The 57,671-nt window shown below is 40.0% G+C and carries 46 protein-coding genes (2 of these 46 running past the window's edge); 24 read left to right on the top strand and 22 right to left on the bottom strand.

What is annotated here, in order from left to right:
* The 4 genes from H6G28_RS11465 to H6G28_RS11450 all read left to right on the top strand — a co-directional run.
* On the top strand, nucleotides 1-295 hold the 3' end of the coding sequence (locus tag H6G28_RS11465) for a pentapeptide repeat-containing protein (RefSeq protein ID WP_190670842.1). The gene continues 446 nt to the left of window position 1, outside the view; the window shows 295 of its 741 coding nt (coding positions 447-741); the start codon falls outside the window, past its left edge; the stop codon is at nucleotides 293-295.
* Nucleotides 296-577: 282 nt separating this feature from the next.
* Entirely contained in the window at nucleotides 578-2,038 is a 1,461-nt protein-coding gene (locus tag H6G28_RS11460) for a pentapeptide repeat-containing protein (RefSeq protein WP_190590132.1), read from the top strand.
* A 225-nt stretch (nucleotides 2,039-2,263) separates the two neighbouring features.
* The gene (locus H6G28_RS11455) at nucleotides 2,264-2,818 is read left to right on the top strand and encodes a TRAP transporter small permease subunit (RefSeq protein WP_190670840.1); all 555 of its coding nucleotides are present in this window, start codon (nucleotides 2,264-2,266) and stop codon (nucleotides 2,816-2,818) included.
* Nucleotides 2,802-4,139 (top strand): TRAP transporter large permease, encoded by a 1,338-nt coding sequence (locus H6G28_RS11450; RefSeq protein ID WP_190670838.1) that lies wholly within the window; start codon nucleotides 2,802-2,804, stop codon nucleotides 4,137-4,139. Before H6G28_RS11455 ends, H6G28_RS11450 begins: the two co-directional genes overlap by 17 nt.
* A gap of 139 nt (nucleotides 4,140-4,278) precedes the next feature.
* Here H6G28_RS11450 and H6G28_RS11445 read toward each other — a convergent pair whose 3' ends face one another.
* The 3 genes from H6G28_RS11445 to H6G28_RS11435 form a co-directional block, all read right to left on the bottom strand.
* Nucleotides 4,279-6,270, bottom strand: a complete 1,992-nt coding sequence (locus H6G28_RS11445) for an ATP-binding response regulator (RefSeq protein WP_190670837.1) — start codon at nucleotides 6,268-6,270, stop codon at nucleotides 4,279-4,281.
* Nucleotides 6,267-12,311, bottom strand: a complete 6,045-nt coding sequence (locus H6G28_RS11440; protein ID WP_190670835.1) for a hybrid sensor histidine kinase/response regulator — start codon at nucleotides 12,309-12,311, stop codon at nucleotides 6,267-6,269. The genes H6G28_RS11445 and H6G28_RS11440 overlap by 4 nt, the downstream gene beginning before the upstream one ends.
* A gap of 264 nt (nucleotides 12,312-12,575) precedes the next feature.
* Nucleotides 12,576-13,682 (bottom strand): TRAP transporter substrate-binding protein, encoded by a 1,107-nt coding sequence (locus H6G28_RS11435; RefSeq protein WP_190590223.1) that lies wholly within the window; start codon nucleotides 13,680-13,682, stop codon nucleotides 12,576-12,578.
* 183 nt (nucleotides 13,683-13,865) lie between these two features.
* Here H6G28_RS11435 and mtnA point away from each other — a divergent pair, with 183 nt between their 5' ends.
* The 4 genes from mtnA (at nucleotide 13,866) to H6G28_RS11415 (ending at nucleotide 17,154) form a co-directional block, all read left to right on the top strand.
* Complete coding sequence (gene mtnA / locus H6G28_RS11430) at nucleotides 13,866-14,930, top strand: S-methyl-5-thioribose-1-phosphate isomerase (protein ID WP_190670832.1); 1,065 nt, start codon at nucleotides 13,866-13,868, stop codon at nucleotides 14,928-14,930.
* A gap of 6 nt (nucleotides 14,931-14,936) precedes the next feature.
* The gene (locus tag H6G28_RS11425) at nucleotides 14,937-16,157 is read left to right on the top strand and encodes a retropepsin-like aspartic protease (RefSeq protein ID WP_190670830.1); all 1,221 of its coding nucleotides are present in this window, start codon (nucleotides 14,937-14,939) and stop codon (nucleotides 16,155-16,157) included.
* Between the two features lie 160 nt (nucleotides 16,158-16,317).
* Nucleotides 16,318-16,788 carry a hypothetical protein gene (locus H6G28_RS11420; protein ID WP_190670828.1) on the top strand — a complete coding sequence of 157 codons (471 nt, stop codon included), beginning with the start codon at nucleotides 16,318-16,320 and terminating at the stop codon, nucleotides 16,786-16,788.
* Nucleotides 16,789-16,986: 198 nt separating this feature from the next.
* Nucleotides 16,987-17,154: a hypothetical protein gene (locus tag H6G28_RS11415; RefSeq protein WP_190590124.1), complete on the top strand. Its 168-nt coding sequence runs from the start codon at nucleotides 16,987-16,989 to the stop codon at nucleotides 17,152-17,154.
* Between the two features lie 9 nt (nucleotides 17,155-17,163).
* Here the strand turns inward: H6G28_RS11415 and H6G28_RS11410 are convergent, their stop codons facing one another.
* The 3 genes from H6G28_RS11410 to H6G28_RS11400 form a co-directional block, all read right to left on the bottom strand.
* Complete coding sequence (locus H6G28_RS11410) at nucleotides 17,164-18,291, bottom strand: ABC transporter ATP-binding protein (protein ID WP_190670826.1); 1,128 nt, start codon at nucleotides 18,289-18,291, stop codon at nucleotides 17,164-17,166.
* Nucleotides 18,292-18,388: 97 nt separating this feature from the next.
* Entirely contained in the window at nucleotides 18,389-18,526 is a 138-nt protein-coding gene (locus tag H6G28_RS11405; protein ID WP_190670883.1) for a hypothetical protein, read from the bottom strand.
* A 45-nt stretch (nucleotides 18,527-18,571) separates the two neighbouring features.
* Nucleotides 18,572-19,294, bottom strand: coding sequence for a GUN4 domain-containing protein (locus H6G28_RS11400; RefSeq protein ID WP_190590222.1), 723 nt, complete (start codon nucleotides 19,292-19,294; stop codon nucleotides 18,572-18,574).
* Between the two features lie 311 nt (nucleotides 19,295-19,605).
* Between H6G28_RS11400 and H6G28_RS11395 the strand changes: the two genes are divergently transcribed.
* Entirely contained in the window at nucleotides 19,606-21,027 is a 1,422-nt protein-coding gene (locus tag H6G28_RS11395) for an NADP-dependent isocitrate dehydrogenase (protein WP_190590122.1), read from the top strand.
* Nucleotides 21,028-21,087: 60 nt separating this feature from the next.
* Here H6G28_RS11395 and H6G28_RS11390 read toward each other — a convergent pair whose 3' ends face one another.
* Nucleotides 21,088-21,591, bottom strand: coding sequence for a DUF29 family protein (locus H6G28_RS11390; protein ID WP_190670824.1), 504 nt, complete (start codon nucleotides 21,589-21,591; stop codon nucleotides 21,088-21,090).
* 58 nt (nucleotides 21,592-21,649) lie between these two features.
* Here H6G28_RS11390 and H6G28_RS11385 point away from each other — a divergent pair, with 58 nt between their 5' ends.
* From H6G28_RS11385 to H6G28_RS11375, 3 genes are all read left to right on the top strand, one after another.
* A complete protein-coding gene (locus H6G28_RS11385; protein WP_190670822.1) occupies nucleotides 21,650-22,198 on the top strand; it encodes a Uma2 family endonuclease in 549 nt (182 codons plus the stop codon).
* 65 nt (nucleotides 22,199-22,263) lie between these two features.
* On the top strand, nucleotides 22,264-22,974 hold the full coding sequence (locus H6G28_RS11380; protein WP_190590119.1) for a Uma2 family endonuclease: 711 nt from the start codon (nucleotides 22,264-22,266) through the stop codon (nucleotides 22,972-22,974).
* A gap of 244 nt (nucleotides 22,975-23,218) precedes the next feature.
* Nucleotides 23,219-23,959: a superoxide dismutase gene (locus tag H6G28_RS11375; RefSeq protein ID WP_242048384.1), complete on the top strand. Its 741-nt coding sequence runs from the start codon at nucleotides 23,219-23,221 to the stop codon at nucleotides 23,957-23,959.
* A 66-nt stretch (nucleotides 23,960-24,025) separates the two neighbouring features.
* Here the strand turns inward: H6G28_RS11375 and H6G28_RS37350 are convergent, their stop codons facing one another.
* From H6G28_RS37350 to H6G28_RS11365, 3 genes are all read right to left on the bottom strand, one after another.
* Nucleotides 24,026-24,160, bottom strand: a complete 135-nt coding sequence (locus tag H6G28_RS37350; RefSeq protein ID WP_277883227.1) for a hypothetical protein — start codon at nucleotides 24,158-24,160, stop codon at nucleotides 24,026-24,028.
* A 1-nt stretch (nucleotide 24,161) separates the two neighbouring features.
* Nucleotides 24,162-24,863, bottom strand: coding sequence for a peptidoglycan-binding domain-containing protein (locus tag H6G28_RS11370; protein WP_190670820.1), 702 nt, complete (start codon nucleotides 24,861-24,863; stop codon nucleotides 24,162-24,164).
* A 169-nt stretch (nucleotides 24,864-25,032) separates the two neighbouring features.
* Complete coding sequence (locus tag H6G28_RS11365) at nucleotides 25,033-26,028, bottom strand: glycerophosphodiester phosphodiesterase (RefSeq protein WP_190670818.1); 996 nt, start codon at nucleotides 26,026-26,028, stop codon at nucleotides 25,033-25,035.
* Nucleotides 26,029-26,389: 361 nt separating this feature from the next.
* Here H6G28_RS11365 and ligA point away from each other — a divergent pair, with 361 nt between their 5' ends.
* Nucleotides 26,390-28,426, top strand: a complete 2,037-nt coding sequence (ligA, locus tag H6G28_RS11360; RefSeq protein ID WP_190670816.1) for an NAD-dependent DNA ligase LigA — start codon at nucleotides 26,390-26,392, stop codon at nucleotides 28,424-28,426.
* 206 nt (nucleotides 28,427-28,632) lie between these two features.
* Here ligA and H6G28_RS11355 read toward each other — a convergent pair whose 3' ends face one another.
* The gene (locus tag H6G28_RS11355) at nucleotides 28,633-29,685 is read right to left on the bottom strand and encodes a hypothetical protein (RefSeq protein WP_190590115.1); all 1,053 of its coding nucleotides are present in this window, start codon (nucleotides 29,683-29,685) and stop codon (nucleotides 28,633-28,635) included.
* A gap of 740 nt (nucleotides 29,686-30,425) precedes the next feature.
* Between H6G28_RS11355 and H6G28_RS11350 the strand changes: the two genes are divergently transcribed.
* The 3 genes from H6G28_RS11350 to H6G28_RS11340 all read left to right on the top strand — a co-directional run bounded on the left by H6G28_RS11350 (nucleotide 30,426) and on the right by H6G28_RS11340 (nucleotide 34,924).
* Nucleotides 30,426-32,354, top strand: a complete 1,929-nt coding sequence (locus H6G28_RS11350) for an alpha-amylase family glycosyl hydrolase (RefSeq protein ID WP_190670814.1) — start codon at nucleotides 30,426-30,428, stop codon at nucleotides 32,352-32,354.
* 388 nt (nucleotides 32,355-32,742) lie between these two features.
* Complete coding sequence (locus H6G28_RS11345; RefSeq protein WP_190670812.1) at nucleotides 32,743-34,221, top strand: site-2 protease family protein; 1,479 nt, start codon at nucleotides 32,743-32,745, stop codon at nucleotides 34,219-34,221.
* A 91-nt stretch (nucleotides 34,222-34,312) separates the two neighbouring features.
* Nucleotides 34,313-34,924, top strand: a complete 612-nt coding sequence (locus tag H6G28_RS11340; protein WP_313949906.1) for an SMI1/KNR4 family protein — start codon at nucleotides 34,313-34,315, stop codon at nucleotides 34,922-34,924.
* Here the strand turns inward: H6G28_RS11340 and H6G28_RS11335 are convergent.
* From H6G28_RS11335 to H6G28_RS11310, 6 genes are all read right to left on the bottom strand, one after another.
* The gene (locus H6G28_RS11335; protein ID WP_190590110.1) at nucleotides 34,921-35,085 is read right to left on the bottom strand and encodes a DUF8639 family protein; all 165 of its coding nucleotides are present in this window, start codon (nucleotides 35,083-35,085) and stop codon (nucleotides 34,921-34,923) included. The two genes, H6G28_RS11340 and H6G28_RS11335, sit on opposite strands and share 4 nt — an antisense overlap.
* A 384-nt stretch (nucleotides 35,086-35,469) precedes the next feature.
* A complete protein-coding gene (locus H6G28_RS11330; RefSeq protein ID WP_190670808.1) occupies nucleotides 35,470-36,852 on the bottom strand; it encodes a DUF2330 domain-containing protein in 1,383 nt (460 codons plus the stop codon).
* Nucleotides 36,853-36,898: 46 nt separating this feature from the next.
* Entirely contained in the window at nucleotides 36,899-37,711 is an 813-nt protein-coding gene (locus H6G28_RS11325) for an RnfABCDGE type electron transport complex subunit D (protein WP_190670806.1), read from the bottom strand.
* 539 nt (nucleotides 37,712-38,250) lie between these two features.
* Entirely contained in the window at nucleotides 38,251-39,288 is a 1,038-nt protein-coding gene (locus H6G28_RS11320) for a WD40 repeat domain-containing protein (RefSeq protein ID WP_242054532.1), read from the bottom strand.
* Between the two features lie 95 nt (nucleotides 39,289-39,383).
* Nucleotides 39,384-39,677, bottom strand: coding sequence for a hypothetical protein (locus H6G28_RS11315; RefSeq protein ID WP_190590220.1), 294 nt, complete (start codon nucleotides 39,675-39,677; stop codon nucleotides 39,384-39,386).
* Nucleotides 39,678-39,959: 282 nt separating this feature from the next.
* Nucleotides 39,960-40,130, bottom strand: a complete 171-nt coding sequence (locus H6G28_RS11310) for a CAB/ELIP/HLIP family chlorophyll-binding protein (protein WP_190590106.1) — start codon at nucleotides 40,128-40,130, stop codon at nucleotides 39,960-39,962.
* 306 nt (nucleotides 40,131-40,436) lie between these two features.
* Here H6G28_RS11310 and ald point away from each other — a divergent pair, with 306 nt between their 5' ends.
* The 3 genes from ald to cydB all read left to right on the top strand — a co-directional run bounded on the left by ald (nucleotide 40,437) and on the right by cydB (nucleotide 44,653).
* Nucleotides 40,437-41,528, top strand: a complete 1,092-nt coding sequence (gene ald, locus H6G28_RS11305) for an alanine dehydrogenase (protein ID WP_190670803.1) — start codon at nucleotides 40,437-40,439, stop codon at nucleotides 41,526-41,528.
* A 552-nt stretch (nucleotides 41,529-42,080) separates the two neighbouring features.
* A complete protein-coding gene (locus H6G28_RS11300) occupies nucleotides 42,081-43,526 on the top strand; it encodes a cytochrome ubiquinol oxidase subunit I (RefSeq protein ID WP_190590102.1) in 1,446 nt (481 codons plus the stop codon).
* Between the two features lie 113 nt (nucleotides 43,527-43,639).
* Complete coding sequence (cydB, locus tag H6G28_RS11295) at nucleotides 43,640-44,653, top strand: cytochrome d ubiquinol oxidase subunit II (RefSeq protein ID WP_190590101.1); 1,014 nt, start codon at nucleotides 43,640-43,642, stop codon at nucleotides 44,651-44,653.
* Between the two features lie 15 nt (nucleotides 44,654-44,668).
* Here the strand turns inward: cydB and H6G28_RS11290 are convergent, their stop codons facing one another.
* Nucleotides 44,669-45,757, bottom strand: a complete 1,089-nt coding sequence (locus tag H6G28_RS11290; protein WP_190670800.1) for a DUF4350 domain-containing protein — start codon at nucleotides 45,755-45,757, stop codon at nucleotides 44,669-44,671.
* A 3-nt stretch (nucleotides 45,758-45,760) separates the two neighbouring features.
* On the bottom strand, nucleotides 45,761-46,393 hold the full coding sequence (locus H6G28_RS11285) for a DUF4129 domain-containing protein (RefSeq protein WP_190670798.1): 633 nt from the start codon (nucleotides 46,391-46,393) through the stop codon (nucleotides 45,761-45,763).
* A gap of 267 nt (nucleotides 46,394-46,660) precedes the next feature.
* Here H6G28_RS11285 and H6G28_RS11280 point away from each other — a divergent pair, with 267 nt between their 5' ends.
* From H6G28_RS11280 to H6G28_RS11270, 3 genes are all read left to right on the top strand, one after another.
* A complete protein-coding gene (locus H6G28_RS11280; RefSeq protein ID WP_313949904.1) occupies nucleotides 46,661-48,208 on the top strand; it encodes a bifunctional metallophosphatase/5'-nucleotidase in 1,548 nt (515 codons plus the stop codon).
* Between the two features lie 366 nt (nucleotides 48,209-48,574).
* Nucleotides 48,575-49,144 carry a LemA family protein gene (locus H6G28_RS11275; protein ID WP_190590098.1) on the top strand — a complete coding sequence of 190 codons (570 nt, stop codon included), beginning with the start codon at nucleotides 48,575-48,577 and terminating at the stop codon, nucleotides 49,142-49,144.
* 32 nt (nucleotides 49,145-49,176) lie between these two features.
* Nucleotides 49,177-51,051 carry a DUF3137 domain-containing protein gene (locus H6G28_RS11270; RefSeq protein ID WP_190670795.1) on the top strand — a complete coding sequence of 625 codons (1,875 nt, stop codon included), beginning with the start codon at nucleotides 49,177-49,179 and terminating at the stop codon, nucleotides 51,049-51,051.
* 55 nt (nucleotides 51,052-51,106) lie between these two features.
* Here H6G28_RS11270 and H6G28_RS11265 read toward each other — a convergent pair whose 3' ends face one another.
* Complete coding sequence (locus H6G28_RS11265; protein WP_313949903.1) at nucleotides 51,107-51,685, bottom strand: hypothetical protein; 579 nt, start codon at nucleotides 51,683-51,685, stop codon at nucleotides 51,107-51,109.
* Nucleotides 51,686-51,909: 224 nt separating this feature from the next.
* On the opposite strand from H6G28_RS11265, the gene H6G28_RS11260 reads away from it, so the two are divergent.
* Nucleotides 51,910-53,214: an O-acetylhomoserine aminocarboxypropyltransferase/cysteine synthase family protein gene (locus H6G28_RS11260; protein ID WP_190670792.1), complete on the top strand. Its 1,305-nt coding sequence runs from the start codon at nucleotides 51,910-51,912 to the stop codon at nucleotides 53,212-53,214.
* A gap of 408 nt (nucleotides 53,215-53,622) precedes the next feature.
* The gene (gene metX / locus H6G28_RS11255; RefSeq protein WP_242054530.1) at nucleotides 53,623-54,765 is read left to right on the top strand and encodes a homoserine O-acetyltransferase MetX; all 1,143 of its coding nucleotides are present in this window, start codon (nucleotides 53,623-53,625) and stop codon (nucleotides 54,763-54,765) included.
* 191 nt (nucleotides 54,766-54,956) lie between these two features.
* Here the strand turns inward: metX and H6G28_RS11250 are convergent, their stop codons facing one another.
* Together H6G28_RS11250 and psb34 are read right to left on the bottom strand one after the other, a co-directional pair.
* On the bottom strand, nucleotides 54,957-57,170 hold the full coding sequence (locus H6G28_RS11250; protein WP_190590094.1) for a tetratricopeptide repeat protein: 2,214 nt from the start codon (nucleotides 57,168-57,170) through the stop codon (nucleotides 54,957-54,959).
* A 480-nt stretch (nucleotides 57,171-57,650) separates the two neighbouring features.
* Nucleotides 57,651-57,671: the end of a photosystem II assembly protein Psb34 gene (gene psb34 / locus H6G28_RS11245; RefSeq protein ID WP_190590093.1), read on the bottom strand. It continues 159 nt past the right edge of the window; the window shows 21 of its 180 coding nt (coding positions 160-180); the start codon falls outside the window, past its right edge; it ends in the stop codon at nucleotides 57,651-57,653.

The raw sequence follows: 57,671 nt of genomic DNA, 5'->3' as shown, positions 1-57,671 counted from the left end.
CAGTGGTGGAAACCTTGCAGGTGTGAATCTCTACCAAGCTAATTTATCAGGAGTGAATCTGGCGGGGGCAAATCTCAGTGGTGCAATTCTTTGTGCTGCTAACTTATCCCAGGCTAACTTAGTTGGTGCGAACCTCTCAGAAGCAATTGTCAGTGCGGCTAACTTGTCTGGAGCAAATCTCGCCCAAGCAAATTTAGTCAAAGCGAACTTTTATCTCGCTAATTTGTCTGAAACTAATCTGCAAGATGCCATACTTGAGGGTGCTAATTTCCGAGAAGCAAAATTTTCCGGATAAACACAATTCACACTGAATATAGAACAGATTCTGCAATATTATTATTAGTTTCTGACAGTACAAGTCTAAGTAGTGACACTGAACCAGGGTGGAAAACTACTCTATTTTTCGCAAATATTCAAGATAATCTCTGGGGTTGTCACAATATCATTACAAAGACAATTTAAAACATCAAAGTCATATCAATAAAAATCCGTAATTTCCTATTCAAATCTTGAGCGAAATGTTATACTCATCCCAATATCTAAGTAATAATTCTGTAGTGTGAGGAATCTTATTCCTATGTCTGCAAATAAGACAGACAAAATGTTGCGTTGGTTGATAGGTACAACAGTTGTATTGGCGCTGGGGCTGAATATAATTGTATTTGCTGCCTCCAGTAAAAAAGATTTATCAATTTCGCAGCAGATACAATACAGAACGCAAGCATTAACAACAACTGCGATTATGTTTTTAGGCTTGGCAGTTATGATTAATGCCTATTATGCAGGTAAACGGGCCGAGGCAATGCAAAAAAATGCGATCGCCTCCGAAAAAAATGTCGAAGTAAATCTGCAAAATACGCAAATCTCCCAAGACAGATTGATTGCAGATAGATTTATGGCTGCTATTACGCAGCTTGGTCATGAAAGAATTGAAACGCGCATCGGTGCAATTTATGTTTTAGAACGCATTGCCCAGGATTTTCCTAAAGAACACTGGACAATTATGGAAATTCTGGCGGCGTTTGTACGGGAGAATACAGGCATTCCCACAGAAGGCGAACTCTTTAAAGAAGAAGATGCACAGCCAATATACTGGGGTAAACCCAAAAGTCGGGTACTGGCAACCAAACAAAATAGTGAAGCCGCACCCAAAATTCGCCGGGATGTCCAAGCCGCTCTGACAATCATTGGTAGACGTAATTCCCTATTAGAGTTAGAAAGTCAAAAATTAGATTTACGCAATATAGATATCCGGCGAGCAGATTTACTCGGCGCTAATTTAGAAAGAGCAGATTTACGCGGTTCTGACCTTTCTGGTGCAGATTTACGCGGTGCTAACCTTTCGGGAGTTAACCTCAACAGTGCCAAATTGGTACGCTCCATTCTCTACGAAACCAATTTACAAAAAGCCAACCTGCGGCAAGCCAACTTACAAGGGGCAACCTTGAATCGTGCCAATTTACAAGGGGCAAACTTGCGTGCAGTTAACCTGCAAAATGCAAGTCTGCGTACAGCCAACTTACAAGGAGCAAACCTGTATAAAGCGAATTTACAACAGGCAACCTTGAAAGTTGCTAACCTCGCGGGTGCAAAATTGTTTCTGGCTAATTTACAAGGGGCAAAGCTGGGTAAAGCTAACTTGCATTTAGCAGGATTAATTGGTGCGAACTTACAAGGAGCCAACTTAAATGGCGCTAACTTATCTGGGGCAAATTTAAATGCTGCCAAACTCCAGCAAACAGAAGTCTTTTTTGCTAACCTCACCGAAGCCAGTTTGACAGAAGCTGATTTATATCAAGCTAACCTCATGGGTGCGAACTTGAATCGGGCAGTTTTGTATGAAGCGAATTTATCAAAAGCCAACCTCATCGGCGCGAATTTATTCGGCACAAATTTGTGTGATGTCAAACTAGAAGGTGCAATTCTCACAGGGGTGAAAAACTTAGACTCACAACAGATTGGCATGGCAGTAGGCGATCGCACAACCCGGCTACCTGATGATCTTGAACACCCTAGCCACTGGCGACAGTCGAGTTAAGAGGCAAGGGTGCAGGGTGTGTTTTCAAACTCTGTGATCCCCCCAACCCCCTTTTTAAGGGTGATTTAGGGGGATCGAAATATGTGCAACTTCACATTAAATTGGTATAACTTCTAGTCTCTATTCTTAAGTCAGTGATTTATGAGAAAATCTTAAAACCAAACATAAAACACTCTTTCCCCTACTCCCCAACTCCCCATCATCACGACAGAGGTAATACCACCATTGGAGAAACTCTTAAAAATCTCAAAAATTATTGATACTTGTACTGAATTTATCGGTCGATGTACCAGTTGGCTGGTGCTAGTCATGGTCATCCTGGGAGTATGGAACGTTGTTGGGCGATATGTAGGGCGGTTGATTGGCAGTAACCTCACATCCAACGCTTATATCGAAGCCCAGTGGTATATTTTTGATTTAGTTTTTTTGTTGGGTGCAGCTTACACCTTAAAGCATAACGAACACGTCCGCGTAGATATTTTTTATAGTAATTGGCAACGTCGGCGCAAAGCTATTGCAGATTTATTAGGTACGATATTTTTCCTAATTCCTTTCTGTGTGATGGTCATCATTTTTTCCTGGGATACCATCATTGCTTCTTGGCAAATTCAGGAAAATTCCCCTGATCCTGGTGGTTTACCTCGCTACCCAATCAAAGCAATGATTATTGTTTCCTTTATATTGCTGATTTTTCAGGGAATTTCCCAAGCAATTAAAAACTGGGCAATTATCCAAGGCAAACTAGCAACAGAGGAGGAACAACGTGACACTGGCTTATGAATGGCTAGGGCCGCTGATGTTTGCGGGTGCTTTGGTATTGTTATCTCTGGGCTATCCCGTTGCATTTTCCCTGGGTGGTGTGGCTATTGTTTTTGGTTTATTGGGCATTAGTTTGGGTGTGTTTGACCCGATATTTCTCACCGCTATGCCCCAGCGAATTTTCGGGATTATGGCTAATTACACCCTGTTAGCGATTCCTTACTTTATTTTTCTGGGGTCAATGCTAGAAAAATCTGGCATTGCGGAACGGCTGTTAGAAACAATGGGGATTTTGTTGGGACGGTTGCGGGGTGGACTGGCCTTAGCAGTGGTGCTAGTGGGAGCATTGCTGGCTGCAACTACTGGTGTTGTAGCAGCCACGGTGGTAGCGATGGGTTTAATTTCGCTGCCAATTATGCTGCGCTATGGATATAACAAACAATTAGCCACAGGTGTGATTGCGGCTTCAGGTACTTTAGGACAAATTATCCCGCCAAGTGTAGTTTTGGTCGTTTTAGGCGACCAACTTGGTGTGTCTGTAGGTGATTTATTTATTGGCTCGGTGATTCCCGGCTTGATGATGGCTAGTGCCTTTGCGCTGCATGTGCTGATTGTGGCATTTTTAAAACCAGATGCCGCACCCGCTTTGCCTGCGGAAGTCCGAGAAATTGGCGGTAAAGCCTTGGGGAGAAGGGTAATTCAGGTTATGTTGCCGCCTTTGGTAGTAATTTTACTAGTGCTAGGGAGTATATTTTTTGGCATTGCTACGCCCACAGAAGCAGGTGCAGTTGGTTGTGTCGGTGCGATCGCTTTAGCAGCAGCCAATGGTCAACTAACCTTAACATCTCTGCGTCAAGTATGTGATACTACTTTACGAATCACCAGTATGGTGATTTTCATTTTGTTTGGTTCGACAGCTTTCAGCTTAGTATTCCGAGGATTAAATGGCGATCAATTTATGTTTGATGTCCTCGCCAATCTTCCTGGTGGGAAAGTCGGTTTTTTAGCCGTCAGTATGATTGTGGTGTTTATCCTCGGTTTTTTTATCGACTTTTTTGAAATTGCCTTTATCGTCATACCTTTATTTGTGCCTGTTGCCCAGCAATTAGGCATTGATTTGGTTTGGTATGGTGTAGTAATAGGGGCAAATCTGCAAACTTCCTTTTTAACACCACCTTTTGGTTTTGCTTTGTTTTATCTGCGTGGTGTTGCACCTCCAGAAGTAACCACATCTGATATTTATCGTGGTGTCATACCGTTTATTCTGCTGCAATTATTAGTTGTGTTGTTAATTATTGTCTTCCCGCAGATTGTGAGTTTCTTACCTTCTTTGGGAACTTAATACAGCAAAGTGCTGATTATGTGTAGGGTGTGTTAGGCGTAAGCCTTAACGCACCGAAAACTCGGCGGTAGATGCGTTACGCTGTCGCTAACACATCCTACATACATTTCAGAAATCAAATATTAGTCCTATATCTTATCTAAGATTTAGCCACACGCTCTGGGTGTCTAGATTCCTGTACCAAAATGCTGTGTAAGGTTTGCAATAAATCCTTTGTTGTATAAGGCTTAGAAATAAACTTTTTCACACCAGATAACTTGGTTAATTTACTACTAGCTGTCAAACCACTAACAGCAATCACCTTGACTTGAGAGTTCATTTTTTGCAAAGTGCTAATCGCCGTAGCACCATCCATTGCAGGCATCATCATATCCATCAACACTAAGCTAATTTCGTCTTCGTGTTGAGCGTAAAGAGCGATCGCTTCAATGCCATTAGTAGCAGTTAATACTCTGTAGTTGTAGCTTTCTAAGGAAATTTTTGTAGTTTCTAAAATGCCACTTTCATCATCAACTACTAAAATTAACTCTCCGTCACCTTTGAGTAAATCTAAGTCTTCCGCTAGGAGTGGATTTGCTACCTCGACGGCTGGTAAGAAAATTTTAAATTCTGTACCCCTACCAACTTGACTCCAAACATTCACAAAACCACCGTGACTTTGAATGATACCTCTGACAGTTGATAAACCTAATCCCGTACCTTTCCCAATTTCTTTGGTGGTGAAAAATGGCTCAAAGATTCTATCAATAATCTCTGGTGGCATTCCTACACCTGTGTCTGTAATTGTCACTACAATATAAGCACCGACACGGGCATCTAAATTCATCCTTGCATACTGTTCATCGACTAACAAATTTGACGCAGAAATGTTGATACTACCACCTCTGGGCATGGCATCACGGGCATTAACTACTAAATTCATTAATAGTTGATGTAAGTGGGTTGCATCGCCAATTACCGCCCAAAGTCCTGGCTGAATTTGAGTTGTTAATTCAATTGATTTGGGAAAAGTTTCTTGGACAATTTGTTGAATTTCTGAACATAAATGACTAACTTGCACAATAGTACGCTGCCCATCTACTCCCCGTGCAAATTGTAAGACTTGCTTAACTAAAGCTGCACCACGTTTAGAATTAGCTTCGATGGTTTTCAACATTTGTTGATTACGCTCATTAGTATCTGGCAGTTTGAGTTGTAGTAGTTGTGCGGCTGTTAAAATCGGTGTCAAAATATTGTTCAAGTCGTGAGCGATACCACTGGCTAATGTGCCGATGCTTTCTAAACGTTGAGCGCGGAGAATTTGATTTTCTAAATGTTTTTTTTCGGTAATATCAGTATTAACAGTCAAAATTGATTTAGGCTGGTTATGGCGATCGCACATTAATGTCCAACGACTCGCCACAATCACAGTTTGTCCTTGTTTGTTAACTTGGTTTAATTCTCCTTGCCAAAAGCCAGACTCAGCTATACTTGCATAAATATTTTGGACTTGTGCTAAAGTGTCTGGTGGATATAAAATCTGATTGACATTCTCACCAATAACTTCAGTCGCTTTCCAACCATATAAATTTTCCGCGCCTTGGTTCCAAAAACAAATTTGATTATTAAAATCTTTCACGACAATTGCATCGCTAGTTACATCTAATAAAGCTGCTTGTTCGCGGATTTTTTCTTCAACTTGTAAACGTTCTGTAATTTCGGCTTCTAAACGTAAATTCTGCTCTTGTAATGTTTTGGTAAGAGTGCGTAACTTCAGATGCAACTGAATCCTTGCTAATACTTCTTGGTGCTGTAGTGGTTTGGTGAGGTAATCAACTGCACCCAGTTCAAAGCCTTTAACTTTATCAACAGTTTCCGAAAGTGCTGTCATAAAAATCACGGGAATATCTTGGGTTGATTCCTGCGCTTTCAGACGACGACAAGTTTCAAAACCGTCAATTCTCGGCATGAGGATATCTAACAAAATTAAGTCAGGCTTACCATATTCTGCTATGGCGATCGCACTTTCACCATCCTCAGCAATTAATACTGTAAATCCAGCCGTGCCTAAAAAATCAAACAACATTTCTAAATTGATGGGAGTATCATCAACAATTAAAATGACACCGGATTTATTAAAATCATTTTTCATAAAGCCTCAGAATACTTTTGGAGAAACTCCAATATTTGTTTCCCTTTAAAACCTTTAGCCAGTTGATATAACCGAGTAGCAAAAGGTTGTAACTCCTCACTTTGTTCTTGTAGTTTTTGCGTTCTTTCAGCAATACTTCTTAAGTCACCCCGCATAGCCAAATCTAGCAAAATCGTCAGTTCATTTGCTGAGGGAGGCACAATTGAAGCCTGAGATGTTAATTGTAAAGGATCAATTGAACTTTTGTGTGCATCCTTTATCTTTCTTACCTTGTCTTCATATACCCATGTTAATCCCAAGTGAACTTGTAACTTTTCTAAAAGTTCGGCTCTTTGAATCGGTTTTGCAAGAAAGTCATCACACCCAACGTTACGGCTTTCTTGTTGATTAAACTCAAACACACTGGCTGAGACTGCAATGACTACTACTTCCTTAAAGTTTGGTAACAATCGCAAGCGCCGAGTGGCTTCAAAACCATCCATTCCCGTCATCACCAAATCCATTAAAATTAAATCTGGTTGAAAATTAGGTATTTTATCTAGACAGTCTAAACCATCACTCGCCGCCAAAACTTCAAAACCCAAAGGCTCTAAAATATTGACTAATACTGAGCGATTTTCCCATTTATCATCCACAACTAAAATTTTGCGTTTGCAGCCAGCAAAACCAATAATATTAAGTGGCTCAATCTCAAAATTTAACTGTTGCTCAACTTCTGGTAATGCCAAATCGAGCCAAAAAATACTGCCTTTACCTAGTTCACTTTTGACACATAATTCGCCACCCATCATCTGCACTAATTGACGGCTAATTGATAAGCCTAAACCCGTTCCTTCCGTCTTCAAACTATCCTCACCCGCTTGTTTGAAGGGCAGAAATATTTCTTCTAATTGCTCATGGGCGATGCCAATTCCTGTGTCTTCTACTAAAAAGCGAATTTTTGGTGTTGGAGATTGGCTAGTAAGTTTTTCGCCATTTAATATCCAGTCTCCGTCCTGGGTTACATAACCTACTTTAAAACTTATCCTACCTTTTTTTGTAAACTTAACCGCATTACTTAATAAATTGATTAAAACTTGCCTTAAGCGTTTTTCATCACCCCGAATGCGCCTGGGTAGATAACCAAGGGGCTGATAAACTAAAGCAATACCTTTCATTTCTGCCCGCAGATGGCAAATTTCGGCGATACCTTCTAAAAAGGCGGGAAAATTAAATTCTTTCAACTCCAGATCCATTTTCCGCGCTTCAATTTTAGAAATATCTAAAATATCATTAATCAGTGTTAGCAGATGTTCACCACACTGATGAATAATATTGACACCATTTCTCTGTTGACTACTTAAAGAAGTATCTGTTTGAAAGATTTGCGTATAACCTAAGATGCCATTTAAAGGTGTTCGCAGTTCATGACTCATATTAGCCAAAAATTCACTCTTGGCGCGGTTAGCGGCTGCGGCTGCTTCTTCGGCTTTTTGGCGTTCTTGAATTTCTTGTTGTAATTGAAAATTTTTTGCTTGTAATTCCAGCGTGCGTTCTTTAACTTTTGTTTCTAATGTGCGATTATATTCTTCTAAATCATGATAAAGGCGGGCATTTTCTAAAGAAATTGCAGCTTGTGATGATAAAAGTTGTAAAACTTCTAATCGTTCTGGTGTAAATGCTCCAGCAATCAATTTATTTTCTAAATAAAGTATACCGATTAACTTGCCTTGATTGACAATTGGGCTACATAAAATCGACTTTGGTTGATGCTTAACAATATAATCATCTGTAGTAAATACACCTTCGCAATTAGCATTACTAAGAACCACATGCTCCCCAGTGCGATACACATAATTAATCACGGATATGGGCAAATTCTCACTGGATTCAACAGGGGTAGATTGACGGACATTAATTTCAGGTTGAGCAAAACTACCTGATGCAGCAATTAATAAAGTATCTGCCTGATTTAAAATTAAATATCCTGTGGCTGCACCAGCATTTTCTAACAGAATTTGCATTAATTTAGCCAGTAATTTGTCTAAAACAATTTCACCAGAAAGTGCTTGAGCCGCTTTCATCACTGTTGCTAAATCAAAAGCTTCACTGGTATTGTGATTGATAGCGTTGATGAGTTGATTTTTACCTGAGTTTGGTGTTTGACGTTCCGATAGCCGCGCCACAATTTGGGGATATCTAACTTCTAAATCGCGCAACTTGGCTATGGCTCCCCAGTTACTATATCCATAGTAAGCATCAATTAAATAAATCTGGGCTACCTTATCTCTACCAGTCTCAAAATAAAACTTTGCTGCTAGTTCATTGGCGAGAGCTGCTTCTTGGATATATCCTTGCTCTTGCGCTTGCATAATAGCTTTGTCATAATGTGCCGTTGCTTGCCAATACTGTCCTAAAACTCTGGCTTTTTCGGCTTCGACAAGCTCATATTTATGTTGAAAATTCATCGGCGCATAACTCGCCCATGTTTGCATTTTTTGTTGATGATGATTGACTTTATCTAACAGCAGCTTTTGATACTCAGATGTGGCTGATGGATAGATAGCAAGTTGCGCTAAAGAATCATAAAAATGGAATAACGGCACATTTAACCATCCTGTGACTCCATCTAAATACTGTTCTGCTTTGCTGGCATTTTCTACAGCTTGATGAAAATCTCCCAGGAGATAGCACAAAATTAATTTATTGAGAAACACATAGTGAATAATTGTGCGCTCATTTGATTGGATATGAACTGCTAATAATTCGGCTTCGTTATAGGCTTCACCAATTAACAGACAAGGGTTTTCTGATAACCCCAGTAAATTCAAAACAGCTTGGTGAAACACTTGGTGCCATTTTAGTGCAGTCTCTTGATGAATTTGTGCGATCGCCTGACTATATCTTGCCATTTCCTGTTCGAGACTGGTTAACTCTGCACCACTCCAATAGGCATATTGACACTTCTTACTGGCTGAATATCCTGTATGTACTAAATCCCCAGTTTCTAAGCCACTAAAGTAAGCAGCTTCTAAAAGTGGTAAGGTATCTTTGACATGATGTTTCCAAGGAATTATGAAAGTAGCAACTTTAAATAAAACTTGACTTCTGACTTCATAAGTATCTAGACTTTCTAATAAATTTAAAGCTAATTGTCCAACTTGATAAGCAGCGTCAATATCTTGGCACAAACCACTAAAAACTATACCAAAATCAGCAAACCCACTAGCCGAAAATGGCGTATTGCCGTATTGAATAGATAAGTTGACTTGCTGACAAGCAATCAAAATAAATAATTTTGGTGCAGATTGATAAGCAGCAGGTACTAAACTTGCTATTAGCCTCATCGCAGCTAATTTATGAGCATCTGTCACCGCAGGCGAATGAATTAAATCCTCGATTTGTTTCCCTGCTAAATAATTAGTGGTTTCTTGAATAGCTTGCTGGATATCTAACTCGGTTGGTGCTTGGTTGAGTTTTATTCCCAATATTTCTAAAACTTCTAAACCAAGCTGTACAGCCGCCATTAATTTTCTTTGCACCTCACAACTTTTGATTTGCAACTCATAAACCCTCACTTTTTCCAGTTGGGTTTTTGCTTGTTGTAGAACAATTTCAGCTAATAACTCCATTTGCTCAAAGTCACCGCTTAGAAATGCTACTTCTGCTGCTTGTTGATGGACATTTAATGTCAATTCATATTGGTGATACCAGCTAGAATTATTCAAAAGGCTTAAACATATCTTTAAATAACCCATAGCAGACTCATAAGCAGCCGTAGCTTTGGCTTTTTTCCCGGCTATTAAATTCAATTCTACTAACTCATATATTTCCCAATCGTAAGTTAGTAAATCAATGCCATATTTGAGGTGATTGACTAAATAAAAAATATGCTCTTTCTGCTCTTCTGGAGAAAATTTTTGTAACAGTAATTTACCAATGGTGAAATGAGTATTTTTTTTCTCAACATCGGGAATTAGCGAATAAGATGCTTGTTGTACACGATCATGTAAAAATTTATAGCTAATTTGCTGTTCGGCTTGCTGTTCAGTTAAAATCAAAGGTATTTTATAAGACGAATCTAAAGGTAAAATTAAGCCTGCTTGTAAAGCTTCCCAAAGTTCTTTAGCTGTTTCTACCCAAGATTTTTGATTCACAATGCTCAAAATATCTAAGTTAAATTTATCGCCAATACAAGCAGCCAGTTGTAAAACTTTTTGAGTTCTCGGTGATAACTTCTGAATTTGGTTCACCATCAATTCAACAACATTATCGGTAATGTCAATATCTTTTATAGTTTCGATATGCCATTGCCAACAGGCTTGATCAAAATTAAAAGATAAAAAGTTTTCTTGATGCAGAGATTTGAGTAATTGCGTTACAAAAAATGGATTGCCCTGGGTTTTATGAAAAACTAAATCAGCTAGTTCTTGGGAATCTTCTGAAAAAATACTCAAGGTATCACTAACTAATTGTTGAACATGACTAATATTCAAAGGCTGAAGTACAATCTTATTGATATTTACACCATTTTTCTGGATTGCTGCAAGAGTTAATATTAATGGATGACTTGGAGTGACTTCATGCTCACGATATGCACCCATGAGTAATAAATATTTGCTCTCAATATCACTGATGAGTAGTTGAATTAACTTCAAAGATGCCACATCCGCCCACTGCAAGTCATCTAAAAAAATTACTAAAGGATGTTCTGCTTGGGCAAATACATGAATAAATTGTTGAAATAATCGATTAAAACGGTTTTGGGCTTCGTTAATTCCTAATGATGGTATTTCTGGCTGAGTACCGATAATTTTTTCAACATCAGGAATCACCTCAATAATTACTTGCCCATAAACCCCAACTGCTGATAAAATTTTCATCTTCCAACTCGTGATTTTTTCAGCACTTTCTGTTAATATCTGCCGAATTACTTCTTGAAAAGCCTGGATGAATGCCGCATAAGGTATATGACGTTTATACTGGTCAAATTTTCCTCCAATAAAATAACCACCCTGGCGAATAATCGATTTAGAAAATTCATTAACTAGGGAAGATTTACCAATTCCTGAATAACCACTAACTAATGTTAACTCCGTGCTTCCTGAACTGATTCGCTCAAAAATACTCATCAATTGAGTAACTTCTTGCTCACGTCCATAAAGTTTTTGTGGAATCAGCAATTGACTGTTTAAATCAAGTTTACCGATAACCAAATCTGTAATTTTGCCAGTTGTTTGTAGCTGATATAAACATGATTCTAAATCTGCTTTTAAACCCAAGGCATTTTGATATCTGTCCTCAGCAGTTTTAGCTAATAATTTCAGCACAATATTAGATACTGCCACTGGAATTTGTGGATTTAATTCTTGAGGTGCTATGGGAGTTTTAGCAATATGAGAATGAATTAGTTCTAAAGGATCATCTGCTACAAAGGGCAGTTGACCAACTAACATTTGATAAAGTGTTACACCCAAAGAATAAAAATCAGTGCGATAGTCTATTAAGCGGTTCATTCTCCCTGTTTGTTCGGGTGAGAGATAAGCCAGACTACCTTCGAGTAAATTTATGTTATTTATGGTTTGATTTTCGCTATGTAAGCGTGAAGCAATACTAAAGTTGATAATTTTGATTTGATTGGTGTTGGGGTCGATTAAAATATTATGGGGTTGGATATCTTTATGAATAATATTATTTTGATGTAACTGAGCTAAGGTTGAGGCTAATTGAATTGCAATTTGTAAAATTTGAGTTAATTCTAATTTATTTGTGCTAATAAAATTATGCAGTGTTTCACCAAGGAAGTCTTCTAAAATCAGTGCGATTTTATTTTGTGTACTTTCTAAAGCGAGAGGTTGAATCACTCCTGATATTCGTAAAGATTGCAGTATTTGATACTCGTATCTTAGGCGAGTGATTTGTTCAATTGTAGGATACTCAGTTTTCAGAGTTTTAATAATTACCGATGTTTGTGTTGATTCTTGATAGGCGCGATAAATACAGGTATTAGTATTATCATCAATAACTTGAATGAGGCTGTAGTCGGTAAGAATAATACTCATGTTTATTTTTGAAGGCAGGAGTTAGAGGGCAGTGGTTCGACAGGCTCACCAACCGGAAACACGAGGAAAACTGACCCCTAACTCCTACTATGACCGAGATGGGGCATTTGCAACGGACGTATTTTTTTTCGCGTTACTTTTATCGATGGTAATACAAATCAACTAATTTGATGGATGTTTTTTTGTGCGATCGCAATTCTTAAATAAGCAATCTCAGCAGTAAATTAATATCCCCACACTGCTGTAGTTTGTGTGGGGATATGATTACTTGCTATTACTAGCAGTGACAAAATTAGCGTAGCTTAACTCATTCACCCGATTCCAGTTATAAACTTGTTGACGGAAGTTTTTCCATTGTTCATAAACTTGTTTGAAGTTAGTATCTTTAGTGGCGTTTTCTTCATATATCTCAAGAGCAATTTGCTGTGCTGCTTGTAAAATCTCTTGACTATAGGGAGTGAGTTGTGTACCACCAGCAATCAATCTCGAAAGTGCTGCACCATTCAACGCATCGTATTCTGTCAGCATATTCATGTTGGCTTCTAAAGTAGCGGCTTTTAAAATTTGTTGATATTCTTGGGGTAATTTGTTCCAAGCATTCAAATTAACTAACACATCTAAAGATGGCCCTGGTTCCCACCAACCAGGATAGTAATAATATTTTGCAGCTTTATTTAAACCGAGTTTTTCATCATCGTAAGGGCCTACCCATTCAGCCGCGTCAATTGCACCCCGGTCAAGTGACAAATAAATTTCGCCTCCAGGTAAAACTTGCACATTTACACCCAAACGCGACATTACCTGTCCACCTAATCCCGGAATTCGCATTTTTAAACCTTTGAGGTCAGCGACAGTTTTAATTTCTTTTTTAAACCAGCCCCCCATCTGCGCCCCGGTGTTACCTGCGGGAAAATTAATAATGTTGAAGTTGGTGTAGACTTTCTGAATCGCTTCTAAACCGCCGCCATGATATAACCAAGCGTTCTGCTGTTGGGCGTTTAAACCAAAGGGTACAGAGGTGGCGAAAGCCAAAGCCGGACTTTTACCGATGTAATAATAGCTGGATGTATGACCGCATTCTACAGTTCCGGCTTGTACCGCATCTAAAACTTGTAATCCTGGAACTAACTCACCAGCCGCAAAGGGGGTAATTGTAAACCGACCGTTAGTCATTTCCTTGACTCTTTGTGAAACCACCTTTGCACCGATAAAAGTTCCTAAACTTTTAGTCCAACTAGTAGCCATTCGCCAACGGACAGTCGGAAGTCCCGTTTGCACTGCGGGGGATGTGGTACTGCGGTTACAAGCGGTTAAGGTTGCAGCAGTGGCTGTGGCTAAAGCAGCTGTGTTTAAAATCTTTCGGCGTTTCATCATGCTTATAGAGACTAGAGGCTAGAGATTAGGGGTTAGAGAAGACAGTTTCTCATATTTAGTTGTAGGATTTTCTCGTGAATAGTTGACTTGAGCAAATGCTGAGTTCTCTTGAAAAAGACTAACCTCTCTTCCCTAAGCTCTAACTCCTAGGTACACAATTCATCATCCCTACCAATTTTTATGACAAATTCTGCAAACGAAGTTTATCCAGTCATTTGGCACAATGATTCCGTATCACTCATTGACCAAACCCGTTTACCGAATGAATACACCTTTGTGGAAATTCATCGTAGCGAAGATATGGCGCGGGCGATTAAAACCATGATTGTGCGGGGTGCGCCGGCTATTGGGGTGGCTGCGGCTTATGGGATGTATCTGGGGGCGAGAGAAATTACAACCAGGGAACGCACTGAATTTTTAACCCAGCTAGAAAATGTCGCGCAATTATTACGCTCTACCCGTCCCACGGCGGTAAACTTATTCTGGGCAATTAGTCGGATGTTAAAAATTGCCCACGCCACGGAAGGAAGCGTCGAAGATATCAAACAAGTTTTATTCCAAACCGCCCAAGCTATTAATGCAGAAGATTTGCAAACTTGTCAGGCGATGGGTGATCATGGTTTAACTGTATTGCCGAAAACACCCGCAAAGCTAACTTTACTAACTCACTGCAATGCTGGGGCGTTAGCAACTGCGGGTTATGGTACAGCTTTGGGTGTTGTCCGTTCTGCTTGGCGCGAAGGGCGTTTAGAAAAGTTGTTTGCTGATGAAACCCGCCCCCGGTTACAAGGTGCAAAACTCACTGCTTGGGAATGTGTACAGGAAAATATACCTGTGACGCTAATTACCGATAATATGGCCGCCCATTGTATGCAGAGGGGTTTAATTCATGCTGTTGTTGTGGGCGCTGATAGGATTGCGGCGAATGGTGACACAGCGAATAAAATTGGTACGTATAGTTTAGCGATCGTTGCTAAAGCTCACAATGTACCATTTTTTGTTGCGGCACCTTTTTCCACCGTTGATTTTGCCTTGTGTGATGGTAGTCAAATCCCTATAGAAGAACGTCACCCAGAGGAAATTTACCAAGTTGGTGACACCAGACTCACCCCTGAAGGCGTAGAATTTTACAACCCAGCTTTTGATGTCACACCAGCCGAGTTAATTACAGCCATCATTACAGAAAATGGAGCATTTGCACCTGGTGATTTAGCGAAATACCAGTTACAACAGTCTTTTAACTAAATTATCATGACTGTTTTTATGCAAATTTCTATTCAGCCTCGGCAGAAAAAATCTCAAGTTCCAGCTAACCAAAATTTCCGCCGTAGCAAAAGCCTGTTTTCTCATTTATTTATAACGGGCATTCTTTCCAGCAGTCTTGTTTCTTTGTTACCGACACCTGCTGCTGGTCAAGTTAATCTTGGACAGCAACTTTTACAAGAAGTATCAAAATGTGCTGAGGCTAAAATTTCTGAGCAAAAGCTTATTAATCAAGCCGAATCAGAAGCTATCACAACAAAATGTGCTTTACAAATCCTCACTTTAACTTCAAATGGAGAATTTCGTCCTGATGCTGTTGAGCGCGTCGCCGCTTTTATGGAAGCGGTTGGTGTGAAACTCCCGCAATCAACTAGTCGAGGACAAGCTAATGTAAAACTGCAATTGGAACGTGAGAGTTCTGTGTTTAGAATCCCCGTCCGCATTGGCAAACAAACGCAAACTTTTATCTTAGATACTGGTAGCGGTCAAACCATTATCAATAATCAAATTGCTCAACAATTAGGTCTGAATAGTAAACCTATTCCCAATGGACTTTTAGAATATAAACCTGTTATTGGTAATAACTTCAAAAACCTAGAAGTTAAGACTCATATCTTACCAGGTTTAAGTGTAAATTCTGCCACTGTTTCTGGTCTTTATGGCTTAGAATTACCTACACCAGCATTACCACAGGATATATCTGGAGTTTTAGGATTAGATTTTCTGAGTAAGTTCGATGTTGTTCTCAATCCCAAAAAACAACAATTACAACTATTACCACCTTCTAAATCTGTTGCGGGTGCTATTCCTTTAAAAGGAACCTTTGGGATTTTAACGACTCAAGTTTACATTAATGGTGAAGGGCCTTTTACTTTTGTTTTAGATACAGGAGCCTATACGATCGCAGTTTCTCAATCTATCGCGCAAAAATTAGGAATTGACACTCGCAACGCCCCGACCGCAGAAGTATTTGGTTTGGGTGGACGGGAAACTGTCAAAAAAATCAAATTGAATAAGCTGCAAATTCAGCAACATCAAGTAAATGAAATTGATGCTGTTGTTGTTGAGCAAAGTAATATTCTCAAACTTCCTGGTGTAGAAGGTATTATTGGTCAAAACTTTCTCAATCAATATCAACAACATTGGCGGTTTGATAAACCAAATGCGCTGGGAGTTGTGCAATCGGGAAGTTTAGTTTTAACACCTTAGAGGCAGGAAACAGTGGTTCGGCTACGCTCACCAACCGAGGCAGGAGGTAAGAATATTACTATTGTGGGCATTCTGGCTTTCAAAATTAATTATTGAACATTACCAAATCCTTGTACAGCCGTAACACACCCTACTTATACTTTATAAATAGACTCTAACTATGAACAACTCTAGCTTAATTACTGGATTAATTATTTGTCTAATTTGGATTAGCGGTTGTGCTAATTCTTCTACAGAAGTTAGCCAAGAAAACCCGACAACTAAATCTAAAATTCCCCAAAGTCCTAGACAAATCACTGAAGTGACTACATCTCCTGAACCAACTCCCACAACAGAGGTTTCGCCATCCGAAAACCCAGAAACATCGACAAAAGCTTTACCAACTATTGGTACAGTCAAAGAACTAGTCAACGGTGATTTATTGTGTTATGCCACATTAATTGATGAACAAGGAATTGAACATCCGGTAGGTGCATCTTTTGAAATTTGTGCGGAATCGGCGAAATTTTTAAACAAAAAAGTCCGTGCATCTTACACAATTGAATCAGTAAGTGATTGTCAAAGTGCTGAACCTTGCGGCAAAACTAAAAAAGAATCAATCATTACCAAGATGGAAGTTTTGACTCAGTAAAAGATACATAGCAGTTTTAGTTGATATGTGAGCAATAAAGACAAGGGGGACAAGGTAGAAAAGGGAGACAAGGAAGAGAGATGTTTTTGAAGAAGAATTCAGAATTTAATTCTGGCTCCTGACTGCTGAATTCTATTTTGATAAATCATTTGGGATTGCTATAGATGATCAAATATGTGAAACTAATCTAGGGTATTCATGTATAAAAAACCATTTAACCTAAAAACTTGGGCTATTCGTTTTGCTTGGGTTTGTGTGATTATTGGAGTAGCATTTCTCTATTTATATCCTGTAATTAGTTGTAGAATTTGGCATGATCAAGCTGCTTGTGAAACTGACAAGTGGCAGCAGCGTAATTTACCCTAATTCTTAATTTTATGGCTCTGGCCATATCCTATCTCCAGTAATAGAATCAAAGATAAATAACTGAGTTAAATCTAATTGTAAGGATAAGCGATCGCCTACACTCACCCGTACATTTCCACCAATCTGCACATTCAATAACACTGTCGAACCAGGTAAACTCGCACGAATTAAAGTTTCTCTCCCCAAAGGCTCAACCACCTTCACTTCTACGGAAAGTGCTGTTAGCGGTAGCGGGGCGTTTAGCCCGTGCTGAGTGGGGAGTGCTGAGTTATTGTTAATAGAAACATGTTCTGGTCTAATACCCAAATCATAATTCTGTCCTGGACGCATCTGTAATTTTTCCCTGACAACTTCGGGAACTGCAATTAATTGTTCACCCACATCAAAGCCATCATTGGTATATTTTGCTGACAAAATATTCATTGGTGGATTGCCTAAAAAAGTTGCCACCATTTGATTAGCTGGAAGCGCGTAAATGCTTTGGGGTTCGCCAATTTGTTGGATTCTCCCACGATTCAGCACGACAATTTTATCAGCCAAGGTCATCGCCTCAACTTGGTCGTGAGTTACATAAACCGTGGTAATTCCTAACTCTTGATGGAGTTGTTTTAATTCGGCTCTGGTGTCATCGCGCAATTGAGCATCTAAATTAGATAAAGGTTCATCTAATAAAAATACTTGGGGTTCACGGGCGATCGCTCTTCCTAATGCTACCCGTTGTTGCTGTCCACCAGAAAGCTGTTTGGGTTTGCGATCTAATAAATGTTCCAACGAAAGCGATCGCGCCACCGTCCCCACCCGTTCTTGAATGAGTTTCGCGTCCACCTTTCGCATCTGCATCCCAAAGGCGATATTTTCCGCCACCGTCATGTGCGGATAAAGGGCGTAGTTTTGAAACACCATCGCCACATCGCGCTGTCTAGCGGGGATATTATTCATTAAGCGATCGCCTATAAATAGTTTGCCCGAAGTGGCAGTTTCTAAACCCGCGATCGTCCGTAAAATTGTCGACTTCCCACAACCAGAAGGCCCGACTAACACCCAAAATTCGCCATCGGGAATTTCAAAGCTAATATCTTCGATGGCGGTGACGTTGTTAAACCGACGTTTAATTTCTTCGAGACGTACTTTAGCCATTATTTAATTTTGTCCTTTGTCGTTTGTTTTTTCTAAACAAATCATTAGACTTCTTGCAGAAAGATTCTTTCCTCACGCATAGACGCAAAGAAAGAGTTTAAAATTTGGACTTTTGAAAGATGTCTATTGTTTGAGCAAAACTCTTGCGTTCAGAACCAAGTTTTCTGACTCTTAAGCTTTTTAAGTCATACTCTGCACGCAAATCATCTTCTATCTCTGGCTTATCCTTCTTCATACTTCACACTTCACACTTCACACTTCACACTTCACACTTCACACTTCACACTTTATTCGTCCACGCCGGATGAGCAAATAAAGACGCAATAACTCGCACACCTCGCAGTTGATTGGATAAAGGTAAATGACCTTTCGGCGCACTCAAATCCCAAATAAAACTATTAGGATAACGTGTCCAAGTATTCCCATTTTTCCAGGCGATTTTCGTCCAGAAATTATCCCAATTTTTGCCGAGGCTTAACCAAATTTCGCGCTGTACCGAAAAGCCAAATTTTCCTTCCGAATGAACTAACCACAAATGATTAATGGTGTGTAAGTCAGTCACAGGGAAATTGTCAACTTCCGTAAAATACAGCCATTTGCGCTTGACAGCCGTTGGCCCTGCTACTTCGCACATTTTCTCAATAGTCATGCGATCGGCAGCTTGGAAGTCTTGAGCAGCAAGTAGCTGTTGTAAAGGTTTGTAATTGATCCCTGCATCTGATTTTAGAGGTACAATGCCTTCAGGAAAATTTGTTTGGAGAAATTCTCTGGCGTTTGGTGCATCAGAGTTGTAAAGGACTTGGTAAGCTTTACCATCAATCCAAGTTGCTGGGGACTCACGACGTTTCAGTAAAAATTCCCTCAACACTTCCAATCCCTCGTTACCTAATTCGGCTAACTGTGGGATGATCTGTTGTTGGACTTGAAGAGACCCAGCGATTAAGCGTTGTCTGAGGGAGTCGATGTCATTAGCAGTGCCTGATACAATCATTGGGTCTGTCATGCCATTACTCGTGTTAGCGGTCAGTGAACAAGCGATCGCTATCGTGGATTCTTGATGATGAAACACTGATAGCGAAAAGTAGTTTACTATTTTTGATCGTACAAAATTGCGTCAGTTTCACTTAATCCCCAAATGCTGTAAAAGGGGAATAGGGGGAAAATCTGCATATTTAGGGATTAGGGACTAGGATGCTCAAGGCTAGAACCTAGTCAAGATGAAGGATAAAGGCTGAAGGTGAAATTTATATTTGACACTTCACACTTCATACTTCATACTTCATACTTTTTATGTTTTTCTGGAGTGTTTGAACTATGTACGAAAAGATTACCCCCCCGACTAGTGGATCAAAAATCACCTTTAAGAATGGTGAGCCAGTTGTGCCTGACAATCCAATTATCCCGTTTATTCGGGGCGATGGCACAGGTATTGATATCTGGCCTGCTACCCAAAAGGTACTAGATGCGGCGGTAGCTAAGGCGTATCAGGGTAAACGCCAAATCAGTTGGTTTAAGATTTATGCTGGTGATGAGGCTTGTGATTTATACGGCACTTATCAGTATTTACCCGAAGATACTCTCACAGCCATTAAAGAATATGGTGTGGCTATTAAAGGGCCTTTGACCACTCCTGTAGGTGGTGGGATTCGTTCTTTAAATGTGGCATTGCGGCAAATTTTTGACTTGTATGCTTGCGTGCGTCCTTGCCGTTACTATGCTGGTACGCCTTCACCACACAAAAACCCTGAAAAGCTAGATGTCATTGTTTATCGGGAAAATACTGAAGATATATATTTGGGAATCGAATGGAAACAAGGTAGTGAAATTGGTTCACGCTTAATTTCCATCCTCAACAAAGAACTCATCCCCGCCACCCCAGAACATGGGAAAAAGCAAATCCCTCTTGATTCTGGGATCGGGATTAAACCCATCAGCAAAACTGGTTCCCAGCGTCTAGTACGTCGCGCCATCAAACACGCCTTAACTTTACCCAAACAAAAGCAACAGGTAACGCTGGTGCATAAGGGTAACATCATGAAGTACACCGAAGGCGCGTTCCGTGATTGGGGTTATGAACTAGCCACCAGCGAATTTCGTCAAGAAACAGTCACCGAACGGGAATCTTGGATTTTAAGCAACAAAGAAAAAAATCCTAACATTTCCCTAGAAGACAACGCCCGTCAAATTGACCCTGGTTTTGATGCTCTTACCCAAGAGAAAAAAGCGCAAATTGTCAAGGAAGTGGAAACAGTTCTTAACTCAATTTGGGATAGTCACGGTAACGGCAAGTGGAAAGATAAAGTCATGGTCAATGACCGCATTGCTGACAGTATTTTTCAACAAATCCAAACCAGACCAGATGAGTATTCGATTCTGGCTACAATGAACCTCAACGGCGATTATTTGTCAGATGCAGCCGCCGCCATTGTTGGTGGTTTAGGTATGGGGCCAGGCGCGAATATTGGCGATGCTTGCGCCGTTTTTGAAGCTACTCACGGTACAGCACCCAAGCACGCAGGCTTAGACAAAATTAACCCTGGTTCAGTGATTTTGTCTGGCGTGATGATGTTGGAATATCTGGGTTGGCAAGAAGCAGCCGACTTAGTTAAGAAAGGTTTAGGGGATGCGATCGCTAATGGTCAAGTCACCTACGATTTAGCAAGGTTAATGGAACCACCTGTAGAACCTCTCAAATGTTCTGAATTTGCCGACGCAATTATTCAACATTTCGGTTAATTTCCGTTAATTATTAGGATGGGAAAACCCCATCCTAAAAGGATTGATGATTTTAAATTACTAATCTTCAGCACCAGGTAATTGAATCAATTTTTCTGCAACAATTTTGGGTAATTCTTTTGATGAATAACTATAAGTCAAGAGCAACAATTCTACAGCCTTGTGCATTAATTGTTGCCTATTGACTACATCAGCTAGTTGAAATTGGTTATATGTACCGTTCATAACTTCTAAACTAGCATCTGCGATCGCATCTTCAATTACTTCCTCTTCTATTAAGCTTTCCCATTCATCTTGATTGACATAATAAGATTTTTGATTGTCTTTAATATTAATTTTTTGAATTTCTCGTACAGAGTTACGAATAGAAGCAGACCAAGAATTTGTTAGTCGCTTTTCCACTTGATTTTTAATTAAATGAATCAATAAAATCTTTAAATAAGATTGAATGTTCCTCAGTATTGCCTGTCTACTCATCCCCTCTAACTCATCAACAATCGCCAAAGCATCTTCGTAACGTCCTTGTAAAATACTATTTCTGAGGTCGGTTAATTCTTGTGTCATTTTCATTAACCTCTAAGTCATAATATTAATCATATCCTGCCCATAAGAATAGATAATTATGGTAATCACACCAATTAAAGAAAATATCTCAACAAACTATTCCCTAGAAGATTGGCTGCAAAGTCCCCCCGAAGGTACAGAATGGGTAAATGGGGAACTGCTGGAGAAACAAGAAGTGACATTGAAACACAGTCGTATACAGGCAAAAGTAGCTACTTACTGGAGAAATTACAAAGACACTAGTGGACAAGGCGGGGAGGTTTATACAGAAGCACCTTGTCTGACTAACAAACAAGGTCGTCGTCCTGATGTGGCTTATCTTACCCCAGAACTGATGCAGCAATTTGGAGAACCTGCGGTTTTACCTCAAAGTTTTCCTTTAATAGCTGAAATTATTTCCCCCACAGATTTAGCAGAAGATATGATTGCCAAATCTCAAGAATATTTGCAATCTGGTAGTGAAGAAGTTTGGTTAGTATTTCCTGAAAATAGTTGGATTATTGTAATTACTAAAAATCAGCGACTTGTATTTATTGCAGGTGAAGTAGTCAGAACTCAAACTGTACTTCCAGGTTTTAATGTCGCGGTGAACGAATTATTAGGTTAAGTCAGGTTGAGAGCAGTGAGAATTTTACTTATAATAAATACAACCCTTCAGTAGTGGATAAAATCATGGGTGAGCAACTTTTAGTCAAAGATATTGATAATTGTGACATACCAGATGCTAACCTACTAATAACTGAAGATGATACGCCAGTGGATAACCTTGCATCTGAAAAACAACAGCGCCTTTTAGTTAGTTCCCTTTATAGTTCTTTACAAAACCAAGTTTTTTTAGCCGCAGCTAATGTTGGGGTTTACCATACATATACCGAACCTGCGATCGTTCCAGATGTGTTTGTGAGTTTTGATGTTCAAACACCAGAGAATTGGTGGGAAAAAGAAAATCGCTGTTACCTTGTTTGGAAATTTGGTAAATCACCAGAACTGGTAATTGAAATTGTCTCTAATAAAAAGGGCAATGAATTAGATGAGAAACTCCAAATTTATGAAAAAATGCGAGTTGCTTATTATATTGTCTATGACCCCCAGCAAAATTTGGGAGAGCAAGTTTTAAGAATTTATACAATTAAGGGTAGACGTTATCTAGAAACGACAAATAATTGGTTAGAAGATATTGGTTTAGGCGTTACTTTGTGGACTGGCGAATTTGAAGGGAGAAATGATAGTTGGTTGCGTTGGTGTGACCAAGCTGGTAATATTTTACTGACTGGTGACGAACGCGCTCGACAAGCAGAACAACGCGCCCAAGAAGCAGAACAACGCGCCCAATTACTAGCAGAGAGATTAAAAGCTTTGGGTGTAGATCCTGATAGTATTTAACCTAAATTTAACTATAAGATTCATCTTTAATTTTTGAAATCTATGTAGGATGTGTTAGCGACAGCGTAACGCATCTACTGTAAAGTTTTTGGTGCGTTACGGCTTACGCCTAACACACCCTACGCATACTAAGTTTAACCATATTTATTTTGATATTTAAGCCATAAAGGTGATTTTTTGTAGCCTAAATCTATGACAATAAAAATTGACAACAAATTGCATAGATTTGCTGTAAAAAATTCTTATGACTCTTAACCGCAGACATTTCTTGTTTTTACTGGGTGCAGGTGCAGGTACTTTTGCATTAGATTCTTTGGCGTTGGCTGATAAATCACCTGTTAGTCAAGCACCAAGCACTACAGGCGTAATTGAACTACCACCTTTACCATACCCTTACGAAGCATTAGAACCACACATTGATGCTAAAACAATGCAGTTCCATCACGATAAGCACCATGCAGCTTATGTGAAAAACTTGAATGCTGCATTAGACAAACACCCAGAACTGAAAAACAAATCTGTTGAAGAATTGTTACGTAAACTCGGTAAAGTTCCGGCAGATATCCGCACAACAGTTCGTAATAATGGTGGTGGTCATGTCAACCACTCGATGTTTTGGAAAATTATGAAGCCGGAGGGAGGCGGAGAACCAACAGGAGAAATCGCCACTGCGATTAATCAAAATTTTGGTAATTTTGCCGCCTTTAAAAAGCAGTTTAACGAAGCTGGTGCAGCACGTTTTGGTAGTGGTTGGGTTTGGCTTGTACGTAACAAAAATGGCAAGTTAGAAATTACAACTACAGCTAATCAAGATAATCCCATCACTGAAGGTAAATATCCCATTTTCGGCAATGATGTTTGGGAACATGCCTATTATCTCAACTATCAAAACCGCCGCGCTGATTATTTAACAGCATGGTGGAATGTGGTTAACTGGGATGAGATTAACAACCGATTTGCAGCAGCAAGTAAATTTGCTTATTAAGGTTGATTTTTAAATACAAATAAGCTCAGATCCCCGACTTATTAAAGAAGTCGGGGATCTTGTTTTTTACAGAAAGATGAGGATAGGTGTAATTTTACCTCCTGACTTGAAAGTGCTGAGTGCTGAGTGCTGAGTAAAAATGCTAGTTCCACTTTCATGCTTGGCTATGACACTTGTTTCATCGGGACTGCCTTCTCCCATATCACAATCCTAATGCTTTGCGTGTACCTGGCCCGACAATCCCATCTGCTGTTAAACCTTGCTTTTGTTGAAATGCTGTTACAGCATCATCGGTAGCTGCGCCAAATATACCATCAGCTTTGAGATTAAAGCCTTTTTGATTGAGAGCGTTTTGTACAGCAAGTACATCATCTCCTCGCATTGGTGGGTCAGTCAGAAATAATAATCTTGGCTGTCCAGAAACAGAATTAGGTTGGGATAAAGCTCGCATTTCTGCTTGGATAATGGGAAATTTTGCATCCCAAGTAGCAGGATCTCTGACATTTAAGCCATCATCAATATGAACTGAATCTGCTGGTGTAAAATCTCCTCCCCAGCGCAACATCGGGTCATTACGGATGCTTTGAATAAAGTTTTGAATGCCTTGTGGCAGATTTTTTAAGTTGCTTTTATCAAGAGCATCGCTATTAAATAGCTTATCTCCTAGCATCACATTCATATCAATGCTGTGACCAACTAAATGATTTGAACGACTTGCAGGACGGACAATTGCGCCTGACACTACACCACCTTGTAAACGGGTAGAACTAGTGACATAAATTCTGATACCTGCATCAGTCGCAAATTGATCAACTTTTTCTAGTGAATCAAAAAAATCAACATCTGCTAAAAGAGGTTTCCCGATAAATCGAGGTGATTTAAATGCGTCTAATTTAGTTACCATAACTACCTTTATTTTGGTATGCACTAGTTAGTTGCTGTGAAATTCTCTATGGTGATAGAGGTTGGGATGGAGGAAGTAAGACTAGATAATTATTGATTTAGGATATTTTGCATACTTTTAGAAGTAGTCTTAAGTATAATTTTAGTTTTTTAACTTGGCAGAGCAAGTATTAAGAAATATCAAGCGATTGGCTGCGATCGCGCACACTTAAAGCAGTATCAGAAAAGTCACTAAATACGCCATCAACGCCTAAACTAAAAAATAGTTCATATTCCCCTTGGGGATTACCTTGGAAGTCTAGAGGTAGAAAGTAGTCTTCGTTGCGAAAAGTCCAGGCGTGTACTTGCAAGTTAGTAGCATGGGCATTATGTACTACAGATGTGGGCGATCGCAATTTATTGTTATTATCTCTAGGAATTAAAATATCTTTATGAATACCAATTGCTTGGGCGTATTTAGCAATCTCTTCTAAACCTGATTTTGTCACTAAGTCGGTATAGGTACGAACATCACCACTAACAACAAAATCATAAGGTTGACCAGTAAGATTGATTAACTGGACTAAAGGTAAATGAGTTTTTTGGGCTAAATATTGTAAGTTACTCACTTCAAAAGATTGAATAAAAATGGGGTCATTTTTTTCGTGATAACCGTTGGCTTGTAAGGTTTGAAGTAAAGGTTCTTCTAAACTTAAGTTTATAGACCTAAAATAAGTGGGATGTTTTGTTTCTGGATAAATACCAATATTACGACCTAATTGTTTACTATAATTTTTGACTAAATCAATAATTTCTTGGAGTGTGGGAATTTCCCACCAATCATCATAAAAAGTATTTTGCTGACGTAATTGGGGAATCCTTTCTTTGGTGCGTAATTTTTTAATTTCGGACAGAGTAAAGTCTTCTGTAAACCAACCTGTTTTGATTTCGCCATCGATGATTTTAGTCGTGCGTCGTTGAGCAAATTCGGGATGGTTAGCAATGTTAGTGGTTTCGGAAATTTCGTTTTCATGACGCGCAATTAAAACACCGTCTTGTGTGGAAACTAAATCTGGTTCAATGTAGTCTGCACCAAAATTGATTGCTAATTCGTAAGCGGCTAAAGTATGTTCTGGGCGATAGCCACTCGCGCCGCGATGAGCAATAATGATTGGTTTTTTATTCATGTGATTGTATGTGTGGTGGAAGACAAGAATTGTTTATTTCGCGCATAGACGCGATAGCGGCTTCCCGGAGGGTAGGCGCAAAGACGCAAAGAGTTATAGCCATTTTCTGTGAAGATACACTTAATTAAAAAACGAACCGCCAAGTACGCCAAGTACGCCAAGGAAGAGAAGGCTAAGAAGAAGAGTGGGAGTTTATAGAGAATATCTATTTATGGGCATTTTTTTAACAAATGTTAATATTGGTAGACGGGATGCGATCGCTTATAACTTCTTGCTGATGCCTTTTGATACCCAAGAAGATTAACCTAGAATTATCCCAACAAATAAAATTATATTTACTCAATATCGTTCTATAAGCATAATGATTCAGACTCAGCCTCAACTCAAGCGCATAGAAGAATTACGCCAGCTTTTGCAACAAGCTAGTTACGCCTATTATGTTTTAGACGCACCCATCATGGAAGATGCAGTCTATGACCAGCTATACCGCGAATTGCAACAGTTGGAAACGCAGTATCCTGAATTAGTAACGCCTGACAGTCCAACTCAGCGCGTGGGTGAAAGACCGGCGACTCATTTCACCTCAGTGCGGCATAATATCCCCTTGTATAGTCTGGAGAATGCTTTTAATATTGATGAGTTGCAAGCTTGGGATCAACGTTGGCGGCGACAACTCCCGACAACGGACGCGGTAAAATATGTCTCGGAGTTGAAAATTGATGGTTCGGCTTTGGCGCTGACTTACCAAGATGGGGTGTTAGTCAGGGGTGCAACTAGAGGTGATGGGGTTACGGGTGAAGAAATTACCCAAAATGTGCGAACAATTCGTTCTATTCCCTTGCGTTTAAACTTTGATGGGATAGAACCGATAGAAAGAATAGAGGTGCGCGGTGAAGCATTTTTACCGTTGGAAGTGTTTAAACAAATCAACGAAGAACGGCAAAAAGCAGGCGAACAGTTATTTGCCAACCCCCGCAACGCCGCCGCAGGTACACTCAGACAGTTAGACTCGCGTATTGTAGCGCGGCGACGGTTAGATTTCTTTGCCTATACGCTGCATATTCCAGGGATGGATGATGCGAGTATTGCCAATACCCAATGGGAAGCCTTGGAATTATTGCAAAAAATGGGTTTTCGGGTCAATCCCAATCATCAGCTGTGTGAGTCTTTAGCTGAAGTGGCAGAATATTACAAATATTGGGATACGGAAAGATTGAATTTACCATACATGACCGATGGTGTAGTGGTCAAACTCAATGCTTTTAAGCTGCAAGAACAGTTAGGTTTTACCCAAAAATTCCCGCGCTGGGCGGTGGCGTTGAAATACCCAGCCGAGGAAGCACCCACCCGTGTGGAAAATATTGCGGTGAATGTGGGTAGAACTGGGGCGTTAACACCGTTGGCAGAGATGCGTCCGGTACAATTGGCGGGGACAACAGTTTCTCGCGCTACCTTACATAATAGCGATCGCATTGCCCAATTAGACATCCGCATCGGTGACACTGTAATTGTTCGCAAAGCTGGGGAAATTATTCCCGAAGTGGTGCGGGTAATTAAAGAATTGCGTCCGGCTGATACTGTACCATTTGTTATGCCTAGCCATTGCCCTGTTTGCGGTCAAGAAGTGGTGCGAGAATCAGGAGAAGCCGTGACTCGTTGCGTTAATGCTTCTTGTGCAGCTATTCTCAAAGGTTCCATTGAACATTGGGTTAGCCGGGATGCTTTAGATATTAAAGGCGTGGGAGAAAAATTAGTGCATCAACTGGTAGATAAAGGTTTGGTGCATTCTGTAGCTGATTTGTATGACTTGACAGAAGCACAATTATGTAGTTTAGAAAGAATGGGGGAAAAATCGGCACAGAAATTAGTAGATGCGATCGCTCAATCAAAAAATCAACCTTGGCATCGGGTATTGTATGGTTTAGGCATCCGTCATGTGGGTAGTGTGAATGCTCAACTCATCACCGAGAAATATCCCGCCGTCGAGAAATTAGAAACCGCTAAACAATCAGACATTGCAGGTATTTATGGTATTGGTGCAGAAATCGCCCAGTCTGTTTATCAGTGGTTTCATATTGATGCCAATCAAGCTTTAATTGAAAGGTTGCGAAATACAGGTTTACAATTAGCTGCTGAAGAAACTGCAACTGTGAATGAAAGTAATCAAAAGTTTGCCGGGAAAACTTTTGTCGTCACAGGCACATTACCCACCCTAAAGCGAGATGAAGCTAAAGCACTTATCCAAAAAGCAGGCGGTAAAGTGACTGATTCTGTCAGCAAAAAAACTGATTATTTGGTAGTAGGAGAAGATGCTGGTTCTAAATTAGCCAAAGCCCAGGCTTTAGGAATTACTCAGTTAACAGAGGCGCAGTTACTCCAGATGTTAGGAGATGAATAAAAAGGAGTCAGAAGACAGAATTCAGAATACTCCACTTATAAATGAATGGAGTTTTAAATCAAATCAGAAAGTTTTATTTTGATTTCACCCACGCGAGACGAGGTTTTCCACCAATATTCATCACCCAGCGATGCACTGAGCTTGCCGAATTATCATACTGCATTCTGACTCCTGATTTCTGAATTCTTCTTGATAGACTGGGGAGATTAACTAAACTCCATCGTCTCCACAAAAGACAAAATATTATCTTTAATGTACTCAGCTTCTTCAGCGATATCATTTGGTGTTTCGCCATTTAAAAAGCTACGTTGGCTACTAACTATATATAAAAACTCGCCATTAATAAATGCCAACAATCCACGGTAAGCATCTAATCTCGTAGAACTACCGTTATTTTCTTGCTGAGACATTGTTGAACCTTTCGGCATATCAACCAAGGCGTAATATGCGCCTGCAAAAATATCTTCTAAATATTCGCCATACTTGATTTGTGAATCTGGCAGATTTGCCAAAATTGCCTGCGGCACATATTTATCTACTACAATGTTTTTTAAATATTCTGCCTGCCCTTCCGATTCTAATTCTTCTAACTGTTCTGGCGGTATGGGATAATAATCAATTCTGAGCAAAGTGCCAAAGTCATCAGAAAAACCCACCACACCTTCTTGGGTTTGAATTCTCCCTCCTTGTTCTGCGTCAACCGGAATCGGAACTGTAAAATTCCCTAAAGGCGATTCATAAACATCTTCGATATATTCAACCTCAGTTAATATCCCTTCTTCCTCCTCTAAATCTTCGGCATTTTCTCCTGCTTGAAAAGCTGCAATTATTTCTTTAGTAATTTCATCTGCTTCTTCATCTTCCAATTCCAAAGCTTCTTGCAACTTTTTCAAGAAAGGTTCCTTACTTTTGGGAATAGTGAATTCTTCTTCATCTAAAAGTGTCACCACCCCAGCCGCAAAACCATCTAATAAAACTTCTTCAGTGAGTGATTCATTAGCAGTATTAAACAACGGACTTAGCCCTTGTGATTCTGCAATATCGATGAGTTTGTCAACTATTTCTAATAGTTCATCTTCAGAATATGCTTCAAAAACCTCAAATTGCCACAAAATCCCCGCTAAACCTTCAGGATCTATTTCTTCCACCGAAGCATCAGCAAGTGCAGTTACCACCGCAATTGCCGCAACAGCTTCTTCTGGTGTTAAAGATTCTGCTAGTGTTTTTTGTGAGTTAAAAATCTTGTCATATTTAGTCATAAATGTTACCTCTTTTGCTTGCTTACCAGTTTAGTTAAAAATAGGCGATCGCCTGAATTTTTAACTCAAATCATCAATATCAAAATTTACTTGTATGGCATTCTCTAACCTTTCTTCATCCTCCAAATGAAACATCTAAATAATAATTAGTCCAGACTTACGCAATAACTCTCTAAAACTCTCTTAACTTTGTGTCCCTCTCGCCCTTTGCGGTTTATTTTTTCATAATAATTTTACGTAAGTCATGTTAGTAATACCTTTACCCAAATATTCCTAGATAATCATCACTCGCGGCTTAAATCGATGATTGGAAAATTCACTTGGGATTCTTCTCTGTCAATTTCCTCATTCATCTACTGCTAATGATTACCATAAAAAAGCAACTTATAATTTTTTTTAACAGTTCTATAAACTCTCTCATCATCAGATAAAACTGAGAAAACATAAAATTTTATTTCTCTACCTAAAAATAAAAACACTTAAAAATTAAGTGCTTTGTATCTTACAATCTTGACAATTTGAACAACACAATATTTTCCCTCAAGCCAAATTCTTATGCTTAATTTAATATTGATGCAGAAAGAACTGCTAGAACAACGATTTTTCAACCTCTAGCAAGGGAAATATATCCCACGATAGAAATATAAACTAGCTCTTGATAGATTTTCTTTACCAAGAGCGGGATGCCATAATACCGAAGTGCAAAGCAACACATTGTAAATCTTTAAATTCAAACTTTTATGGTGCAAACACCTCCATCTCAATTCTCACCAGAGCAGTACAAAGTCGATTCAGCTACAGCCGAAGTCGAAGCTCTCATCCAAACCCCACCATCAGATACAGAACTTAATTTAGAATTTCTTTACACCAGAGATATTGAATTTCGCCAAGAAACAATTTACTTTATCGTGGTCGATCGCTTTCATGATGGCGACCCCGAAAATAGCGAAGGTATTAACCCAGAATTGTACGACCCCACCGGGCAGGACTGGGGTAAATATTGGGGCGGCGACTTACAAGGTGTAATTGACAAATTAGACTATCTCAAAAATATGGGAGTTACTGCTGTTTGGTTAACTCCTTTATTTGAGCAGGTAGAAGAATTATTTGTGGGTAATGCAGCTATACATGGTTATTGGACAAAAGATTTTAAACGCATCAATCCCCGCTTTATTGGTAAAGATGAAAACCCTTCGTTAAACGAAACCCAAGAAACAAGAAATACTACCTTTGACCGCTTAATTGAAGAGTTACATAAGCGGAATATGAAGTTAGTCTTGGATATTGTTTGTAACCACAGTACCCCTGATACCAGTGGTAGTAAAGGTGAATTGTATGACGACGGCGTAAAAATTGCCGACTTCCATAACGATGAGAATAACTGGTATCACCATTACGGTGAAGTGCAGAATTGGGAAGACGAATGGCAAGTCCAGAACTGTGAATTGGCTGGTTTAGCCACCTTTAACGAAAACAACAGCGAATATCGGGAATATATTAAATCTGCAATTAAACAATGGCTAGATAGGGGCGTAGATGCCTTACGGGTAGACACTGTAAAACACATGCCCATCTGGTTTTGGCAAGAATTTACAGGTGATATGTACAATCACAGACCAGATGTGTTTATTTTTGGCGAATGGATTTATAGTGGGCCACAGGACGATCGCTCTTTGGAATTTGCCAATAATTCCGGAATGACCATGCTAGACTTTGCCTTGTGTGTTGCCATTCGCGCCGCCCTCGCCCAAGGTTCCGAAAATGGATTTCAAACAATTCAATACATTTTTGATGAAGACTACCGCTACAACGGCGCAACCGAGTTAATTACCTTCATCGATAACCACGATATGCCGCGCTTTCAATCGCTCAACCCAGACCCAGCGATGTTGAGAGTTGCGATCGCCCTAATTATGACATCCCGTGGTATTCCCTGCATTTATTACGGTACAGAACAGTATTTGCATAACGACACCGATGGCGGTAACGACCCCTACAACCGCCCCATGATGGAAAAATGGGACAACGACACCGAAATTTATCGTTACCTCCGCTTACTTTCCGGCTTGCGGCGACTCAATCCAGCCATTTCAATGGGTAGCCATTGGCAAAAATACATCACCCCCGATGTTTACTGCTACATTCGCCGTTATCGTGACTCCCTGTGCTTTGTCGCCCTCAACCGAGGCGGCGAAGTCACACTACCAGAAATCGAGACAGAACTACCCGACGGCGAACATACTTGTGTCATCACCCGCAATAAATACGAAGTCAAAGACGGCAAAATTTCCGACCTACACCTAGAAGAACGGGGAGTCATTGTCCTCAGCCACGTAGGCGATCGCATTAAAGGCCAAACCATCATTCGTGTGCAACTCAACGGCGTAAATACCCAACCAGGGGAAACCATCGTCGTCACAGGCGACTGCCCAGAATTAGGCAATTGGGATATTAGCAAAGCCTATCCCCTAGAATATATCAACGCCAATACTTGGTTTGCCGAGATTCCCTTTGATGAAAGTGCGGGCAAATTAATTAGTTATAAATATGCCTTATGGCGCGAAGGGCGATCGCCCCTGCGAGAAAACACCACCCCCCGCCGTTGGGTAGTCGCCAAAGAAGGCACAGTCAAATGGCGCGACACCTGGACAACAGGCAGAGAATCTTAGAAGTCTGAAGTTAAGAGAATAGTAGGTTGGGCGTAGCGATAGCGTAACCCAACAGGGTCTTGAGAATGTTGGGTTCCGTTCCTCCACCCAACCTTGTATATTGAGAGTCTGTCCCCCTTGTCCTCCTTGTCTCCCGTGTCCCCCGTGTCCCCCGTGTCTCCCTTGTCCTCCTTGTCCCCCTTGTCCTTTCGATTGATTTGAGCGAAAAACAGGTAGCGTTATACATTAATAAAAGCATAGAGCTTCAGACAGAACGTACTACCTCCCGCCTCGGTTGGTGAGCGTAGCGCCGCCCTGAGCTTGTCGAAGGGCCGAACCACTGCCTCCTGCCTCCTGCTTCTCACACTTGACCAACTAGGCTTGGTCGTTCACAGCGAAGGGTTTGGAAATGTTTGCTTCTTCAGAGACTCCTATAATTGGGACAATTTTATTAGTAGCTTTCGGCATATTAGGCTGGGGCTTTTATCGCGCCAGACCTTTTGGAAAACTGGGAATCTTAGCCTGGTTGCAGTCAGTGGTTTTGATGACTCCCTGGCTGTTATTTTTTGGTTTGTTTGCTGCTGGCGTTTATCTCAACATTGTCGGCATATTGTTCTTAGTAGTAGCTTCTGCCGGGTTATACATCTACCTCGGCAGACAATTACGGGCGGCGGGACAAGATGCCATCCTTAAGCAACGGGCAACAGAAAGGCTGGCTGCTGACACCACACCAGAAGGTAATACAGCACCAGTCACCGCCGAACTCCAAATTGAAGTATTATCAATTCCCGAAGCTGACTTGAGTGCCATTAAAGGCATTTTTGGACTGGATACATTTTTCGCCACAGAAACGATCGCCTACCAAGAAGGCGCTATCTTTAAAGGTAATTTACGCGGCGAACCCCAAGAAGTTCACAACCGCCTCAGCGCCAACTTACAAGAACGTCTCGGTGAGCAATATCGCCTGTTTTTAGTAGAAAATACAGACGGTAAACCTGTAGTGATTGTATTACCTAGCCGTAACGATCCTCGTCCCACCACCGCAGGTCAGAAAGCCTTTGCTGGTATTCTGCTCATCGCTACCATTGCTACCTGTTTAGAAACTGCCGGGTTACTCCTCAACTTTGATTTATTTGCCAACCCAGCCAAGTTCACCCAAGCCTTACCCATCGGCCTCGGCATTTTTGTCATTTTAATCGCCCACGAAATTGGTCATTGGGTACTGGCGCGGCGTTATCAAGTCCGTCTTGGCTGGCCTTTCTTTTTACCTGCTGTACAAATTGGTTCCTTTGGTTCAATTACTCGCTTTGAATCTCTCTTACCCAACCGCACAGCATTATTTGATATTAGTTTGGCAGGGCCGGCTGCTGGCGGTATCGTCTCTTTAGTCATGTTAATTGTCGGCTTACTGCTTTCCCACCCAGGCAGTTTATTTCAATTACCTAATCAATTTTTCCAAGGTTCCATTTTAGTCGGCAGCTTGGCGCGAGTCGTCCTCGGTTCCGCCTTACAATCATCCTTAGTTAACGTCCATCCCTTAGTAATTATTGGTTGGCTGGGTTTAGTCATCACCGCTTTAAACCTTATGCCTGCTGGTGCTTTAGATGGTGGACGCATCGTGCAAGCAATTTATGGACGTACAACTGCGAAAAGAGCCACATTTGCCACTTTAGTTTTGCTGGCGTTAGTTTCTCTCGGTAACACCTTGGCAATGTATTGGGCAATTGTCATTCTTTTATTACAACGAGATTTAGAACGCCCCAGCTTAAACGAAATCAGCGAACCCGATGACGCTAGAGCCGCATTAGGTTTGTTGGCATTATTCCTAATGATTGCCACTCTTCTGCCCTTAACCCCTGGTTTAGCTGGGCGTTTAGGTATTGGGTAATTAAGTTAAATTGTTAGTGGTGTGAACTAGATTAATTAGCTCACACCACTACAAACTCTGCGTTTAACACTTAATTCCTCTACGTTGAAAAATACTTATTAACCTAAAAATTACTCAAATTAATAGTGCGATCGCCTGTAAACAATTAATTACGAAAAATCACTTTTATACAACACCCAAATTATTATATTCTATAACTGTTGTAGATTTTCCAGATGAGGCAATTCAATCAGAATGGTTAGGTTTACCAAGAGCATCAGAAAAAGAAATTACTGCTACTGAATCTCGTTTGAGGACAAAATTACCACTATCTTACCGGGAATTTTTAAAGGTTACAAATGGCTGGCCTGGATATCCAGGGGTTTTAAGGTTACGGATGGCTAAAGAAATAGACTGGTTTTTTGTTGAGCATCAGAACTGGATTGACATCTGGACACAAAGCTTGAGAAGTTTACCACCTATATCTGATGAGCAATACTTGATATATGGAAAAAATTTAGAGCAAGATATACGTGTAGAGTATCTACAAACAAACCTACAAATTAGTGATGCGTTGGATGGTGAAGTTATTTTACTTAACCCTCAAATTACTCATAATCAAGAATGGGAAGCTTGGTTATTTAGTAATCATATTCCTGGAGTTAAACGTTATCGGTCTTTTTGGGAAATGCTCACTACAAGAGGAATGGGCGCTACACCTTAATAGTCACTGTCAGAGACACAAATGCCTTTACATTTAATTCCATTTGTAGCGGTACGCAAACAATGAGGACAGAGAATTTTTTCTGCTTCCATTTCTGGATTGATCACTACATTAGTGCTGGCTTGTAATTTGTCTTTCTCTGTCTGGGATTGTACAGTCATACCAATTGCTAAATTTTTAGAAGTTTACATCAAATGCTGGCACTATCATAAGTATAGCTTCAGAAGATGTTTGAAAATTTGACTTGATTTTGTCCCTACACAGGACTTACGCAAAAGTTCCCGAAAAGCTTAATTTATCGAACCGCCAAGTCGCCAAGAACGCCAAGAAATCGTAGAGTCTGCGTAAGTCCTACCTACATTATTTCTTGATCAAGGTGCAATTAATCGGTTGTTGTAGAGACGTTGTATATAACATCTCTACAGGATTTTATAGAATATATAGCGGTTCCGGCTGTATTAAAAGCAAGTAAGAACCGCTATAGTTTCTAGGAGAATTGGTATTACATCCAGTCTTAACTGATAATCTTTGTGTGTACTTCCTATTTACATTCCCACCAACCATGAGAAGAAGTTTCCCCACCAAGAAGAATTTAAATCACCCACAGTCAGTTTCATTTTGCGGCGAATATCTTGGATATTCCAATTAGTGAGTTTGGCTAAGGTTTGGGCTTCTTGTTCAAATCGCTTGGGTAAAGAACGCTTGTATTCTCTACCAGCTTGACATTTGAGTTCGCCTGTAAAGGGATGCTGTAAAATGTATCGCCCTTGGAAAGATTCTTGGTTAGAAGTAGCTTGAAAAATTGGGTCTTCAGGGAATCTATCACGGGTGTAGCGAATATGTAAGCGAGTGATGAAAACGCTGCTACTAACAATTGGCGGACGACGGAAACCGGACGGGAATGGCTCGTCATTGCTGGAATTATTATCTAGCCAAAATACACCCGCTTGTTTGAGTTCTTCTGGGTTCAGAGGTTCTGCGGAACAAGGATCGCAACTACTCATATCCCAAGCATATTCCAAGAAAGCTACCTTTCTGTCTTCTTTTAGGTAAGATGTTTGGAACATGGACTTGTAAAAATCACTAAATTCATTTTTGACAAATACCGGAATATTGGCATCGGAAGGAACTTTCACGGTGCGGTAGTTGGTGATTTCTGCTTGCCCTTTGGGTGAGAGGACATAGACAATTAAATCTTGAGCAGCGTTGGCATTAATCATACCCAAACGAATGGGCAGCATGAATTTACGTGATTGGTAAGAAATTTGTAACGGACGTAAAAACTGATAGCCAGATTCTTCAAATTTATCGAGGTTGACTTTCGCCACAAAAAATTTCATCCCAGAACGGACATAAGGTTGGAGTAGCTGTTTTGCTCCTCTGGGAATTTTGTAACCGTTGCGATTTAGCCAAGTTTCCAGGCCGCCGGATTCTTTTGCACTTAAAATTACAATGTCATATTCACCAACGTTGAAACGTGCTTCGACGGTTACGCCTAACTCACTCGCACTACCTCTGGCGGCTCCGGCTCTAGCTCTAGCTGCTGGTGCGGGTAAGGCTTCGTTAAGTACTCGGTCGTATTCGGTGCAAGGATCAGAGTCGAAGTATTCTACTAAGCGTGGTGCGCTAAAAGCATCTAAACGCTCGACAATTTTGGGTGGAGCAACACGGACTTGTTCTTTTTTGATGACTGTGGGTACAGGTACAACCATTGCAAAATCTTTGACTTCGCCTTTGAAGTCATTGGCCATAGTTAAAACGGTGCGATCGCCATCCCGCGCCATAATTACTTGAGAGGCTTGGTTGTATAATTTACTATCGGCTTTGGCAACATAAAAGCCACAAAATGCCCAGGCTGTAGGAGCAAAACACAGTACAGCCAATACAGTAATTAATAATGATGAAATTACTATTCTCAATCGCTTCATTTTATACCTCTGAATTAGGGAGTGGGAAGTAGGGAATAGGGAGTAGTTAATTCTCTTGCGTTCTTATGTTCTCGAACCAAGCAAATCTGGGTGATGACCACAACCAATCAATCGCAATGGTCAATGGTGCAAGGGCAAACAATGACCAAAATACTGCTGTAGAAATGAAGAAATTATTTCGCAGGATAAAAGTTAAGCTGGCAATGCAGATAGCCCAAACTATCCGCCCGATTTTGGCGTTGGGAATTGAGCGCGGATCTGTCACCATAAATAAGGCAAACAGCAGCAAAGACCCACTCATTAAGCGATGCCAATATACGTCCCAAGTCCAACCGAGCCAAAGGTTGCGTATGGCTTCTAACAAAGAGTAGGAACCTAAAAAAGCGGCCGTGGTATCCCAACGACCAATGCGTTGTAAAATCAAACCGCCAGTCCCAGCAAATAACAGCCCATACCACCATTCTTCACCCCACTGCCCAGGAGATACCCACGCATCAGAGGTGAGGGTTAAGGCGGTGATAATGCCAAAATTAGCTGGGTTGAAGAAATGTTTCTCGCCGACTTTGAAGCAAAATTTACTGGCGATCGCACTTACTCCTGCTAACATCATTGTTGTCCAATGGTCAGCCCGTAAGAGCAAACTCAGTCCGAGGGAAGTAATCAAGGCACTACGCAGATTTAGCTTTTGTTCTGGCTCTTGGCTATTGAGCTTTGACAATATCCACTGCGTTGATAAACAAGACGCAATCACTACACCAATTAATTCTGGATGCAGTGTCCAGTCTCTGGTGCCAATTCCCAAGACTAAAAATGAACCGAGAAATAGAATTTGATAGTCCCGTATATCTTTCAGCAACATTACCAATATATTCAGGGATTACCCGTAGATTTTTCACCAATCTAGTCGAGTAAAAACTGAAATACCATTGCTGTTACAGATTTTGTTACAAACAAGACTGTGAGACTGGGTGTAGGGGTGTATGTTTACATCTTGCACCTAGCGACTACACAGACAAAACCCGCACTTCGACAAGCTCAGTGACCACCTGCGCGGGTTCAAAACCGTGTGTAACTTTCTCTTAAACCTAACCCCCAGCCCCTTCAGGGGAGCAAGATTCAAAGCCTCTCTCTGTTGCGGCTACCGTGTACACACAAGTCGAAAATAGGCAGCATGAAAGCCTATCCCGCCTTGAACTAAAGTTCCAGGCTCATAGCGAAAGTCCACTCAAGTGGACTAGAATGAGTTTCTTGTTGAGTCCTCTTCAGAGGACTTACGCTGTGAGACTCGGAATAAATTCCGAGACGGGACAGATGCACTCAACCGAGATTTGTGTGTACACCATAGCTCTGTTGCGGGGAGAAGTTTGGAGGGTCTGAAAAAATAAACGACACGTCACTTTACTTACGTTTTGGTTGTATGTTTCCCCAAATGTTGACTCTGCCGTCAAAACCGCCACTAGCTAACAATCTGCCATCTGGACTAAAAGCGATCGCATTTACCCAATCACTATGTCCATAAAGTGTACTTAATAACTCGCCTGTAGTTAAATCCCACAGTTTAATGCCATCTCTGCCGGCGCTGGCTAAAGTTTGGCCGTTGGGGTTAATTGCGATCGCATTTACCCAGTTATTATGTCCTTTGAGGATACGGGAAAGGCTTTTTGATTGCAGATTCCAAAGTTTAATGGTGCGATCGCGGCTGGCACTAATTAAGGTTGTACCATCGGGGGTAAAAGCTACAGCATTCACAGCTTGGGAATGTGCCGAAAATGACCGAATTAATTTACCACTCTCCAAGTCCCAAAGCTTGATTTCACCTTTATTATCACCACTGGCAACTGTTTGGCCATCAGGGCTAATTGCTACTGTATAAATTGAGTCACTAACCTTGATTAAAGTTGTCAATGGGCGTTGCTGTAATAAATCCCATACCCGAATTCCGTCTAAAGCACCACTAACTAGCACTTTACTATCAGGAGATACCGCTAAAGATAAGACGTTACTGGTGTGTCCGACAAAGGAACGACGAAATTTATTATTTTTAAGATTCCAAATATTAATTGTGTTATCTGTACTACAACTAACTAGGGTTTGCCCATCTGGCGCAATCACCAAGGATTCTACAGAGGTTTTGTGTGCTTTGCTATTCGCCAACTTTTTGCCAGTTAAAGGATTCCACAGACGAATTGCACCTTCATTTTCAGCACCGCCACTGGCGAGAATTTTGCCATCGGGACTAAAAGCCAGAGATTTCACCGTTCCAGTGTGTCCCACCAAGCTATAAATTAAGCGGAAATTGGCAAAATTAGGTTGAGATGGGGAATCTGGTATTTGAGCGATCGCAGCATGAGCAGTATAAATATCTAAACTTTGCCAAATAGTTAGCGGCAGAGTCAAGGCTGCTATAAAAGCCAAGAAAATATGCGGGCGCAGCAAAAGGCTGTTCCCCTTTTTTCCCTCACTCCTCACAAATTTTTCCTCACTGTTTGAATAGTTAAGTCAATTTACTTCACATTTGTGACTCAACACTATCAACGGGGTGGTTTTTTCTTCGCAACAGTTAATATCGGTAGCGTGGGACTCGATGAACGGGAAGGTAAGTAATGTTGTACCACAGGTTCCTCTGGGATGGGGCGATGCTGCTGCATTCGCCACAACTTAAAGGCGAGACTAATACCTGCTGTTCCCAACCCAAGGGCTAACAATGACCAACTATCATCAAATCCACCAATCACAGCATCTACTACGCCCATTGTTATCAAGATACTGATAATTGGCTCTTTTCTGTAGGCTGATTTCAAAAAACGAGGTAATGCAGCATTCATCACAGCTTGGTTTATCCAAATCACCTTTGTGTCAGTTTACCGAGAATACCTCACCGCCAGTTGTCTTTTATAAAAAAGACATCTAAATATTATAATTTGGATCAGTAGGTGAGGGATTGTAACAATTTGTCTTCTTGCTGATTTGCAAGCCTACAAAGATATAGACAGCAAATTATCCAAGATAGTTCTCTTGATAAAGTTTTAACCAGCCGACTATGCCAGCTGGTTAAACCTGTTCTACTTACTAGCTTACATCTAGAAAGCTTTTGCTTTTGAATCGTACTACTTGAGACCGAGCCAAGATAGCACACCTTGATTGGTGACATATTCAATAATCACCATCAAGCCAAAGCCAATCATTGCCGCACGACCATTGAGGCGTTCAGCATATTCACTAAAGCCAAATTTGGGTTCTTCTAATTTGGGGGTAACGGTGGGTTGTGGTTGTGTCATGTTCAATAAACCTCTTTTCGGCAAACGGGACTTAAAAGTAATAGCCTTGAATCTGGACTTTGGTCAGGTTGGAGCCAGATGAACCTAGGAGCAGCTTCTTAAATGTAGCTGTGCAGAGGCTCTGTTAACATTTTGTAATTATTCTTTATATATTGTAGTCAACTGTGTCAATAGTCAAGGGTAAGAGTTTTCAGCTTTGTTACCGTGAAAGGGAAAACTAAGGTTGTAGATAGCTATATCTAATACGGAACTGTCAGTCTGAGACTGGCAGGCTAAATTAAACCAAAAATTCATCAGAGGCGTTATATGGAAATTGGCGTTCCCAAAGAAACGAAGGATCAAGAGTTTCGAGTCGGGTTAAGTCCTTCTAGTGTCAGAGTACTAAGGGAAAATGGTCATAGCATCTTTGTCCAAACACAAGCAGGTCATGGTGCTGGTTTTACAGATGCAGATTACATGAATGCGGGGGCAGAGATTGTTTCGACAGATGAAGCCGCATGGAATCGGGAATTAGTCGTTAAAGTCAAAGAACCATTATCGAGCGAATATAAATTTTTGCAAAAAGGGCAAATATTGTTTACATATTTGCATTTGGCAGCCGATCGCAAATTAACCGAACATCTAATTGATTGTGGCACTTGTGCGATCGCCTACGAAACTGTCGAACAGCCAGGCCCCAACAGACTACCCCTACTCACACCCATGAGTGTCATTGCTGGGCGGCTATCAGTGCAGTTTGGCGCGAGATTTTTAGAACGTCAGCAAGGCGGTAGAGGAGTACTTTTAGGTGGTGTACCCGGTGTTAGACCCGGTAAAGTTGTGATTTTAGGTGGCGGTGTAGTCGGCACAGAAGCAGCGAAAATTGCTGTGGGGATGGGTGCTATTGTGCAGATTTTAGATGTAAATGTAGAACGTTTATCTTATTTAGAAACCTTGTTTGGTTCGAGAGTGGAATTACTTTATAGCAACTCTGCCCATATAGAAGCTGCCGTTAAAGAAGCTGACTTATTAATCGGTGCTGTTTTAGTCTTGGGACGCAGAGCGCCAATTTTAGTACCCCGCGAATTAGTTAAACAAATGCAGCCTGGGTCAGTAATTGTAGATGTTGCAGTTGACCAAGGCGGTTGTGTGGAAACCTTACACGCCACCTCCCATACCAACCCCGTCTACATTGAAGAAGGCGTAGTCCATTATGGCGTTCCCAATATGCCAGGTGCAGTACCTTGGACATCTGCTCAAGCCCTCAATAACAGCACATTACCATTCGTTGTGCAGTTAGCAAATCTAGGCATCAAAGCCCTAGATGTTAATCCATCCTTAGCCAAAGGTGTAAATGTGCAGAATCATCGCCTTGTCCATCCTGCTGTACAAGAAGTCTTTCCTGATTTGGTGAGTTAGTCTCTTTATTATTTGGTCTTACACCTTAGATAAATCAAAACAACAAAAAGCCATTGGTGTCCCCAGTGGCTTAACTCTTGCTGACCTTCACAAGACTTTATTATGTAGCTGATTCAAGATATTTTTCGTTTAAAGTTTGACTGATTGTCTTTTGACTAACATTAGCACTCAATAAAAAATAGAGTAAAACAGAATTTACAAAAAATTATGAAAAACTAACTATAAAGGACTTAAAAAATACAAATTTATAAAATTTTACCTATCTATAGGTAGATACAATATCCACTAAATAAAGTTAGCTAAATGATTAAACAACAGTAATAACTTTGTTAATAAAACTATTGATTGCTGCTTAGAAAAAGCTTATAAATTACTACTACTCAAAATTGCAAATTAGACTGTTGATTAAAAATTTATATCTAATATAAATTCTCACATAAATCAATTATACTCATGCTTAAACAAGCATGATAGAAATCTGGAAATATAATATGGACAAAATTTTGCTACCTGTAATTACAGTGAATCTTTTATAAATAGGGGAATACAGATATGGAATTTTTATCCGATTCAGTGGTGCTATCACGGATGCAGTTTGCGCTGACAGCGATTTTTCATATACTTTGGCCTGTTCTGACAACAGGAATGGGGATTTATCTTGTCATCGTTGAGGGACTATGGCTGAAAACTCGTAATCCTGATTATTACCTTCATGCACGGTTTTGGTCGAAGTTTTATGTCCTCAACTTTGGTATTGGGGTAGCCACGGGTATTCCAATGGAATTTCAGTTTGGGACTAACTGGGCTCCTTTTTCGGAAGCTGTGGGGAATTTTTTTGGCAGTGTGATTGGTTTTGAAGCTTCTTGGGCGTTTATGCTAGAAGCAGCTTTTTTAGGGATTATGTTATTTGGTTGGGAGCGCGTCAATCCTGCGGTTCACTATCTCTCGACAATTTTGGTGGCTGTGGGTGCGAACTTGTCAACTTTGTGGATTTTGACGGCAAATTCTTGGATGCAAACACCAGCCGGCGGAGAGATGGTGAATGGCAAGTTTGTTGTCCATGATTATTTTCAGGCGATGTTCAATCCTTTTATGGCTAACAGTGTACTGCACATGTTTTTTGCCACCCTGGAGACTTCGCTGTTTGTCATTGGCGGAATTAGTGCTTGGTACATTTTGCAAAAACGCCATCCAGAGTTTTTTGCCAAGTCTTTAAAGATAGTTTTAGCAGCTGCGATCGCAGTTGCCCCATTACAAATATATATTGGTCACTTAAGTGGCGAACAAGTTTATCATTATCAACCAACAAAACTCGCCGCAATGGAAGCACAGTGGGAAAGCACACCCGCCGGACAACCTGCTGACTGGAGTTTACTCGCAATACCGAATGAAACAGCGCAGAAAAATGATTGGGAAATTACCATTCCCAACGCCTTGGGTTACATTCTGGAATTTAAGCAGAATCTTTCTGAACCTTTGCGTGGTTTGAAGGAGTGGAAACCAGAGGATCGTCCCCATCTGGTAGGTTTGATTTACTACGCTTTTCGGGTGATGATTGCCATTGGCTTTTTCTTTGCTGGATTAATGCTGTTAACTACAGTGCAGTGGTTACGTGGTAAACTTGCAGCCAAAAATATTACTCAGCAACGTTGGCTGATGTTAGCTTGGGTATTTGCCGCACCTTTAGGATACATTGCTGTGGAGTCAGGCTGGATTGTGCGCTGCGTGGGAAGACAGCCTTGGACACTTTATGGACAAATTCGCACAGTTGATTCAGCCTCGCGTTTACCTGCAAGTAATGTTTTAACTTCACTCACAGCTTTTGCAGTAGTTTACAGTTTATTATTCATCGCCGCAATGTACTTTGGTAGTCGCATCATTCGCCGTGGCCCAAATCTTAATTTACCAATTCCCGGTACAGAAATTACCAAACCTGCTGTAGATACAACTCCAGGTGAGTTTGTCCCAGATGAACGTCCTGTAGAAGCACAACAATAAATAGGGGAGTGGGGAGTGGGGAGTAGGGAGTAGGTTAAATAATTAAGATCCCCGACTTCTTAAAGAAGTCGAGGATCTGAAGTCAAGGTTACTAAGTTTAAATCAGAGATTTTATGGAAACACTGAAGTATTTTTTACCGCAAGTTTGGTTTGTCATTTTAGCTCTATTTTTATTCTTGTACGTGATGCTAGATGGCTTTGATTTGGGAGTAGGAATTTTATCTCTGACTTCTTCTAATGAAGAACGTCGGGGAATTTTGATGACTAGTTTAAGCAATATTTGGGATGCCAATGAAACTTGGCTAGTGTTGATGGGAGGGGGATTGTTTGGGGCGTTTCCTTTGGCTTACGGCACAATTTTAAATGCTTTATATATCCCGATTTTGGTGATGGTATTTGGCTTTATTTTTCGGGGTGTGGCGTTTGAATTTCGGGAGTTATCCAGGCGCAAATTATTTTGGAATTTTGCTTTTGGTGCGGGAAGTTTTATCGCTGCACTTGGTCAAGGGTTTGCCCTTGGTGCTGTCCTCAAAGGGATTAATGTTGATGAGACGGGACACTTTATTGGTAGCACTTGGGATTGGTTAAGTTTGCCATCTGTGTTAGTAGCTTTAACTTTAATTCAAGGATATGTGTTGATTGGTTCGACTTATCTGGTGTGGAAAACGACAGGAGAGTTGCAAGAAACCCATTATCAAACTGCAAAAATAGCCGCGTTGACAACATTAGTTGGTGCGATCGCAATTACAATTAGTACACCGATAATTTATGAAAGTGCCAGATATCGCTTATTTCAACAGCCTTTAGTTTATATATTTACCCTGATTCCCGTTGTGGGAGTTTGGCTAATTTGGCAACTTTTACAAAGTCTCAACCGCAAAGAAGAACGCGCACCTTTTGTCTGGACGATTCTGTTATTTGTGTTGTCTTTTATTGGATTGGGATTAATTGTTTTTCCCTACATTATCCCGACAAAAATCACGATTTACGAAGCATCTGCTGACCCCAGTTCGTTGGTAATCATGATTATTTTTATCGGCTTTCTTATCCCGGTGATGTTGTTTTACAACCTTTATCAATACATTGTGTTCCGGGGTAAGGTGACTGGTGGTGGTTATGAAGAATAGATAGGATTTATTCTTTTATTTTTTCACTTCCTTCAAAGTGCGCCATTTTGCCAACCAGCTTAAAAGTTCTCGCTCACTGATGCGCTGTTTTCGCGTAGATAATTTTAATACTGCATCAAGTTCGGCGGAACTTTGACCTGTTTTTTCTTGCCAAACTTGTAATAATGCTTGGCGTTCTAAAAGTGTTGTGCCTAATCCTAAAGATTTTTGTAGTTGTATTTGTTCTTCTTTACCCACCATTTCTACAACAAAATCGCTAGATTCGGCTTTTTCTAACACTCCTGCTAGTGCTTGGATATATGCTTGGCTATTATCTATCACTGGAGTTTCTAAGGCTACTGGTTTACCAAAGCGTTGATTTTTTGCCCAGATTAAAACTAATAGTAAAACTCCTACTTGAACCAATGCAGGGAACAGAGGTGTTTTAGCAAAATATCTCCATAAACTGCCTTCACCTTCACTTTCTTTAACATCAGTATCTTTGTAACCGTGAATATATTCGTCTACAAATAACTTGTTATTTTTTTGATTAACTAAACTGGCGAGATATTGAAAGTTACTTACATCATCTTGATAGGCATTGGCAGCTAAATAAGGAGTAGCTGAGAAAATTACTTTGCCTTTATCAGATTTTTCTTCCCAAACAACAGCACCAAAGCGATCGCCTAAAGATATGCTTGGTTCTTTTACTTTAATATTACGCCTTTTTGTGGCAATTTTGACATCACCAAAAGCCGAATTTTGCAGAGAATTAAAGTTAGCTTGCGTTACAGGTGTTTTGACACCTAATATTACTAAATTATTCCCTTTCGCTAACCATTCCTGTTCATCAAATAACAAATTCTCTTCCCTCAGAGAACTCATAACTCGCAGTAGGGTAACTGGCGTTTTTTCTGGTTGAATATCTTCTAAAGGCTTTTGCCAACGCTGGATAGTAATACCTTGTTGCTGCATATAAGCATACCAAGCACCATAGCCATCGGGAGATCGACTATAAGTCGAGCCACTGTAAATTTTTGTATTAGGAGCAGCAAAGAAGCTGAGTATAATAATGACAGCAAGTGCGATCGCTCCTAGCCAAGCAACACGATTTGATTTTTTCATAACTTAAGTGCTGGGTGCTGAGTTGTTTTGTTGATTAATAATTTCTTGATAAGCTTGCTGGCATTGTTGATAATTTTCTGGCAATATCTCAGCATTGCCAAAACATAATTGTTCGTGGGTAGTAATGAGAGTTTCGTAAGGTTGAACTGGGGTGATAGTTGAGCGTAAAACCTGTAAATATTCGCCATCAGTGCGACTAAATTTATGGGGAATGAGTTTAGTATCATGCAAGTGTTGTAAGATTGCCAAGTACAGACAACGACAAGCTTCACGATAATTACCTTGGCGGTAAAGTGATTGCGATCGCTCCAGCCATAATGCTACAGATAAATCATGATCGCCATTTTTATCCCCAGCATTTGCATTATTCTTACCCACAGATAACCAAGCATATAGATAAGGGCTAAATTCTTGCCATAAACGCCAAAGTACGAAAGCCAAAAATATCGCAAGTATCAGCCAAAATAACAAGACTAGCAAATGACTTAACCAAGGACTAATTTTCCAGTCTGGTGATAAGTTTGGTAAAGAATTTTGAAAGCGGTCAAATTGATATTCTATCGATTCTCCAATTTGTTGCTGAAGTTGAGATAACTGCCAACTCCAGCTAGTTTTTTCAAAGCCATCATTAGCCATAAATAACTAGTAACCTTTTTTGCTCTTTTGTAGCATTATCCAGCCAATTAATACAAGCAGCGTACCAAATACAAGAAATCCTAAATCTCAAGTTAACTGATTAATCATAACTAATTTGCCGGATATGATATCAATTGTCAGATTTTTGATTATTTGCGAAAAAGAACCCCGACTTCTTAAAGAAGCCGGGGTTCTGAATCTTACGATATATTAAGTAAATATTAAATATTCAGATGTATATTTGATTTTTGCAATATACGTAGTGGCGTGACAAAAATCATCAATTATTTAGAGAAAATTCGCCAATTACAAAATATGAAACTTCTATCGCCAGGGTGCAGTATAGTTTTACAAATATTAGCCACATTTACTTTTACAACTCCGGTATTTGCTGAAGTTGTCAATATTAACTTATTGCAACTCAACGATGTCTACGAAATTACGCCAGTAGAGGGAGGGACTCGTGGTGGTTTGGCGCGTGTCGCTACAGTCAGAAAACAACTGCGCCAAGCAAACCCACGCACCTATACAATTTTGGCTGGAGATTTTTTAAGTCCTTCGGCTTTGGGAACTGCCAAAATTAACGGTACACCTTTAGCTGGACAGCAGATGGTAGCTGTACTCAACGCTTTGGGTTTGGACTATGCAACCTTTGGGAATCATGAATTTGACATACCAGAAAATTCATTTTATCAACGATTGCAAGAATCACGGTTTCGCTGGTTTTCTGGGAATGTCTCAGATAGTAAAGGTCAACCTTTCAAAAATGTCCCCAGGTCGATAGTATTTAATGTGAAAGGCGATCGCGGTGCTGTTGTCAGAGTCGGGTTAATTGGTCTCACTCTCGATAGTAATAAAGCAAATTACGTCAGTTACACAGATCCCTTAACAGTCGCCAAACAGCAGGTAGCAGAACTGAAAGGAAAAGTGGATATTTTAGTAGCTGTAACTCATTTGTCCATAGAGAGCGATCGCATACTTGCAGAAACAATACCAGAAATTGACCTCATCCTCGGCGGTCACGAACATGAAAATATTCAACAATGGCGCGGACGAGACTTTACACCAATTTTTAAAGCTGATGCCAATGCACGTACAATTTACATTCATCAACTACGCTACGACACCACAAAGCGTAACCTACAAATTAACTCTCGTTTAATGCCAATTACCGATAAAATTCCAGACGAACCAAAAACAGCACAGGTGGTTAAACAATGGCTAGACAAAGGTTTTACAGCATTTCGCGCCAATGGTTTTGAACCTAATCAAGAAGTAGCTAAAATCTCATTTCCTTTAGATGGTTTAGAATCAAGTGTTCGCAACAAGTCTACAGAACTCACCAAGTTAATTGCTGAAGCAATGTTGCAAGAAGTTCCCAACGCAGATTTAGCTATCTTTAATGGCGGCTCAATTCGCGTTGATGATGTCATTCTGCCAGGATCAATTACGCAATATGATGTCATTCGCATTTTGCCTTTTGGTGGTAAAGTCGTGGCTGTAGAAATGAAGGGCGAATTATTAGCAAGAGTCCTCAAAAAAGGTCAAGAAAATAAAGGTACTGGTGGTTATCTCCAAACAGCACAAGTTACTAAAAAAGAAAAACCAGAGCAGTGGTTAATCAATGGTCAGCCTCTTGATACAGAAAAATTTTATAAAGTTGCTATTAGTGATTTCTTAATTAGCGGCAAAGAACGAGGATTAGATTTTTTAAATCTTCAGAATCCAGACATTAAGCTAATTTCAGAAAAACGCGATATTCGTTTTGTCGTCATTGACCAATTAAAAAAACAAGCAAATGCTCTGACTCGTTGATTAATCATGGCAAATCGGAAGAAGTACGTAATTAGCCTGTGAATGTGGACAAAATTATTTATAAAACGTATTTCGACTCCTTTCTCCTGCGGAGACGCTAACGCGAACGACTACGCTCAAGGTAAGTCGCTCAATGCTCAGTACCCTTACTAAAAGAGGGTTGAGCGCAGTCGAAGTATCCACACTTGTTAATTTTAAGTTAGGTTTAATTTATTCCTTCTCCTGAGATGATTTCATTATTTATACTGAACCCAGCCAGAATTTAATAAAGTAATTACCCAAACATACTGTTCTTTATAGACATTAATAAAGATTAAAATCTAAACAAGTTGAGTTAAATACTGTTTAGATATTGACGTTACCAATATGTCTATTTCACCAGCTATAGTAATATTTATTTTCTGGCTGATAGCTGCTTTTATATTCGCCAACCTCTATAACAAGCTAATTAAAAGTAAAAATCAGGTTGATTATGCGTTTTCTACAATTGATGTATTGTTGCAAAAAAGATGGGATTTAATACCTAATCTTGTAGCAATTGCAGAAAAATATATGCAATTTGAGCAGAAGACTTTAACAGAAATTGTCAGACTCAGAACCAAATTAATCTCAGAACGTGTAAGTGATAATACGAGAGTTAGAATAGAAGACCAAATATCGAGAAATCTAGATCATCTGATCGTTACAGTCGAAGCATATCCCGAACTCAAAACCAACGAGCATTTTATCCGGTTACAGTATTCACTAACTGAAATCGAGGAACAAATTTCCGCCGCCCGGAGATTTTATAACAGTGCTGTCACGGAATATAACAATACAGTTGAAATGTTTCCTACAAATTTGTTTGCGTCTTGGATGAATTATCAGTTAAAAATGCAATTCCAAATTTCATCTCAAGATAAACAAAGTGTAAATGTCAGAAATCTATTTAGCTGATATTTTACGCAATTTTTAATAACTAAAATTCCATGTCAACTGATTTAAAGTTGTTCCAGTCAGGATTGGAAGCCTTGAAGCACAAGCGTTATGCAGAAGCAGTCAGTTTCTTGGAAAGCTTTTGTCAAATCTGCGAAACAACTCCTGAGATTGAATGTCAGGAATTTTTTCAGGCACAAGCAGCATTGGTGAAAGCATATCACTTTACTGGACAACACCAAGCAGCGCGGTTGTGCTGTCAAAAGTTAGCAGAAAGTAATCATCCAAAAATTCAGACTTGGGCGCAGCAAATTCTTCAATCTTTACCTACGGAATCTTCAGTAACAACTCCCATAGTTCCAAATCAAACACTCCTCACAGCCGAACAAGCCGCCAAATTACTCGCCACAGGAAGTAAAGCACTCAGATTTCGCCACTATGCTGAAGCTGTTCAGGCTTTAGAGGCGTTCTGTCAAGGAACTGATGCAGGATTCAAAGATTATTATCAAGGGCAGATGTGGCTAGTTAAAGCTTATCAGGGAAATGGACAATTAGAAGATGCGATCGCACTTTGCCAAAAACTCACTAATCTTGATCAAGAAGTAACCCAAATCTGGGCTAGACAATTTCTTCCGACTTTATTACCATCCACTTCTCAGTTACAGTCTCAAACCGTACAGCCAGCAGAAAAAACTGCTCCTGTCAAAATGACAATGAGAAGTTTATCTGAATTTAAAATCTTTTGTCAAAATAATTTATTAGAAGATTTAAAAGAATTTGAATCGGTTAGGAAACAAACAATCATCTCAGTTTCCTTGGTTAGTACTGTTATTTTTATCATATTTTGTTTATTAGTTAAATTCTTTCCTCTAGAATATATTATTTTTTGCCTTGTTCAAAAAATTCCCCTACCATACTTCATCATCTTTTTATTTTTATTTGGATTCTTGGCTTGTTTATGGGGATGGATTGCTTTTTATACTTCTGCAATAGAAACTTATACTCATGGATTTAAAACAAAAATCATTCAAAAGATTTTTGATTTTATTAATACTAATAAAACTTTGAGTTATGCTAGTTACGCCTCAGAAGATGACAATCAATATACTCTGTCTGCTTTCATTCATAGCCAGATTTTTCAGACCTTACTAAAACCAAATCATATTCAGCAACAAGAATGTATTTTCGGCACAGTTAATGAAACGCCTATCTTCTTTTCGGAAATTTGTACAGAAGTAGAATTAAAACATCGTTGGATTAAATATCTCACTTTTTCCCAACATTTAAAAATGTTAAGTTCAATGATGATACCTCCTGTGGTCATCAGAATGGTTTTTGGATTTCTACTACCGCTATACTCGATATTATTAGTCACAAAGTTAATTAAAAGTGTCCCTTATATAATACTGAGGATATTAAGAGGGCAACAAATCAATTATCAACATTTTGAAGAAGAAATTTTGCGAAACGAAGTTTCTCGACGAACAGTATTTAAAGGATTGTTTTTTCAAGCCAACTTTAATAAAAATATTAGCGGCAAGACTATAGTTTTACCAAACTTCGCAAATACCAATCTTAACGCCTTAAATAATAGAAACGAACAACAAATTAAACTAGAAGACCTTGAGTTTAGTAAATTTTTCACAGTCTATGGAGATGACCAAGTAGAAGCCAGATATATTTTGTCTACAAATTTAATGACTAAGTTAGTTCAATTTAGAAAAAGAGCGAAAAAGAATATTTACGTATCATTTGTTCAAAATATGATTTACATAGCTATTGAATATGCCGATGATATTTTTGAACCTAAACTTTTCAAAAAAATGTTAAGCTTTGCCCCCATGCGAGAATATTTTGAAACTATAAATCTCATGTTGGATATTGTGGAAGACTTGAATCTCAACCGACATATTTGGGGTAAAAATTAAGATTAATTCACCAATAAAATCCTGTCATTCCTAAACCCCCATCTGAACAGATAGCCTAATTCGCAAGAGGAATATTTTTTCTTGTGAAATATACCTCTGTTTGAGTACCAAGAGTATCAAGCTGATTACTACCTGTATTTACAATCACAGTCGATGCCGTAATTTTGGGGAATGGATATAAATGAGAAAGATAAATTTTATCATTAATAACTATCTTTCCGAGAGAAATGCGAGTCAGCTTATTTATTGACTCAACTTCAGCATCTCCATTGCGATAACACAGTCTTCCAAAAGCTAAAGCCGTTGTTTGTGCCGGAACTTCAAGTAAATAAAAGTAGTCAGGACGTAACCAATCTTGCCAACTATCATCACCGCCTTTACCTAGATATTGAATCGATGATGAATCTATTTTTGTCCATGTTTTTGGAGAAAGCCCTTTAGGAAAAATGATGACTTTAATTTCTCTTTTACCAGCAAGAGAAACTTTTCTAGTAAATGTGCCACTATGCCAATAAATGCCTAGCTCATCATAATCATTAACTTTGACTTCAACCAGAGGTTTAGCATTACGGCAAACCTGAGCGCGTCGCTCATCTGGCGCTTGCAATTTAACCCACAGAGTTAGACAAACCACAGCTAAAAAAATTGAAACACAAATCTTGAAAAATCGAGGAAATTTCATCGAGATGATTAGTGCAGGGATGATTGACTCTGTTATAGCCAATCATCCATTTGGTTTGTTGACTACGGAAAGTTAACAGTCTAACAATTTTTGATTTTTAATTTGGATGCTAAAATACTAAAAGCCGATAGTTTTATAGTGGTTTACTAAAATATATTGCCTGTCTGTAATTTTCTATGTCTGAAAAATATCGCTTTGAAACTTTGCAAGTCCACGCGGGACAAGAACCAGCAGTAGGAAGTAATGCTCGTGCTGTACCGATTTATCAAACAACTTCTTACGTCTTTAATGATGCCGATCATGGGGCGCGGTTGTTTGCGCTGCAAGAGTTTGGCAACATTTACACGCGGATTATGAATCCGACCACAGATGTGTTTGAAAAGCGCATTGCAGCTTTAGAAGGGGGTGTAGCAGCATTAGCTACTTCTAGCGGTCAAGCGGCGCAGTTCTTAGCTATCAGCACGATCGCTCAAGCCGGAGATAATATTGTTTCTACCAGTTTTTTATATGGGGGAACCTATAACCAATTTAAAGTTTCTTTACCACGTTTGGGAATCAATGTCAAATTTGTCGAGGGCGATGATGTAGAGAATTTTCGTCAGGCGATCGACGATCGCACAAAAGCATTGTATGTGGAAACCATTGGCAATCCCCAATTCAATATTCCCGACTTTGCAGCATTAGCTCACATTGCCCATGAACATGGTATTCCCCTGATTGTTGATAATACCTTTGGGGCTGGCGGCTATTTGGCTCGACCAATTGAACATGGTGCAGATATTGTAGTTGAATCTGCTACTAAATGGATTGGTGGTCACGGCACTTCTATCGGTGGCGTAATTGTCGATTCTGGGAAATTTGACTGGGGTAATGGCAGATTTCCCATATTTACTGAACCATCACCTGGCTATCATGGGCTAAATTTTCAAGAGGTATTTGGCGTAGGTAGTCCCTTTGGTAACATTGCCTTTATTATTCGCGCCAGAGTAGAAGGCTTAAGAGATTTCGGCCCCTCATTGAGTCCATTTAACGCATTTTTATTATTGCAAGGATTAGAAACACTTTCTTTGCGTGTAGATCGCCATATCTCCAACGCCTTAGAATTAGCCCAGTGGCTAGAACAACAACCCCAAGTAGCATGGGTAAATTATCCCGGACTTCCCCATCACCCCTATCATGAGCGAGCCAAAAAATATCTGAGACACGGATTTGGTGGCGTATTAAATTTTGGCATCAAAGGGGGACTAGAAGCAGGTAAAACCTTTATTAATCATGTCAAATTGGCAAGTCACTTAGCCAACGTGGGTGATGCTAAAACCCTTGTCATACATCCTGCTTCCACCACTCATCAACAGTTAAGTGCTACAGAACAAGTTTCCGCCGGTGTGACACCTGATTTAGTGCGTGTCTCTGTGGGAATTGAACACATTGACGATATTAAAGACGATTTTGAGCAAGCATTTCAAAAGATTGGTCAATAGTCAATATTAAGAAGTAAAAAGTAAAAAGTAAAAAGTCAGGACTTACGCAAAAGTATGAAGAAACGAACCGCAAAGGACGCAAAGGACACGAAGTTATAAGAGTTAGAGAGAGTTTTTGCGTAAGTCCTAAAAGTAAAAAAATAATCCCCATAAATAAATTTAGGGGATTTAATAAGGAAGTATTATTTCTCGCTCTATGCGTCTCGAAATAAATGTTCCTATTTCGTTCCATAAATGAATTTAGCGCGAAGTCACAGCGCCGGAAACCAGCGACCTGAACTTCGAGTATAGAGGAGCTTGTGACCCTTATTCTTTTTCTTTCTTTTGCCTTTTAACTTTTTACTTTTGCCTTGTTTGGTCATTGGTCAACAACCCCTCTGCAACAACTCCCCACCTAGTTAGTATTAGATGAATTATCAGGACTTCATTTCACCACAAACTGAGTATTATCATTTACCAGTGCCATTTGAGTTAGAAGGAGGCGGGGTTTTAACTGGGGTTCAGGTTGCTTATCGGACTTGGGGAAAGTTAAACTCAGCAGGTGATAATGGAGTACTGATTTGTCATGCTTTAACTGGTTCGGCTGATGCTGACGAATGGTGGGAAGGTTTGTTGGGTGCAAACAAAGCACTAGATAGCGATCGCGATTTTATTATATGTAGCAATATTTTGGGCAGCTGCTACGGTACAACAGGAGCAACGAGCATCAATCCCCAAACTGGAATCCCTTACGGTGCATCATTTCCAGCAATTACGATTCGGGATATGGTGCGCTTACAAGCTGCATTTATTCAACATCTGGGAATTAAATCTTTACAGCTAGTCATTGGTGGCTCACTGGGTGGGATGCAGGTACTAGAGTGGGCGTTATTATATCCAAACATTGTACAAGCGATCGCCCCTATTGCCACTTCCGGTAGACATTCAGCTTGGTGTATTGGCTTGAGTGAAGCCCAAAGACAGGCTATCTATGCTGATCCTAATTGGCAAGGGGGTAACTACACAAAAGAACAACCACCCAGCCAAGGACTAGCAGTAGCAAGGATGATAGCGATGAGTGCTTATCGTTCTTGGCAAAGCTTTACAGAACGTTTTGGACGACAATATGATGGTGTGGCTGATCAATTTGCGATCGCTAGTTATCTACAACATCATGGACAAAAACTAGTGCAGAGATTTGATGCTAACACTTACATAACTCTCACCCAAGCAATGGATAGTCATGATATTGCTCAAGGTCGAGACTATAAATCTGTTTTGCAAAGCATTAAACAACCTGCTTTAGTTGTGGCTATTGATTCTGACATTCTTTATCCGCCGATAGAGCAACAAGAACTCGCAGATTTCATCCCTCATGCTCAACTAGGTTGGTTACAATCTAGTTATGGTCACGATGCTTTTTTAATTGATACAGCAGCTTTAAATGAGCTATTGATTAACTTTCGGCAATCTTTAAGTTTAAAAACCTTCTCTGATAAGCTAATCGGCACATCACATAGCAGATTTGATGTTTATGAGGTACAGCAACTAACTGAAAAAAGTAATGAGTAATGAGTCAGAAATTTACTTATTAATCAATACTTATGACTCATTACTTAATACTCATGGTATACCTCATTTACTTAAAAATTGCTGTAATTTTGTCCATACATACAAGACTGATAGCAATTATTTCAAAGCTTGAATGCCCAGAATAGTAAGACTTTTCCTCCTGCCTTCTGCCTTCGCTATAAATCTTAAATTTATAACTTTGCCAGAATTTCTGGTAATAATTGACCAGGAACTTTTGATAAAGCCAAATTCTGCCCTTGAATGCCTAATTCGTTATGGAAGGCGCGGATTGTTTTGACTACATAAGCAAAGGTGGTTTGATAAGCTTCTGGTTGTTTGCTTAATCCGTTTAAGGCTTGCAAATGGTGATCTAATGCTATTTCTAAATGGTGCGATCGCGTCGGTTTATCCCCATTAAAATAACTATCTGTAACTAACTGATAATGGGCTAATCCTAAGTTATTATGAGCAGCAAACAAATCAAAGCTCAATGGTATTCCATTCAAAGAATGCGCTAATGCAATGGCTTCTTCGTAAGCAATAATTGATAATTTGAGTAACTTTTGCTTGCGTTCTTTTGTGGTTTGCGGTAAGTTTGCCAGATGCCAATAAGCTGTGGCTAAATTATTTTGGGTGGCGGCGCAAGCAGTGGGAACATTGGCGGCGGTGCGATATTTTAAAGCTTCGCAGTAAACATCAATAGCTTGCTGAAGATTGTCGGCGGGTTGTTCGTATTGGGCTAAATTCCAAAAGGCAGTGCCGATATTATTTTGAATCATGCCGTATTTGAGTGGTTCTTGTTCGGCATTATAATGAGCGAGTGCTTGGTTATAAGCTGCGATCGCTTTTTTCAGATGCACTACTGGTTGATTATATTGCCCTAAATGCCAGTAAGCTGTACCTAAATTATTTTGGCAAGCCGCATATTTCAACATATCCATTTCCACAGTGCGGTAAGCCAAGGCTTCTGTATAAGCTAAAACCGCCTGTTGCCAGTTTTCCGCAGGGTGAGAAAATCTTGCTAAATCACCGTAAGCTGTTCCCAAATTATTCTGCACTCGCGCATAAGTTTCTGGGTGAGTCTGCGGTGAAATCATCTTCAACGCCAACTGATAAAATTCAATTCCCTGTTCAATGTAATTTTGTCCCGCCTCAAGATTGGGTGGTGTGCGGTACAACATCCAATACAATGTACCTAAATCATTGAGAATATCGGGTAATTGTGGTGATTGATCATCATAGGCGATCGCTTCTTGATAAGCTAAAATCGCCACCATCAAGTTTTCTAGGGTGGAATTGCCTTGTTCAATCCGCAGGCGATATAAGTTACCCAACTGATGATAAGCTGCTGCCAAATCTTCTTTTGCAGCTTGCTTGATGTGTAATTCTTCAATGGCTAATAAAATTTGTTGTGGCTGCCAATTATCCTCTTCTTCTTGATTACCCTTGGCATTAATCGTGGCTAAAACTAACTCTGTTAACTCCTGGCTAATATGTGATATGGAAGACAGTGAGGGAGTAGTAATTTCACTAACTTGAACAGCCGATTGTGACTCATGCTTAATAAATCCCGGCGGTGGTGGCGGAATATCTAGAACCCTACTAACCTGCTTTGCTGGTGTGTCTGTAGGAACTGTACCATGACCATTTTTGCCAAATTTGGGTTCTGGGGGCGGTGGGGCTTTGGGTGGAGTATCAATTGTTGATTCGTTGACACTAGTCCCTTCTAAATTCCCAAAATCCAAATTCTTGGAATTAGATACACGTTCGGGATAATTAACATTGCGCTTTGCAGGTGAAGGTTCTCCCGCAAAGGTAAATATTCCCGTCCGCCAACGCCAAAACTGGGGTGCTGACTGCTGAATAGCTGACAACCAAGGACGCGATACCCACAACAACACCGTCGATTCGAGAAACCCGCTAGATTCTTGGCTAGAAAAAGCTTCGTCACAAAGGCGCAGATAATGTAAAAACAACCGTTGAACGGCTACGGGTTGCTTAGTTAACTGTTCTACGCCGACAATTTGAAATGTCGGTATTGGCAAAGGCCTGCCAGGGTGATCTGGAGATGCACCAACAATGGGCGGCGGATAATTAGCCAGCCATTGATTTATCTGGGCTACAGGATTAGGCTCATTTAAATTTAACCGCAAAGTTACTAATCGCGGATAAGCCGGAGTGCTGCTAGTTTCCTGTCCATCTTGGGGTTGATATAAAACTTGCCCCACTGGATAAGCCAAAGTGGAGTGTAATCTCGCTGCTACTTGATTTCGCAGTTGTAAATCGTCGCAGACGGCTAAAAACAGTTGTCTTCTTAAGCCCAAACTCAGGGCAAGTTTCAAACGGTGATATACTTGCCGATTCCAAGCAAAATTATCGTGGTGTGCTGAATCATTCACGCTCATGGTGGCTCAACAGCCAAAAAACAATGTACATCACCGGATCAAAGGTGCAATTAGATTGATCTAGTCCGGGGTAATCTTCCCACAGCCCTAGATGACCACGCAAGTGGCTTACCTAGTTGCGATTCTTCTTAACTGAACGTTATTTAACTATGACGGCAATTGTCAAGCAAAAACTTAAAATTTCATGCCTTGACTCAGCAATACAGCGTTTTTCGGTTGAGTGCCGTACCAGTTGATAGGGGCTAGAGGCTAGATTGATGTACCTCATGGGAATGAAAAACGCTATATTCTGACTTGGGACTGTTGACATGACAAAGAAAAAACAGGTTCCCCTAACGATGAAAACCTGCAACACCAACAAAAATTAATTTTTTTCCAAAAACAATGTTATTACAGGAGGCAGAAGGCAGGAGGAAAAGTCTTATTTTTCCTGGCATTCCAGCTTTTAAGTTGTCCTAATATCTCTGACTACCGCTTTAATTAACTGAGATTAGAAACCGA

Source organism: Nostoc sp. FACHB-190 (assembly GCF_014696905.1).
In the GTDB taxonomy this organism is placed as follows: Bacteria; Cyanobacteriota; Cyanobacteriia; order Cyanobacteriales; family Nostocaceae; genus Nostoc_B.
The sequence above is the reverse complement of the archived record's forward strand: the minus strand, read 5'-3'. Positions and strand labels throughout refer to the sequence as shown.

Bases quoted from the DNA above. Each gene is read 5' to 3' on its own strand.
- H6G28_RS11460 (WP_190590132.1), top strand. From the start codon at position 578: ATGTCTGCAAATAAGACAGACAAAATGTTGCGTTGGTTGATAGGTACA.
- H6G28_RS11445 (WP_190670837.1), bottom strand. From the start codon at position 6,270: ATGAAAAATGATTTTAATAAATCCGGTGTCATTTTAATTGTTGATGAT.
- H6G28_RS11440 (WP_190670835.1), bottom strand. From the start codon at position 12,311: ATGAGTATTATTCTTACCGACTACAGCCTCATTCAAGTTATTGATGAT.
- H6G28_RS11435 (WP_190590223.1), bottom strand. From the start codon at position 13,682: ATGAAACGCCGAAAGATTTTAAACACAGCTGCTTTAGCCACAGCCACT.
- mtnA (WP_190670832.1), top strand. From the start codon at position 13,866: ATGACAAATTCTGCAAACGAAGTTTATCCAGTCATTTGGCACAATGAT.
- H6G28_RS11425 (WP_190670830.1), top strand. From the start codon at position 14,937: ATGACTGTTTTTATGCAAATTTCTATTCAGCCTCGGCAGAAAAAATCT.
- H6G28_RS11420 (WP_190670828.1), top strand. From the start codon at position 16,318: ATGAACAACTCTAGCTTAATTACTGGATTAATTATTTGTCTAATTTGG.
- H6G28_RS11415 (WP_190590124.1), top strand. From the start codon at position 16,987: ATGTATAAAAAACCATTTAACCTAAAAACTTGGGCTATTCGTTTTGCT.
- H6G28_RS11410 (WP_190670826.1), bottom strand. From the start codon at position 18,291: ATGGCTAAAGTACGTCTCGAAGAAATTAAACGTCGGTTTAACAACGTC.
- H6G28_RS11405 (WP_190670883.1), bottom strand. From the start codon at position 18,526: ATGAAGAAGGATAAGCCAGAGATAGAAGATGATTTGCGTGCAGAGTAT.
- H6G28_RS11400 (WP_190590222.1), bottom strand. From the start codon at position 19,294: ATGACAGACCCAATGATTGTATCAGGCACTGCTAATGACATCGACTCC.
- H6G28_RS11395 (WP_190590122.1), top strand. From the start codon at position 19,606: ATGTACGAAAAGATTACCCCCCCGACTAGTGGATCAAAAATCACCTTT.
- H6G28_RS11390 (WP_190670824.1), bottom strand. From the start codon at position 21,591: ATGACACAAGAATTAACCGACCTCAGAAATAGTATTTTACAAGGACGT.
- H6G28_RS11385 (WP_190670822.1), top strand. From the start codon at position 21,650: ATGGTAATCACACCAATTAAAGAAAATATCTCAACAAACTATTCCCTA.
- H6G28_RS11380 (WP_190590119.1), top strand. From the start codon at position 22,264: ATGGGTGAGCAACTTTTAGTCAAAGATATTGATAATTGTGACATACCA.
- H6G28_RS11375 (WP_242048384.1), top strand. From the start codon at position 23,219: ATGACTCTTAACCGCAGACATTTCTTGTTTTTACTGGGTGCAGGTGCA.
- H6G28_RS37350 (WP_277883227.1), bottom strand. From the start codon at position 24,160: ATGGGAGAAGGCAGTCCCGATGAAACAAGTGTCATAGCCAAGCATGAA.
- H6G28_RS11370 (WP_190670820.1), bottom strand. From the start codon at position 24,863: ATGGTAACTAAATTAGACGCATTTAAATCACCTCGATTTATCGGGAAA.
- H6G28_RS11365 (WP_190670818.1), bottom strand. From the start codon at position 26,028: ATGAATAAAAAACCAATCATTATTGCTCATCGCGGCGCGAGTGGCTAT.
- ligA (WP_190670816.1), top strand. From the start codon at position 26,390: ATGATTCAGACTCAGCCTCAACTCAAGCGCATAGAAGAATTACGCCAG.
- H6G28_RS11355 (WP_190590115.1), bottom strand. From the start codon at position 29,685: ATGACTAAATATGACAAGATTTTTAACTCACAAAAAACACTAGCAGAA.
- H6G28_RS11350 (WP_190670814.1), top strand. From the start codon at position 30,426: ATGGTGCAAACACCTCCATCTCAATTCTCACCAGAGCAGTACAAAGTC.
- H6G28_RS11345 (WP_190670812.1), top strand. From the start codon at position 32,743: ATGTTTGCTTCTTCAGAGACTCCTATAATTGGGACAATTTTATTAGTA.
- H6G28_RS11335 (WP_190590110.1), bottom strand. From the start codon at position 35,085: ATGACTGTACAATCCCAGACAGAGAAAGACAAATTACAAGCCAGCACT.
- H6G28_RS11330 (WP_190670808.1), bottom strand. From the start codon at position 36,852: ATGAAGCGATTGAGAATAGTAATTTCATCATTATTAATTACTGTATTG.
- H6G28_RS11325 (WP_190670806.1), bottom strand. From the start codon at position 37,711: ATGTTGCTGAAAGATATACGGGACTATCAAATTCTATTTCTCGGTTCA.
- H6G28_RS11315 (WP_190590220.1), bottom strand. From the start codon at position 39,677: ATGAATGCTGCATTACCTCGTTTTTTGAAATCAGCCTACAGAAAAGAG.
- H6G28_RS11310 (WP_190590106.1), bottom strand. From the start codon at position 40,130: ATGACACAACCACAACCCACCGTTACCCCCAAATTAGAAGAACCCAAA.
- ald (WP_190670803.1), top strand. From the start codon at position 40,437: ATGGAAATTGGCGTTCCCAAAGAAACGAAGGATCAAGAGTTTCGAGTC.
- H6G28_RS11300 (WP_190590102.1), top strand. From the start codon at position 42,081: ATGGAATTTTTATCCGATTCAGTGGTGCTATCACGGATGCAGTTTGCG.
- cydB (WP_190590101.1), top strand. From the start codon at position 43,640: ATGGAAACACTGAAGTATTTTTTACCGCAAGTTTGGTTTGTCATTTTA.
- H6G28_RS11290 (WP_190670800.1), bottom strand. From the start codon at position 45,757: ATGAAAAAATCAAATCGTGTTGCTTGGCTAGGAGCGATCGCACTTGCT.
- H6G28_RS11285 (WP_190670798.1), bottom strand. From the start codon at position 46,393: ATGGCTAATGATGGCTTTGAAAAAACTAGCTGGAGTTGGCAGTTATCT.
- H6G28_RS11275 (WP_190590098.1), top strand. From the start codon at position 48,575: ATGTCTATTTCACCAGCTATAGTAATATTTATTTTCTGGCTGATAGCT.
- H6G28_RS11270 (WP_190670795.1), top strand. From the start codon at position 49,177: ATGTCAACTGATTTAAAGTTGTTCCAGTCAGGATTGGAAGCCTTGAAG.
- H6G28_RS11260 (WP_190670792.1), top strand. From the start codon at position 51,910: ATGTCTGAAAAATATCGCTTTGAAACTTTGCAAGTCCACGCGGGACAA.
- metX (WP_242054530.1), top strand. From the start codon at position 53,623: ATGAATTATCAGGACTTCATTTCACCACAAACTGAGTATTATCATTTA.
- H6G28_RS11250 (WP_190590094.1), bottom strand. From the start codon at position 57,170: ATGAGCGTGAATGATTCAGCACACCACGATAATTTTGCTTGGAATCGG.